Here is a 55,794-nt window from a genome sequence, read left to right on the forward strand (position 1 = left end):
GACCCCGATGACCTGGGACGCCTGGTCCTCCAGCCGGTACATCGACGACAGCCAGGCGTGCTCACTCTCCGCGTCCGGGGAGATCCGCCCGGTGGTGAAGTCGTCCAGCAGGGGCACCCCCGTCCGCATGACCTCGCGCATCCCCGCCTCGATGCCCTCCCCGTCCAGGAACGGCAGGACCTCGCTGATCCGCCGCCCCAGGTGCTGCTCGGCCGGTACCCCGTTGATGCGCTCCAGCGCGGGGTTGACCAGCACGTACCGCAGGTCCGTGTCCAGGACGGCCAGCCCGATCGGCGACTGGTCGACCAGCCGGAGCGACAGCGCCAGATCCCGCTCGACCCGGCGCAGCGTGGCCCGGTCGGAGGCGAGCCCCAGCGCGAAGGCGCGACCGCTGTCCGCCTCCAGCCGCATGTTGCGGAACTCGACCAGTACGGTCGCTCCGTCCCGGCGCCGGACGGGGAAGGCCCCGGCCCAGGCGCCGTCGCCCGCCATCACCTGGCCGAACAGGCCCAGCACCACGTCCCGGTGCCGCTCGTCGACGAGCAGCTGCGCGGCGTACCGGCCCCAGGCCTCCTCGGCCGTGTAACCGAACAGTTCTTCGGCCTGCGGGCTCCACAGCGTGACCCGCCCCTCGCCGTCCAGGACGATCGCCGCGACCCCCAGCACGTCCAGAAGACCGCCCGCCGCGAGTGCCACGTCCCCCGCGCCGGGGCCAGGGACCGGCGGAAGGGACTGGTCAGCGGCCATCACCGGCCTCCTCACCCGTACACGCCGGGCAGCCCGGACGGACCCGGACCTCCTTCCATGCTGCGTCCCCGGAGAGCGCGACGCGACCTCGGGAGCGCGGCCCTGGCCTCGGGCCACGAGGGCTGCGGCCCCCCGACGGCCGCACGCCGCGCGGGGCCGGCTCCACCGGGGCGCGGCCGGCGTGGCCCCGCGGACGCTCCCGTCCGCCCGAACGCCGCGCCGGGGCGGGCCTGGCCGCCGGAGGGGAGCGCAGACAGTAAGGTCCGTTCCGTTCAGCGCCGTTCCCTCGGCGCCGGCCACCCGCACCCATCAGGGGAAGACATGACGCAGCGTGACCCGAAGCACCTGAAGCTCAAGGCGGTGCTCCTCGCCGCGGCCGTCGGCCTCGGCGCCCTGACCACGGCAGCGTGCGGGAAGAACGGCGGCGAAGCCGGATCCGCGGCCCCCAGCCTCGCCTCGCAGCCCGCCCCGTCCTCCCCGACCGCCCCTTCGCCCGCGGCCTCGGCCACCGCTTCGCCCACCGCCTCCGCCACCTCGTCCCCGGCCGCCACCCGGCAGCCCGGCACGCCGGCGGCCACCCCCAAGGGTGACAAGCCGCAGGTCGCCCTGACCGAGGACCCGACCGCCGCGGGCAACGAACTGGCCCGGCTCCGCAAGGCCGGCTGGTTCAACCCGAACAAGATCGAATACGCGGACGACCCGGTCATCGCCCTCCAGCAGTTCAAGCGGTGGCTCGACCTCGGCTACATCGCCGGCGACGGCGCCTGGACCCCGGAGGGGCTGGCCGCGGTGAAGCGCGCCAACGAATCCGGCACACCGCTGTAGCGCCCGGCCGGGATGCGCGGCTACGCGGTCCCGTCGGCCCCGGCGGAACCCGTGTACGAGGCCGTGGTCCGTACCTCGCCGAAGCGGGGGAAGATCCTGCGCACCGCGAACTCGTGTTCGTCCGCCGCGAACGCGGACATCGCGTCCTCGACGAACTCGACCTCGTAGCCGTGGTCGCTCGCCGCGCGTGCCGTGGACTCCACGCCCATCGTCGTCACCAGCCCGGCCAGCACGAGCCGGTCGACGCCACGAGCACGGAGCTCCTCGTCCAGGCCGGTGGCGTGGAAGGCGCCGACCGTCCGCTTGACGATCTCGATGTCGCCGGGGCGCGCGAGGCCCTCCACCAGGCCGCTGCCGGGTGGCTGCTCGGCCACGTTCGGCCGCTCGACGCGCACCAGCACCACCGGGCGCCCCTCGGCGCGGAACGCTTCCGCCAGCAGTGCGCAGCGCGCCGCGACCGCCTCACCGGAGTGCGGAGCGACCGGTAGGGCGATGATGCGCGGCATGAGGTCCACGAGGAGCAGGGCGGTGCCGGCCGAGGTATGCGTCACGCGGTGATCGTAGTCAGCGCGCCCGTGAAGCCGGAATGATTATTCGGCCTCGAAACGGGAGGTGTCGCCCGCGCCCCGGCGCACGATCTCCGCCTCGCCGCTGGAGAAGTCGATGACCGTGGTCGGCCTGGTGCCGCAGTCGCCCGAGTCGACCACCGCGTCGACCACGTGGTCGAGGCGCTCCTTGATCTCCCAGCCCTGGGTCAGCGGCTCGTCCTCGTCGGGCAGCAGGAGGGTGCTGGAGAGCAGCGGCTCGCCCAGTTCCGCCAGCAGGGCCTGCGTGACGCCGTGGTCGGGGATGCGGACTCCGACCGTCTTCTTCTTGGGGTGCAGCAGCTGGCGCGGCACCTCCGACGTGGCCGGGAGGATGAAGGTGTACGGGCCGGGTGTCGCCGCCTTGATCGCCCGGAACACGTCGTTGTCGATCTGCACGAACTGGCCCAGCTGAGCGAAGTTCTGGCACACCAGTGTGAAGTGGTGCTTGTCGTCGAGGTTGCGGATGGAGCGGATCCGGGACACGCCGTCACGGTTGCCGAGCTGGCATCCCAGAGCGAAACAGGAGTCCGTCGGGTACGCGATGAGCGCGCCGGAGCGGATGCTGTCTGCCACGTTGCTGATGGTGCGCGCCTGCGGATTCTCAGGGTGCACGTCGAAGTACTTCGCCATCCGCCGAGACTACGTGATCCGCCTCCCGCACCCGACACCTCGTGCCGCACCGCGCGGACGCGCCGCCGGGCCGCCTCAACCGGGTTTGGGCTCCGGCGGCTTGTGGCCGGGGTAGACGTGTTCGGGGGTCACGATGCTCGTGATCGCCTCGCCGAACAGCGTGCTCGGCTCCTGGCCGCCGCTCAGGATGTCGGTGTTGAGCAGCACCACCAGGGTCGCCTGGTAGTCCGGGAGGTAGATGGTCAGCGACTCGTACCCGGGCAACGAGCCGTTGTGGCCTATCCAGCCCTGCACGTTGAAGATGCCCAGCCCGTACCCGGCGCCGGGAATGTCCATCGGCGTGGTCTTCAGCCGCTCGGCCTGGGTGGCGGGCGTCAGCAGGCTGCCGGTGGCGACGGTGCGCGCCCAGCTCCGCAGGTCCAGCAGGTCGGAGATCATCGCTCCCGCGGCCCAGGCCCAGGAGGGGTTCCAGTCGGTCGCGTTGACGACCTTGCCGGACGCCGACTGCTCGGTGTAGCCCTGCGGGTGCGGATCGGGGAAGCCCGCGTCCACGGGGAAGAGCGTGCGGCGCAGCCCGGCCGGCTCCAGCACCTCCTGCCGGATGAACTCGCTGAGCGGCTTCTTCCCCACCTTCTCCACGACGAGCCCGAGCAGGATCAGATTGGTGTTGCTGTAGTCGAACTGCGCGCCCGGTTCGAACTGCACGGGGTGCTTGAACGAGTAGGCCAGCAACTGCCGTGGCGGGATGTACTTCTTGGGGCTGGTGGTGAGTTCCTTGTTGAAAGTGGGGTCCTCGCTGTAGTTGTACAGACCGCTGCGCATGCCCGCGAGCTGGCGCAGGGTGATGCGGGAGCCGTTCGGAACCCCCTCGATGTACTTGCCGATCGGGTCGTCCAGCGCCAGCTTGCCCTGGTCGACGAGTTCGAGCAGGGCCGTGACGGTGAACGTCTTCGTCTCGCTGCCGATCCGGAAGTTGAAGTCGGTCTCCATCGGAGCGCCGGTGGCCTTGTCCGCGACGCCGAAGGTGCGCACGTAGCTTCCTTTGCCCGGGGCCCACAGGCCCACGACCACACCCGGCACCTTCGTCTCCCGCAGCACCTTCTGCACGGCGGTGTCCAGTTGGGCCGCGACGGCGGGAGTGAGCTGGGGGAATTCGGAGCCGCCGTCGGGCGAAGGAGAAGGCGAAGCGGAGGAGGGGGCCGGGACGGAGGGGCCCGGCGTCGCCACGCCGTGCGCCGGGTTCACGGTGCCGGGAAGGGCGAGCAGGCCCACGGCCGCGACCGCCACACAGGCCCGGCGGAGCCGTTCGTGCGTCGGACTCACGGCGTGCCTCCTGTCGTGTGAAGGACAAAGGCAAGGCAGTCTCACCAGCCTAGACCCGGCCCACCGGGCCCGCGACCGCGGCCGACAGCCGGTCGCAGAGGGCCGTCCGACGTGCCGGCATCATGACGCGATGGACAACATACGTCACACCGTCAGCTCGGGATCCCCCCTCGAACCGGAGATCGGCTTCTCCCGTGCGGTGCGCGTCGGAAGCCAGGTGGCCGTGGCGGGCACGGCCCCCATCGCGGACGACGGCTCCACCGCCGCCCCCGGAGACGTGTACGGCCAGACCGTGCGGTGCCTGGACATAGCCGAGCGGGCGCTGCGCGAGGCGGGCGCCGGCCTCGAGGACGTGGTCCGTACGCGGATCATGCTGACGGACGTGGGGCAGTGGAGGGAGGCCGCGCGGGCGCACGGCGAGCGGTTCGCCGCCATCCGGCCCGTGACCACCTTCGTGGAGGTGTCCCGCTTCATCGATCCCGCCTGGCTCGTCGAGGTCGAGGTCGACGCCGTGGTCCGTGCGGGTTGAGTTCGGGGTCTCGTTCGGCGGCACGACCGCGTTGGTGATCATCGTTCTGGCGTCTTGTCCGTTTTGATGCCGTCTCCGGGCTGAAGCGTTTCAGGGAGGGTGGTGTGGTCATGCGGCGGGCGCGACGGACACGGCTGGTGGTCGCGGGTGCGGGTGCGGGCGCGAGCGTGCTGCTGATGGTGGGGGCGGCGGCCCCCGGCCAGGCACCCGGGGCGGACGGAGGGCGTCGCGCGCCCGGGGCGGCCTCGGTCGGCCTGCTGGTGGGCCGGGTCCTGGACGAGGGCCGCGAGGCCGTCCGCCCCGGGAGCGAGCAGTGCGCGGTGCAGGTCTTCCGGCCGGGCATGTGCCGGAGCTGGCGGCAGGAACGGGTGGTGGCCACCGCCGGCGGGCAGGGAACCGTACTGCCCCCGCCGGCCCTCGACGGAGTGTCCCGCCGGGTCGCGCGCGGGACGCACGCCGGTGGGCCCCTGGAGATCTCCGTGGCCGAACCGGGGCAGGGGGTGCTGACCGACGTGTCCGTCACGGACGGCCGCGGACGCCACCTGGCGGGCACCCTCGCCGAGGGCGGCGGGCGTTGGGTCAACGCGGAGTCGCTGCGGGCCGGGGAGTCCTACACGGTGCGGGTCGACGCGCAGGACCCGGCGGGCAACGCCGTGGGCGTCACCCTGGAGTTCCGCACCGCGCCCGCGCCCGCGCCGGCCGCCGAAGGAGGGCGGCTGACCGCCGAGTTCGGGCCGCACGGCGGTACGTACGGCGCCGGGGAGATCGTGACGGCCGAACTGAGCCGGCCCGTGCCGGCCGCCGACGGCCTGGCCCGCAGCCGCGTGGAACAGGCGCTCCAGGTGACCTCCCATCCCCATGTGGAGGGTGCCTGGCACTGGGTCGACGCATCGACCCTGCACTACCGCCCCCGCACGTACTGGCCCGCCCACACGACGGTGAGCGTCCGCAGCGGCCTCGACGGGGTCGAGATCGGCGGCGGACTCTACGGTGGGCCCTCCGAGGGAGTGGAGTTCACCGTCGCGGACCGGATCGAGGCGGTCACCGACTCCGCCGCGCACACCATGACGGTGAGCCGCAACGGACGCGTCCTGCGGACGATCCCGGTCACCACCGGCAAACCCGGGTTCAGGACCCGGGCCGGGGTCAAGGTCGTCCTCGGCAAGGAACCCAAGGTGCGCATGCGCGGGGACTCCGTCGGCATCCAGCGCGGCACGAGCGAGTTCTACGACCTCCCCGTCCAGTACGCGACCCGTGTGACGTGGAGCGGCGAGTACGTGCACGCCGCGCCCTGGTCCGTGGAGGCGCAGGGGGAGGAGAACGTCAGCCACGGCTGCACGGGCATGAGCACGCAGGACGCCGCCTGGTTCTTCGAGACGGTCCGCGAAGGGGACATCGTCGAGGTCGTCAACAGCGGGGGCCCGCTCATGGAGCCCTTCGGCAACGGCATCGGGGACTGGAACCTGGACTGGAAGGCGTGGCGGGCCGGCAGCGCCCTGGCCACCACCTACGGCGCTCCCGCCCCGGGCGACCCGCCGGCGCCGTCCCGGCTGTCGCCTACCACCTGACCCCCGCACCCCTGAAACCGGGGGAGGGGCGGCGGGCGTCCTCCTGCGGGGGTGGTGTCCGTGTCGGAGTCACGGCCGAAGGAGTGGGGTCCGGTCGCGGCCCTGCCGATCGCGGCGGCAGCGGCCGTCTTCGCCTGGACCTCCTGGTGCTTCACGGGGACGGCGGCGCCGTCGATCACCGTCACCGTGACGGGCGTCGGGGTCCTGCTCCTCGCCGCGTGCGCGCTGTACTTCGTGCGCGTCGGCGGCAGCGGGGGCTTCTTCGGGACGCTGTTCCTGGCCCTGGGGCTGCTGGCCACCGTGGCGACCGCGGACCAGACGACGGTGCGCACAGAGGTCGCCACCTGTGTCGTACGGGACGTCCGGGCCAAGGAGCAGCAGTCCCAGGGCGACGGTCCCGCCTCGAAGACCCTGTACCGGCTCGCGCTGGACTGCCCCGGAGGCTACCCGGCGGAGCTCAAGGACGGCCCCGAGACCGCGGTGGGCGCGCGGATCCGGGTCTCCTACGACCCCGGGCGCCGGGTGTCCCCGGCGGCGGAGGGCGGGACCTCGCCGTGGACCGCCGGCGTGTGCGCGGTGTTCCTCCTCGCCCTCGCCACCGGCCTCGCCGGGCGCCGCAGGCCCGGGGCCTGACGACGGCCGAGGCGGGCCGCAGTCCTCCCCGCCGGAGTCCTAGCCGCCGAAGTCCCCGCCACCGGAGTCCCCGCCTCCGAAGTCCCAGGCCTCGACGTCCCGGTAGTGGATCGGTCCGGGACCGCGGCCGATGTTGCTGCCGACCAGGTGCAGCCGCCGCGTCGGCCACGGGCGGCCGGTGAACCCGGCCAGTCCCTCGGCGGCCTCCACCGCGTGGAGGGGCTCGTTCCGGCGGGACCGGGCCAGCGTCAGATGGGGACGCAGCGGCCGTCCTTCGAAGGGGATCCCGCACTCCTTGACCAGGGCGCGCACGGCGTCGGACAGCAGGTGCAGTCCTTCGAGGTCCCCGTCGATGCCGGTCCACAGCACCCGCTCGTCGAAGTGACCGCCGCCGCGCATCGACAACCGCAGGGGCCGGTGCGCCGCCGCGAGCTCGGCCAGCGGCGGCCGCAGCAACGGGACCGCCGCCACCGGGAGCTCCCCGAGGAACGCGAGCGTGATGTGCCAGTCCTCGATCCGGTTCCACCGCATCCGCGGGTACGCCTCGTAGGCAGGGCGCAGTGCCTGCTCCAGCTCCTGTTTCGCGTCGTCGGGCGGGGCGAGCGCGACGAATATCCGGACGGTCGAGGTCTGGGACTTTTCCTTCACACTGCACTTGGTACCGTGCGCCGGGCCGATCGGTCACATCGGGGGGAGTCAGGGGCGCAGGAACCGGCGCAGCCGGGCCGGCGGCCACGTGTTGACGACGTCGTCCCGCGTCAGCCAACCCCGCTGCGCGACGCCCACGCCGTAGCGCACGTACGGCAGGTGCGTGGGGGAGTGCGCGTCGGAATCCACCGCGAACCGCACGCCGAACCGCTTCGCCCGCAGCACGTCCTCGTCGCACAGGTCGAGCCGCTCCGGATGCGCGTTGATCTCCAGGGCCGTCCCGGTCCGGGCACAGGCCCGGAACACCTCGTCGAAATCGGCCTCGATGCCCGGCCTGCGGCCGATCCGCCGCGTGGTGGGATGGCCGATGACCCGCACGTACGGGTTCTCGCAGGCCCGCACCAGACGGCGGGTCTGCGCCCGCCGGTCCAGCCCGAAGTGCGAGTGCACCGAGGCCACGCACAGGTCGAAGCCGGCCAGGAACTCGTCGGGCCAGTCCAGCTCCCCGTCGGGCCCGATGTTGAGCTCCGTGCCGTGCAGCAGCCGCATGCCGCGAAGCGTCCGGTCCAGGGCGCGCACCCGCTCCCGCTGGGCCAGGATCTTCTCGTCGGTCATCCGCTGCATGTACAGGTTCGGGGCGTGGTCGGTGACGGCGTAGTACGCGTACCCGCGCGCGGCTGCGGCCTCCACCATCTCCTCCAGCGGCGCGAGCCCGTCGGTGAGGTCGGTGTGGGTGTGCAGGTCGCCCCGCAGGTCGCCCTCCGTCACCAGCTCGGGCAGCTCGCCCCGCAGCCCGGCCGCGATCTCCCCGCGGTCCTCGCGCAGCGGCGGGGCGATCCACGGCAGGCCGAGGGCCGCGTAGACCTCCTCCTCCGTCGCGCCGGCCCGCCGGTCGCCGCTGTCGGCGTCGAAGATCCCGTACTCGGACAGCTTGAGCCCCCGGCGGACAGCGAGCTCCCGGGTGCGTACGTTGTGCGCCTTCGACCCGGTGAAGTACTGCATGCCCGCTCCCCAGGACGCGGGCGGCAGCACCCGCAGGTCCACCTGGAGCCCCTTGGTCGTGCGGATCGAGGTCTTCTTCGACCCGTGCGCCAGGACCTCGGCCGTGTAGGGCAGGGCGACGAGCGCCTCCATGACCGGGCCCGGCCGCTCCGACGCCACCAGTACGTCGATGTCGCCGATGGTCTCGCGCATCCGCCGCAGCGACCCGGCGTGCGCGCACCGGACGACGCCCGGCACCGACGACAGTTCGCCGGTGAGCAGCTCGGCGATCTCGGTCGCGGCGCCGATCAGGATCCGGCTGCCCGCCTTCTGCATCAGCGAGATGCCGGCGAGGATGTTCTCCTCGCTCTTCTCACCGAAACCACGCAGGTCACGCAGCCGCTCCGCGTGGATCGCGTCGAGCAGCTGATCCACCGTGGCGACCCCGAGCCGCTCGTGGAGCAGCATGGCCCGCTTCGGCCCGAGCCCCGGGATCCGGGTCAGCTCCCGCACCCCCGCCGGAACCGCCGCCCGGACCTCCTCGATCGCCGGGACACGGCCGGTGCGCAGGTAGTCCAGTACCTTCTCGGCGATCGACGCGCCGACGTTCGGGATCTCCTTGAGACCCTTCGCGTCGAGCTCCGCGACTGCCAACGGACTGCCGCCGATGGAACGGGCCGCCTTCTCGTAGGCGCGGACCTTGAAGGCGTCCCCGCCGCTGATCGCGATCAGGTCGGCGTACTCCTGCAGCAGCGCCTCGACCTCGTCATTGACCCGGCCCATACCTCCAGGGTGCGCCAGGTTCCCGCGGTTCCGCCAGATTCCCCGGGACCGGGGGGGGGGGGGGGGGGGGGGGCGGCGCCCCCGGGGGGGGGGGGGGGGGGGGGGGGGGGGGGGGGGCGGGGGGGGGGGGGGGGGGGGCCCGCGGCCCCGGGGGGGCCCCCCCCCCCCGGGCCCGGGGGGGGGGGGGGCCCGGGCCCCCCCCCCCCCCGGTCCCGGAGCCGGAGTCAGGGGGACGGGCTGACCTGGAGGGTGGTCAGGGAGCCGCCCGCGGCCTCCTTTTCGACGGTGATCCGGGTCCCGGTGTCCGGGACCCGGACCCCGAGCTGGGGCAGCTCGGGGTTCCAGTACGAGCCGTGGCGGTCGTCGAACACCGCGACGCCCGGCCGTGACGGGACGACCACCGGGGCGCCCGCCTTGTGCAGCACGATCCGTTCGCTCGCCCGGCGGGAGAACGGCGCGTCGAACGTCTGGGCCCGCGCGTTCAGCAGGGTGCCGTCGGTGAACCGCAGCGGCTCCGGACGGGAGTCGACCGGCAGCAGCAGACCGCCGCCCGGGTGGGCCTTGGTGGTGTTGTCGCTGTACGCGGTGTCCCAGAGCCAGATCAGCACGCCCTGCTGGTACGGGTAGAACTCCACCTTGTCGCCGCCGAAACCGAAGTTGTACGGCCCGGACTTCAGCAGGCTGCCGTAGCCCGTGTAGCGCCGGTTCTCCGCGAAGTACGCGCGCGGGTGCTGCGCGACGCCCGTGCGGCCCTCGGTGATCGACCACTTCCGGGCCGTCCAGCCGTTCGCGCCCCGCTCCGCGCCGTCGCGCAGCAGTTCCCGGCCGTCCGCCGTGATCCGCAGGTCGTCGAAGGTGACGCCCTTGCCGTGCGTGTTGCCGTCCGAGGTCACGCGCAGCCGGATCTGGATGCTCCGTCCGGCGAACCGGTCCAGCGGGACGCTCAGTTCCCGCCAACCGGAGGAGGTGCCGGAGACGCCGTTCGCGGGGATGGCGGTCCCGTCGACGGTGCCGGGCAGCGGCGCCCAGTTCACCCCGCCGTCCGTGGAGGCCTCCACGGTCAGGAAGTCGAAGTCCTGCTCGATGTCGTACCAGACCCGGGCGTCCAGCCGGGCGGAGCCGGCCCCCGTGAGGTCGACCGGGCGCCCGAGGGTGTTGTCCATGAAGTCGCCGGTGCCGCTCCACCACTGGCCGGCGCCCTCGTACGGGTCGATGAGGTCGGTACGCGTCACCGAGGGCGGCAGGTGCACCAGCAGGGCCTGCGGGTCCTCGGTGTTGTAGCCCGACACGCCCAGCACGGCCCGCGTCTTGCGTCCCGCGTCGGCCTCCGTGTACTCCAGCCAGCCGAGCTGGAGCTTGCTCCACGGATCGAGGTCGCCGGGGAACTCGCCCGTCGTGCCCGGGCCCTTGCCGAGGTAGGAGGCCGAGGACATCAGGGACCAGAAGTTGACGCCGTTGTCCCCGTCCGAGCTGTACAGGTCGGGCAGGCCCAGGTCGTGACCGAACTCGTGGGAGAACAGGCCGGCTCCGCTGTTCTCGCCGCCCGTGAGGTAGTCGCCGGCCCAGATGCCGGTGTCGCCGACGGGGGTGCCGCCCGCCTTGTTGCCCTCCGGGCCCGCGGTGCCGGCCTGGTTCCAGTACGCGAACCAGCGGTGCGCCCACACGGCGTCCTTGCCCTGGGCCCCGCCGCCCCAGGTCTGGTCCTTGCCCGCGTGCACGACGACCAGGTGGTCGAGGTAGCCGTCGGGCTCGTCGAAGTTCCCGTCGTGGTCGGCGTCGTAGCGGTCCCACACGTCGTACTCGGCGAGCTGCGCCTTGATCTGTTCGGGCGTACGTCCCTTGGCGCGCTCGGAGTCGTACCAGGCGGCGGTGGCGTCGCGGATCATGTCCCAGTTGGTGCGGCACTGACCGGCCTCGGTGCAGTTGTCGGTGCCGTAACGGGCCTCGTTGTAGGGGAGCTTGACCCAGTCGGTGACCGTGCCGTCCATGTCGTAGCGGCCGGAGGACTGGAGCCGGTAGTAGGCGCGCATGGACGCCGACCCGGGCTCGGTGGAGAAGAACTGCCGCTGGTAGTAGTCCCGCCCGAAGTCCTTGCGCCACAGGGTGTGGTTGTCGTCCGGGGCCGGCTTGCCGATGGTGTTGTGCAGGGGCCCCGGGGTGCCGCCGAAGCGGGGGTCCGTCTGCTCGCCGAACTCGGCGAGGATGACGAAGACCTTGTCCTTGCGTTCCTGGGCGAGTTCGACGTACCGCTTTCCGATCTTCGCGGTGCGGGGGAGGGTGCCGTCCGCCTCCGCGCGCAGGGCGTCTCCGGTGCCGCCGCCCGCCGCTACGTCTTCGAGGGCCTGGCGGCGCAGTGCCTGGCGCTGGAGTTCGAGCGGGGCGGGAGGCGGAGCGGCGGCGTGCTCGGCGTGGGTTCCGCCGAGCGCTGGGGCGGGCGGCGGGGTGGCCGCGAGCGCGGGGGTGGAGAGGAGCGTGAGGGCGGCGAGGGATATCGCCGCTCCCACCGCAGCGAGTCTGCGCAACGTGGGGCGCCTTTCGATGAATTGAGCCCGGAGGGGCGGCCGGTGAGCCGCAGCGCGGGTAATATTTCACATGTGACAGGTCATGCATAGATGGCGGGCGCCCCACACGAAAGGGTCGCGGCCCGGGTGGCTGCTAGAATGTGCGCGTCGGCCTTCGCCACCGCCCGAACGGGCGCGTGCGGAGGCTTTTTTCATGCCTCCTCACCCGTCCGCACCCGCCGCGCCACCCACCACACCGCCGGTCACCGGCTACCGCACCCTGCTCCGCAACCGTGAATTCGCGGGCCTGTACGCCGGGTTCACGCTGACCGTCGCCGCGACCACCCTGTCGGGCTTCGCGCTCGGCACCCTGGTCCACGAGCAGACCCGATCCCCCTTCCTGACGGCCGTGAGCATGTACGGCGCCACCTTCGCCACGGCCCTCGGCGCCCTCACGCTGATGTCCGTCGCGGACGGCGGCCGCCCCCGCCGGACCCTCGTCGCGCTCCAATGCGCCTCGCTCGCCGGAGTCGCCGCCCAGGCGGTTCCCGGGCTGTCACTGGCCGCCCGCTTCGGCATCCTCCTGCTCCTGGGGTTCTTCCAGTCCCTCGGGACCGGCACCCGGATGGGGCTGCTCGCCGAAGTCGTGCCCACCACGCAGTACGCCCTGGCGCGCTCGCTGATGAACGTCACCTCGGGCGCCACGGCCGTCCTCGGCTTCGCCACCGGCGCGGCACTCCTCACCCGCCTCACCCCGCACGGGGTGTTCCTCGCCGCGGCGACCCTGACCGGCATCGCGACGGCCGTCGTCGCGGCGACCGTCCGGGAACACTCCGTCCGGTCGACCCGGCGCCCCGGCCCGCGCCGCACCTGGTGGACCAACGCCGAGCTCTTCTCCCACCCCGGCGGGCGCGCACTCCTGCTGAACCTCTGGGTCCCGGGCGGCCTGATCGTCGGCTGCGAGGCCCTGTTCCTCTCCTACGCCCCGCACCACGCGGGCGTCCTCCTGGCCGCCGGATCGGCCGGCATGCTCCTCGGGGACCTCGCGGTCGGGCGGTTCCTGGGCCCCGCGCAACGCCGCCGCCACGCCTTCACCCTGCGGCTGCTGCTCGCCGTCCCCTACCTCCTGTTCGCCCTCCACCCCCACGTACTGGTCGCGGCCGCGGCGGTGTTCGTCTCCGGCCCGGGGTTCGCCGCCACCCTGCCGCTCCAGGAACAGCTCCTCGAACTGACCCCCGATCCGGTACGCGGCCAGGTCCAGGGAGTCGAATCCGCGGGCCGCATGACATGGCAGGGCATCGGAGCCGCGATCGCCGGCGGCCTCGCCGGACAGCTCACCCCCGCCACGACGATCACCGCTCTGGCCGCGGCGTCGGTCGCCGTCACCGTCGTCTCCCGGCCGTTCGTGCTCGGGGCGCGTGCCGTGCGGGGCGGTGAGGGGACCGTCCGCTCCCGGGAAGTCCGTTGTCAGACCCATGGGCAAGGATCATGTTCATGAAGAACCTTCCCGCCGCTGAGGCGCTGTCCGTCATGTCCGGCCGCGACGAGTACGAGGGCGCCCTCGCCCGACTGCGCGAGGCCTCCGCGGCCTACTACGGCGACGGCGACAGCCCCCTGGACGACGCGACCTACGACGCGCTCCGGCTCACCGTGCTGTCCTGGGAACAGGCGCACCCGGACGAGGCCGCCCAGGACTCCCCGACCGGCCTGGTCGGGGACGGCGCCGCCCCGGCGGGCGACGTCGCGCACACCACGCGACTGCTCAGCCTCGACAACGTCTTCGACCCGGCCGGCCTCGTCGCCTGGGGGGCCTCCCTCCAGCGCCGTCTGGGCCGTGAACCCGCCGGCGGGTTCACCGTCGAACCGAAGATGGACGGCGCCGCCGTCGCCGCCCGCTACCGGAACGGCCGACTGGAGCAGATCGTCACCCGGGGCGACGGCGCCACCGGCGAGGACGTCAGCCACGTCATGGGCACCATCGACGGCCTGCCCGAGCAACTGCCCGTACCGGCCACGTTCGAAGTTCGCGGTGAAGTCCTCTTCACCCGGGAGCAGTTCGAGACCGCGAACGAGGTCCGCACCGCACACGGCGCACAGGTCTTCGCCAACCCCCGCAACGGCACGGCCGGCACCCTGCGGGCGAAGGACCGCCCCTACCGGCTCGCCATGACCTTCTGGGCGTACGGAGCCGTCGAGCTCGACGGCACCGCCTTCGCACCCGAGGGAGCCACCCACGCCGAACTCCTGGCCGCGGTGGCGGAGGCGGGCGTACAGACCACGGCCGCCACACCGGCGGGACTCCACGTGGTCACGACCCTCGCCGAAGCACAGCAGAAGGTCGACGAGATCGCGGCGCTGCGCCCGGGCCTGCCGTTCGGCATCGACGGGGTGGTGATCAAGGCGAACGACGCGGCGGAGCAGACCGCGGCCGGCTTCGGCAGCCGCTTCCCGTACTGGGCGATCGCCTTCAAGCTGCCCGCGGTCGAGCGCCGGACCGTGCTGACGGACGTGATCTGGGAGGTGGGCCGGACGGGAGTGCTCGCCCCGACGGCCATCCTCGAACCGGTGGACCTCGACGGGTCCACGGTCACCCGCGCCACCCTCCACAACCCCGCCGACATCCGCCGCCGCGACCTGCACCTCGGCGACACCGTGACGGTCTACAAGGCGGGCGACATCATCCCCCGCGTCCAGGCTCCCGTCACCGCCCTGCGCCCGTCCGGCGCCCGGGAGGTGCCGTTGCCCGAGGCCTGCCCCAACTGCGGAGGGGAGGTGGACAAGGGCCAGGAGCGCTGGCGCTGCGCACGGGGAACCGCCTGTGCGCTGCCCGCACTGATCGAGTACGCCGCGGGCCGCGACATGCTCGACATCGACGGCCTGGGCAGGACGTACGTCAACGCGCTGATCGAGGCGGGCGTCGTCACGGACGTCGCCGACCTGTTCACCCTCACCGAGGAACAGCTCACCGCCGCCTCCGGCAGCGCCAAGCGCGGAGCCAAGCTGGCGGAGCAGATCGAGGCGGCCAAGTCCCGCCCGCTCAGCCGCGTCTTCTGCGCCCTGGGCGTGCTCGGAACGGGGCGCAGCATGTCCCGCCGCATCGCCGCGCACTTCGGCACGATGGACGCCATCCGGCAGGCCGACGCCGCGCTGATGCAGGAAGTCGAAGGCATCGGCGGCGAGAAGGCTCCGGTCGTCGTCGAGCAGGTGGCCGCCCTGGCCCACGTCATCGACAAGCTTGCCGCGGCCGGCGTCAACATGGAGGAACCGCAGCAGCCGACGGCCGTGGGCGAGGGTCCGCTGGCGGCCGCGACCGTCGTCGTGACGGGGAAGATGAGCGGGCCCCTGGCCAAGCTGGGCCGCTCCGAGATGAACGCCCTGATCGAGAAGGCCGGCGGCAGGGCGGGCAGCAGCGTCAACTCCAAGACCACCTACCTGGTCTGCGCGCCGTCCGCGAACGGCAAGCCGAGCTCCAAGGCCCTCAAGGCCGCGGAACTCGGCGTCACGGTGCTGACCCCGGAGGCCTTCGCCGAACTGGTCGCCGAGTCCCCGGTCCAGGCGGTGTCGTAGGACACGGTGATCACCGCCGGAACACGTCGCTGCCCCGGTACCCCTCCGTGAGGGACCGGGGCAGTGCCCACCCGCACCCCCGTGGCCGGTGGGCCGGCCGCCCGCGGCCGTCGGACCCCTATCCCTGCGCAGCCGGGATGAGGTATCCCCAGGTCTTGATGCCGACGATGCCGTCCGGGCCGCCGGTCTCCCGCGGATACTTCGACTGGAACCGCAGCACGGCCGCCTCGGTCTTGGGGCCGAAGTCGCCGTCGACGAAGGTCGGGGCGTCGGAGGAGTCGACGAACGCCGTGCGGACCAGGGCCCACTGGAGCGCCCGTACGCAGTCGCCCCTGGAGCCCCTGGAGAGGTTCACGGCCGGAACGGGCCAGCCGTTCGACGCGTAGCGCGTGCCGACCTGGTTCTCGCAGGCTTCCAGGTACCCGGCCCGGGCCGACGCCTGCGGAGCGGTGAGCCCGGCGGCCATGAGCAGCGTCGCGCCCAGGACCCCGACGCGGGTTGCCGTACGCCTGAAGGTGTTCATGCCAGGATCTTCCTTTCGGTGAAGCGTGGGCGTGCCGTCCACTCGGACTACTCGAAGTAGACGTGGGCGATCAGGGAGTGCCAGGTGTTGCGCCCCACGACACCGTCCGCGCCGCCCTCGACCGTGGCCCTGGTTTGGAAGTTCACCACCGCGTTGTACGTCTTGGGTCCGAAGGAGCCGTCGACGAAGCCGGGCTGGTCCTCGCTCCGGACCGCGCCGACTTCGAGCAGGTCCTCCTGGAGCTCGCGGACACACACCCCCGACGAGCCCTTGCGGAGCACCACCGTGGGGATGTCCCAGCCGAGGTGGTACTCATGGCCATAGGCGTTCTTGCACGCCTGAAGGTTGCCGTACCAGGCCTGGGCGGGTGCGGCGGCCAGGCCGCCGAGGAGGGCCGTGGCCGTCGCGACGATCGCGCCCGCCCACATCGTGCGCTTGCGCGCCGCCTTGTTCGTCATGGCGATCAGCCCGTGGTCCGGGAGATGAGCGCCTCCCAGGTCTTGGGGCCGACGATGCCGTCCGGCTCCAGGTGGGACTGACGCTGGAACTCGCGCACGTAGCGGTCGGTCTTCGGTCCCCAGGCGCCGTCGATGAAGCCGGGCCAGTCGGCGGGCTCGATGCCGATCGTCGAGGCGACGTCGTGCTGGATCTCGCGTACGCACACGCCCGACGAGCCGTACTGGAAGTTGCGCGCGGGGATGGTCCAGGTGCCGTTGGGGGAGGTACGGGCGCCGACGCTGCGGATGCAGGCGTCCGCGAAGTCACCGGCGGAGGCGGTGGGGGCGGTGACCAGCAGGGTGCCGACGGCGGACGCGGCGAGCGCGAGCGCCGCCAGGGGCCGGATTCGGGGCGACGAGGGCATGGAAAGCGTCTCCTGACGATGAGGACGGGGGAAGGAAGAAGGGGGAACGGAACGAAAGCGGGGGAGAGGTGGTCGCCGGCGGCGCGCAGGGCGCTCAGCCCGTCAGGAGCCGCTCCCACGTCCGCGGTCCGACGATGCCGTCGGGGTCGAGGTTGTGGTTGCGCTGGAACCTGCGGATGGCGGAGTCGGTGTGAGCGCCGAACACGCCGTCGACGAAGGGGCCGCCCCGCTGCTCCTCGGCGGTCAGGCCGTACTGCGAGACCAGTTCCTGGAGCCCGGCGACGCACTGGTCTCGGTCGCCCCAGGAGTAGTTGTACCGGGGGATCGTGTACCCGCTCGGGGAGATGCGCGTGCCGTGCGTGTCCTTGCAGATCTTGTACGCGGATTCGTCCGCCTGGGCGGCCGGCGCGGCGAGGAGGAGGGTGCCCGCGGAGACCGCCGCGATGAGGAGCGAGGTGACGCCCTTCGTGGATCGAGTGATGCGCATAACGGAGGTTCCTTTCGCTGGTGACGTCGAAAAGCTGCCACAGCGGACGGCGGCGCCCCTCGCATCCCACCTGTCCCGCGATCCGAGGGACGGACGTTTTCGCAGGTCAGAGCCGGGGCCGGGAGGGTCGTCCCAGGGACGTCCCGGCCCCGGCTCCGCACTTCGGAGGCGTCCTGGCCCCGCAGCCGGCTGATACGGATTGTGTCGGTGGCTGGGTTTATCCTTTCCCACGCGCCACGTCACCGGCTTCGGGGGAAGCCGTGCCGCACACACGGGCGCACATAGGGGGCTTTCTGATGTCGGACCAGGTACGGGCGACGGACGGCACGGGCGATGCACGCGCTCAGCTGTTCGCGGAGATGCGACGCATCAAAGAGGTCTCGCAGCTCAGCTTCGGCCGTCTCGCCGACCGCACGCACTACAGCAGGTCGTCCTGGGAGCGGTTCCTCAACGGGAAGCAACTGCCGACGGCCGTGGCCGTCGAGCAGCTCGCGTCCGCGGCGGGTACCGACCCGGAACCGCTCCTCGCCCTGCTGTCCCGGGCCACTGCCCCCGCGGCGAGCCGGCCGACGACGCCGTCGGCCTCTGCGGCGCCGCGTGCCGACGCGGTGACGGAGGAAGGTGAGACAGCGGTCGGTTCGACCGCGGGCGACGGGAACGCGGACGACGAAAAGGCGGACGCCGGCAAAGCGGACGATGCCGCGGCGGACGCGTCGTCCCCGGACCCGAAGAGCGACGGGTGGCGCCGTCGATTCGCCGTCATCGGCTACGTCGCCGCGGGAGCCCTGATGGGTTCGGTGGCCACCGGCCTCATCTTCTCCTCCGCCATGGCGGACCGGGGAACCCCGAGCACGGCCGGCGGTGCGCCCGAGGACAAGAAGAAGGCGGATCCGACCACGGCGCTCGTCCCCCGCGCGGACGACATCCGCCTCAAGTGCAAGTCCGACACGTGTCTGCGGCACGATCCCCAGGCCATGGACTGCCATTGGGACGCGACGACGGCCAAGAGCACCTTCCTGCGCGGCATGAGCATCCAGCTGCGTTACAGCGCCGCCTGCCAGTCGGTGTGGGGACGGATCGAGGGCGGGGCGGTGGGCGACAAGGTGATCATCAAGGACGCCAGGGGCACGGAGCTGGAAGCCTTGATCCGCTTCGAGCACGACTCGTACACCAAGATGCTCGCGGTCTCCGCCGAGACCCCCCTCGAATCCATGAGCGTGTGCGGGGCCTTCCCGGCGGAGAAGCAGATCCAGTGCGCGCCGGAAGGCGCTGTCCAACTGCCCTGACCGAGCGGGCGGAACGAGGGGAGTGGGCGGAGCGGGCTCGATCGGGCCGGGCGCGGGGGTGGGACGGACGGCGGGACCGGTGGGACGGAGGGTCGGGTGGGGGGCCCGGAGGACCACCCTCCGGGCGTGTGACCAGGGCATCGGTCCGGGCGGCCGGCCCAGGGACATCTCGGCCTCGTCCCAGGGACGTTGAGGTGCCGGCGGGGACACCGCGCCGGCATCGAAGCTCTTGGTGACCACTCGTCACCACACAGCCCGGAAGGTCCACTCCACCCATGTCCTCCCATGCTTCCCCCACCCTCGCCACCAGGCCGCCGGACAGGCGGTCGGCGGCCGCGAACGGCCGAAAGGTGCTGGCCTCGCTCCTGACCCTCGCCGCCGCCCTGGCGGCGCTGCTGGCCGGCCCTGTGCCCGCCGCGCACGCCCTGGACGTGAGCCTGCTCCAGCGGGGCCTGTCGGGCCTCAGCTATCTCCCCCGCAGTGGTGTGGACGGCGCGTACGGCCCCCAGACCCGGGATTCGGTACGCCACTTCCAGCAGGACAACGCGCTCGACGTGGACGGCGACGCCGGCCCGCTCACGATGGCGGCCCTGGTGGCGAAGGTGAAGCGGGTGCAGTCCGCGGCCGGCACGCCCCAGGACGGCGACTACGGCAACAACACCCTGGACGCCGTGCGGAACTACCAGCGCTCGCACCACCTGGACGTCGACGGCATAGCCGGCCCCCAGACCATGGGCGAGATGAACATCGACCGGATCGTCTCCAGCGGTTCCGGCAGCGGCACCGACTCGGAGGTCAAGCTGCTCCAGCGGAACCTGGCCGGTCTCGGCTACCTCCCGCTCACCGGCGTGGACGGCGCCTACGGCCCCCGCACCAAGAACGCCGTGCTGTCCTTCCAGAGCGACAACGACCTCGAAGTGGACGGCATCGCCGGCCCGCAGACCAAGGGCGCGCTGACCGCGAAGGTGAAGCAGGTCCAGGCCGCGGCCAACACGCCCGCGGACGGCGACTACGGCAACAACACCCTGGACGCCGTGCGGAACTACCAGCGCTCGCACAACCTGGACGTCGACGGCATCGCCGGCCCGCAGACCATGGCCGCCATGGGCATCGCCCGCGAGATCGGGAGCACCGGCCCCGGCGGCGGGGCCAGCGGTGGCAACCCGACCGTACCCCCGCTGTCGGGCAGTGTCCGCGACAAGATCATCCAGGCGGCGCGCTCCCAGCTGGGCGTGGAGGAGTGGGGCAACAACTGCAACCCGTACGGCCGTTGTGAGGCCTGGTGCGCGCACTTCGCCAGCTGGGCCTGGCAGCAGGCCGGGATCAACTACCACACGGCCTTCAGCGGGGACTTCTACTACTACGGACGTGACCACGGAACGCTCCGCACGGACCTGCGGAACGCCGCGCCCAAGCCCGGCGACGTGATCCTCTTCGGTTCCGGGCCCGCGAACACGTCGACCAGCGTCCACGTCGGCGTGATCGAGAAGGACAACGGCGACGGCACCGTCACCACCATCGAGGGCAACCACAACGACCGGGTGGAGCGCGTGACCCGCAGGCTCGTCGGTGGCTGGCCCGCGTACGCGATCGTCTCGCCTTCGGGCGGCTGACCGGCCCGCCGGTCCGCCCCGAGGGGCTCGTGCCGCAAGGCGCGGGCCCCTCGCCCGCACTCCGTCCCGTGCATCCGGACCTCCTTCGGTGCACGGGACGGAGCGTGTGGGCTACCCCCTCAGAACTTGCCCAGGTTGAGCGCGTTCTGCAGGGCCTTGACGGTGGCGGGACCCCACGCGCCGTCGACGGTCAGACCGGCGCCGGTCATCCGGTTGAGGTGGTTCTGCAGGGCCCTGTAGGTCGCCGGGCCGGTGACGCCGTCCTCGACGAGCCCGGAGCCCGACCACACGTTGAGGTGGTGTTGGAGCGCCTTCTTGGAGTTCGGCCCCCACTGTCCGTCCACCTGCACACCGATCACTTCCTGGGTGGCACGGATCGTGGCGGGCCCGAAGTCACCGTCGACGACGAGCCGCGCGCCGGTGTCGATGTACGCGAAGTACGCCGCTTCGGTGGCCGGACCCCACGCGCCGTCGGCGGGGGTGCCGACCTTGTTCTGAAGCCACCGGACGCCCGCGAGGGTCAGCGGACCCCAGGCACCGTCCTGGTCCAGGGCCGGGCTGTATCCGAGGGAGTTGACCGCGTACTGCTGCATCAGCACCGAACGCACCGAGGTCATGCCGCCGGAACCGCCGGAACCGCCCGAACCGCCGCCCGTGTACGCCTTGTACGCGGCTTCGGTGCCGGGTCCCCACAGACCGTCGGCGCCGGTGCCGACCTTGCCCTGGAGCCAGCGGACGCCCGCGTCCGTGAGCGGACCCCACACCCCGTCGACCGCCAGCGCCGGGTTGTAGCCCAGCCCGTTGACCGCCTGCTGCTGGGCGGAGACGGACCGCACCTGGGTCATGCCACCGCCGCCGCCACCGCTGGAGTCGCTGCCGCCGCCACCGCCGGACCCGTACTCGATCGTGACGCTGTCGGCGACCATGCCGCCCTGCACCCAGGCACGCAGGGCCGAGCCCGGGCAGCTGGTGGAGTTGCCGGAGAGCCCGCCGTGCCAGGTCTGCGCGAGCGTCCTGCCCGCCAGTGTGTTGGCCTGCTTGTACAGTGCGCGGATCGCCGACAGCGCGCGGGGGGTCGCGTCGCCGTCCTCGCCGATGAAGCAGACGCCGATGTGGCTCGTGTTGTGACCGGTGGCGTGGGCCCCCTGTACGTACCAGCCGCGGCCCTCGAAGATGCGACCGGTGTCGTCGACGAGGAAGTTGTACCCGATGTCCGACCAGCCGTTGGAATCCATGTGGTAGTTCTGGATCTGACGGACGGTCTGTGTCGTCGGACCCGCCGAATAGTGCACGGTGAACCCCGTTCGCTCACCCATGGAGACCCGGGTGACCTCCCGGGCCGGGCGCGCACCCCATTCGGAGCGCGAGTACACGTAGGTGATCGCCTCCTGACCGCCCGTCGATCCGCCGGGGGCGGGCTTCGGCGGTTCGAGTTCGCCGAGAATGACCTTGGGGTACAGGTTTCCGGGGCATTCCGTGTAGGTGAGGCGCATGTCCCGGTGCCCCACGATGGCGGTGCCCGCCATGCAGTACCGGAGGTACTCGATCAACTGCCGGAACGCGGAGACCATTTCCGACGTGACCGAGTCCTCCGCCCCGATCAGTCCCAGGATGGAGTAGTAGTTCTGGTTGACGCCCTTGCGTTCCGTGCCGTTCGCCGCCTGCCGCCTGCCCAGCCCGCGGCCCTCGTAGATGCTGCCGTGCTTGCAGATGGCGAAGCTGTAGGGGATGTCGTCGTAGGGCGGTTCCTTCAGGTCGAGCCAGTCCGCCACGTGACCGAGCGGCGAGTAGTACATCGAGTTCTTCTGCACCTCCCGGACCAGACCGGCGCACATGTCGTGCTGGTCGACGGCGAAGTGGCCACCCCCTTCGTGGTGGATGACCACTCCGCCGAGCCACGGGGTGAAGGGGTCCTTGTCGATCTTCTTCGGGGGCAGTGCGCCCCACTGCGCACGGCTGATGATGGAAACCATGTCTTCGTTCTCCTGATGATGGCGCGGCCTGTCGTGGTGCCGCGCGCCGTCGTCGCTTCCTGAGGAGCGGGCCGGCCCCGCCCGTGGGGGCGCGGGGCCGGGAGGCCGGGGGGCCGGGCGGCCGGGCGGCTCAGGCCCGGCCGATCACGCCCCCGTCCGTGCGCCGGACGACGATCGTCGCCGAGCGCGGGCGGCCCTTCGGATCGCGGTCGGGCCAGTCACTGACCGCACACGGGGCCTCGGGGGTGGGGGCGCCCCACACGGCCGTACGCTCCCCGGGGTGCTGGATGTTGACGAAGAGGGTGCGCCCGTCCGGGGTGGCGGTGACGCCGGTGATCTCGGCGCCCCGCGGGCCGGTCAGGAAGCGGCGGATCTCACCGGTGGCCGGATCGGCGACGAGCACCGCGTTGTTGCCGAGGTTCTCGTGCCCGGACGCGTCACAGTTCTGGGCCCACTTCGAGATGCCGGTCTGGATCCACAGCCGTCCCTGACCGTCGAACCACAGGCCCTTGGGCGAGCCGAACATGCCCGCCTCGTCGAGCCCGACGGCCTCGTCGTGGGCGGGATCGCCGGCGAGGACGAAGACGTCCCAACGGAACCCCTCCGCGCCCTCCTCGCGCCATCGCACGATGTGCCCGTACGGGTTGGACGCGCGCGGGCTGACCGCGCGGCCGCCGCCGTCCCCGCTCGAGCCGCAGGAGCCGCTGCCCGGACTGTTGGCCAGCGCGCAGTAGACGGTGCCGTCGCCGGCGACCGCCGTCTGCTGGGGGCGGTCCAGCGCAGTCGCTCCCAGGGCGTCGGCCGCCTCGCGCACGCGCAGGACGACGTCGGCCTGGTCGCGCCAGCCGTGCTCGGGCTTCAGGGGGCCCCGCCCGTGGGTCAGGGGCAGCCAGCGCCCCGTGCCGTCGTCCTCGAACCGCGCGACGTACAGGGTGCCGTGGTCCAGCGGGCTGCGTCCCCGGGCGCGCTCGCGCCGCCACTCGTCCCCGCCGACGAACTTGTAGAGGTAGCCACCGTTCTCGTCGTCACCGCTGTAGAGGACGACGCGGCCCGCGGTCTCGGTGACCGTCGCGCCCACGTGCTGGAACCGGCCGAGGGCGGTCCGCTTCACCGGAGCGGCGGACGGCGCGGCGGGGTCGATCTCCACGACCCAGCCGAAGCGGTGCACCTCGTTGGGGTTCGCCGCCAGGTCGAAGCGGGGTGCGACGGTGTGCCAGCGGTGCCCGTGACCGGACGCGCTCACGCCGTACCGCTTCTGCGTGCGCGTGGGCCGCCAGTTCCGGTCGTCGGTACCGAAGTAGCCGGCGACGTTCTCCTCGCAGCTCAGGTACGTGCCCCACGGGGTCACCCCGTAGGCGCTGTTGCCCAGCGTGCCGACGTGGGCCGTACCCGTGCGCAGCGCAGGGTGACCGGACCCGAGCGGGCCGGAGAAGTCCACCGGGGTGGTGCCGGTGACGCGGACGTTGCGCGGCGAGTCGCCGAGGTCCCAGGTGCCGCCCTTCTCGCGCACCTCGACCACGCTCAGCCCCTGCGCGGCCAGGGACTTCTCGACCTTCTCGCGCGTCAGGGCCGCGCCGCCGTCCCGGTGGAGCAGCGTGGCGTCCGTGGCCTCGTGGTTGACGACGAGGGTCCCGAGCCGGTTGCCCCGGGGGCCGTCGTCGTACGGGAAGAAGTGCAGCCCGCTGTGGTGCGAACCGATCTGGCGGGCCTGGTCGGCGGAGCTGTTGCCGGCGTCGGCCAGCCAAGCGGGGCCGCCGGAGTACAGGGGCCTGCCCCACGGCGCCAGGGTCTGGACCGTGTAGCCGGGCGGCACGGTCACCGCGTCCGTGGTCGCGGGAGGCACCGCGGCGAAGCCGAGGAGCCCCTTCGGCGCCGGGCCGGCGGGTGCGGGCGCCGCGACGGCGGCCTGGGCGGTGGCGGCCCGGGCGGTGGAGGTGCCGAGGCCGAGGAACGCCGCGAAGGCCGCCGTACCGCCGGCCACGACCTGACGCCTGGAGAGCGAGGAGGCCACGATCTCCTCGAACGGCGGGACCCCCGCCGACTCGAGGTGGGGAGGAACCGGATCTGACATGTGTGTGCCGCCAAAGGGGAGGGCCGGCCGTTGCGCCGCCGCGGCCGGGATGCGGAGGATGGCTGGAGCCCCCGGCGACATCGGCAGCCGGGGCCCGTGGCACCGAACCTAGGGCGGGTCGCCCCCCGTTCCATCCGTCCAGCCGTCCCGGGCCGTCCCGAACCGCGTCCCGGGACGGCTGCTCACAACCCCGGGCCGCTCGTCACCGCCACCGGCGAACGGCGGTGACCCGCACCTTCACACCACTCCCTGAATCGACCCGAAAGAGCCGGCCTGGCGCGGCACCCGCACGGTCACGGTCTTCGGCCGCTGGTATTCGTGGAGTGCCAGGATGCTCAGGTCGGTGCCGTGGCCGGACGTTCCCCGGCCCCCGTGGGGGAGTTCGGCCGTCTGGACCAGGTGGCAGTTGAGCCATGCCTCGCCCGCGTTCAGCCGGGCGACGAGGTCGAGCCCCGTCGCCAGATCCGTGGTCCACACGCTCGCCCCGAGGGCCTGCGGGACGCCGTTCGCCAAGGCCAGGGCCGCTTCCACGTCCGGAGCCTGCTGGACGGTCAGGAGCGGGCCGAACACCTCCTCGGTGACGGCCGGGTCGTCGTACGGGAGGTCCGCGAGCAGGCGGGCCGGGCGCCAGTGGCCCCGCTCCTCGCCGGCATCGGGACAGACGCCGGCCGCGAAGTTCCGCTTGGCGCCGGAAGAGGCGACCAGCGCGTCGTAACGCGCCGCCTGGTCCGCGTTGTTCAGCGGACCGAAGTCGCGGCCGGCCAGCCGCGAGCCCATCGCCGCCGCGAGCCCGGCGACGGTCTCCTCGTGGTTCTCCGCGAGGGTGATCACCCGGGCCGGGGCCGCACAGCTCTGGCCCGCGTTGTACGTGGCCGCCTCCGCCAGCGCCTCGAAGGTGTCGGCGGGGGCGTCCGGGAGGACGATGGCCGGCGCGTTGCCGCCCAGTTCCAGGCTGACCCGGCGGGTCCCCGCCCGTGCCACGACGTCCGCGCCGGCCCGGCCGCTGCCGGTGAAGGCGACCATGTCCACCCCGGACCCCACGAGCAGCCGGCCCGTCTCCCGGTCGCCCGGGAGGTAGCGGAGCACGTCCGCGCCCAGGGCCAGGGCCGCGTGCTCCGCCAGCAACTCCAGGCTGTCGGGGGTCGTCTCGGCGGGCTTCGCCACCACCGTGTTGCCCGCCGCGAGGGCCGGCGCGCACCGCCAGGCCGCCATCAGGAGCGGGTAGTTCCACGGCACGATCACCCCGACGACACCCATCGGCTCCCAGCGGACCCAGCTCTCGTGCCCCTCGACCAGATGACCCGCGGCAGGGGCCGTCCGGGTGCGCGCGGCGGAGGCGTAGAACCGGAACAGGTCGGCGACCTGCTCGATCTCTCCCGCCGTCTCCGCCGCGGGCTTGCCCGTGCCCGCCCGTTCCAGCGCCCCGTACCGGTCGGCGTGCTCCTCGACCAGGGCGGCGAGGCGGTCCAGGCGGCGGGCCCGCTCCTTCGGGGTCAGCGCGCTCCAGCCGGACAGCGCGTCACGGGACGCCGCCACGGCGGCCGCCACCTCCGCCTCCCGGGACGGGGCGGCCGTACCGCGCACCCGCCCGGTGCGGGGATCGATCAGCTCGGACGGTTCGGTGGGTACGGCGGTCATGGGGGCCTTTCGCGGATCGGGGGTTGGCGGGGAACTCATATGTCGTACGACCTCAGCCACAGCTCCAGGGTCAGCACCAGCCACAGCTTTCCGCCCTGCCGGGGCAGCAGCGTGCCCTCGCCCTTCAGCCAGGTGCGGATGGTCTCCGGCCGGAACAGGCCGCGCTGTCGGGACCGGCGGCCGAGGAGCAGGTCGTGGCCGAGATCGCGCAACGGGCCGGTCAGCCACTGCTGGACCGGCACCCGCATCCCGCTCTTCGGCCGGTCGACCACGGTCGCCGGGAGCAGGTCCCGTACGGCCTCCTTGAGGATCCACTTCTCCGCCGTGCCGCGGAGCTTGTACCCGGGCGGCGTCGCGAACGCGTGGTCGATGACCGAACGGTCGAAGAGCGGGGAGCGGCCCTCCACGCCCTGGGAGGAGGTGAGGCGTTCCACCTTCGTCAGGATGTGGTGCGCCCCCTTGGTCCGCAGGTTGCAGTGGAGCAGTCGGTTCAGGAGGTGTTCCATGGCGTGCGGGCCGGGGCCCTGCGGCGTCAGGTACGGCTCGACGTGCCGTTCCAGGCGCGGGGCGTCGCGCAGCGCTTCGAGGACCGGCGCGGTCAGCAGCACCGGGAGGTCGGTCCAGCACTTGCGGTACGAGCGCAGGTACGCGGTCGCCCGGTCCTCGTCCCAGGGCGCGCCCGGCGTCCGGTGCATCTCCTGCACCAGCATCGGGAGGTTCTTCGGCCCGCCGAAGACGGGGTCGCCGCCCTCGCCGTTGAGGACCACGGAGGCACCGTCCGCGGCCACGGCCTCGGCCAGCATCAGGTTCGGCACCGTGAGCGGATCCCCGACGGGGCTGTCCAGCAGCGCCGCGGCTTCGGCGAGCCGCGCCGCCACCGCCTCGCCCGACACGTTCAGGATCCGGTGCCGGGTGTGGCAGTGCGAGGCGACGAGACCCGAGTAGCCCAGTTCGTTCGGCAGGTCGTCGCCGAAACTGATCGAGTACGTGTGGACGGGGTGGCCGTGGAGCTTCGCCGCCAGGGCCGTGACGAGGGAGCTGTCGATGCCCCCGGAGAGCAGCACCGCGGCGGGTTCCGCCTCGGGCAGCCGGGTCGCCGTGGCCTGCTCCAACAGGGCGCGCAGGTCCCGGACATGGCCGGTCGGGTCGCCGGGATCGGGGTCCTCGACGAGCTCGCGGGGCTCCCAGTGGACCGTTTCGGTGACCCCGCCGTCGCGGGCCAGCCGCAGGATCCTGCCGGGCAGCACCTCGCGGACCCCGGTCAGGAGGGTTTCCTCGCCGGGAAGGTACGCGAAGGTGAGGAAGGAGCGGACGGCCGACAGGTTCATGGACGTGCCGAGCGACGGCCAGCGGCGCAGCGCCCGCAGCGAGGTCGAGGCGGCCCAGGCGCCGTCGGCCCGCGCGTAGAAGAGGGTGCGGGCGCCGACGTGGTCCCGGATCAGCACCAGGTCGGGGCCGTCGAGCACGGCCAGTACGAACATGCCCTCGGCGCGCGCCACCCCGGCCTCGCCGAGCAACGCCCAGCAGTGCAGCAGGAGTTCCCCGTCGGAGCAGTCGAGCGGCGGCGGGGGCGCGTCGCCGCGGGCCGCGAGCGCGGCGAACAGGGCGCGCCGGTTGTGGAGGGTGACCTCGCCGACCGCGGTGCGCCCGTGCGCCGTGAACGGGCCCGTGGCGCGGCCCGGTTCACCGGAGACGAGACTCAGCTCCGCACCGGGTACGCCGACGGGGACGTGGCCCGGGCCCACCGCCCCCATGCTCTCCAGATGGGCGCGGGCCCGCCCGGTGGTCTCGGCCAGGCAGGCGCAGAGACGTGCCACGGACGGCTCCTTTCCTCGGTGCTGTGCTTCGTGCTCGGTGGTTCGTGCGTGGTGTCCCGTCGCCCGGGCTTCGGCTCAGCCGAAGTCGTCGTCGCTCCAGGCGTCCTCGTCGCCGTCCCAGCCGTCCTCCCAGCTGTCGTCGCCGGAATACCCGCCGGCGTCGCCACCCCCGTCACCGCCGGAGGCCTGGCTCTGCTCCTGTTGGCGGCGCAGGGCCTCTTCCTCCTCCGGGCTCATGGTCAGCGGCGGCAGATGGGCGGCGGTGACGGCGAGGGCCGCCACCCCCAGCCCGGCGAGCAGCACCCCCATCCGGCCGCCGAAGGAGCTGCGGTTCACGGTGACGCGCTCGCCGCGCGGCCACACCGTCCGGCCGTAGCCGATGTCGCGGGCGTAGAGGGCGGTGCCGTCGGCGAGGGTGCGCTTGATGACGCGGTTGCCGAGGAGTTCATCGGTCCCCGAACCGCCCCGGTTGTCGCGCCAGCCCACCACGTGGGGCCGGCCGGGGGTGCGGCTGCGCCACTCCTCCAGGCCGTCCTCGTACCTGCGGTGGACCGTGCCGTCGGCGAGGAGTTCGTCCGCGTAGCCGATCTCTTGGGGGCGGATCATCGTGTGCTTACCTCGGGTCTGTCGAAGGAGTCGCGGGGGCCGTTCATGCGGTGGGCCAGGTCATGAATCCGGAGGTCCGCAGACCGCTCAGCTCGCCCCACACGGAGTCGCGGGGCGGCCGGGGCCCCCGGGCCAGACGCAGCACCGTCCGTACGAGCCGCGCCGGCGGCACCGCGGCCACCTCGGCGAACCGGCCCCGCGCCAGCCATGCCGCCTCGCGCGGTCGCAGCGCGGCAGGCCAGTCGGCGCCCGCCGCCGGGGCGAGGGCCGGGCCGCGGCCCGTGGGCAGCCGCAGGGCGGAGACGTGCCGCGGCACGAGCCCCAGGGAGCTCACCCGCACGCCGGGGACCGGACCGAGCGCCGCCCGTACGCGGGCCGGGAGCGTCACGCCCACCGGGCTCGCGTCGTGCAGGACGTGCACCGTGGCGCCCTCGGCCCGCTCCAATGCCGCGACGAGGCGCGGATCCAACGGCAGCGCGTCGGCCACCGCGAGGATCGGGCAGGCCGCCTCCAGATGGACGTGGTTGGCGAGCAGCATCGCGGCGATCGAACGGTCCTGGCACAGCAGCAGGCGGGGGACCCCGTAGTCGTACAGGTCGGGTTCGGACCGCGGGGAACCCGAAGCCCCCGCCGGCGGGATCGCGGCCGGCAACAGGCCCGGTACGGTCGCCCGCCCGCGCGCGTCCAGGGCACGGGTGAAGGACGGCAGCCGCAGCACGGGCGCCGGGGTGCGGGGCACGCGGCGCAGGAGCCGGGTGGCCGGGCTGAGGACCCGGCAGGTCTCGTAGTACAGCTGACGCTCCGTGAAACGGAGCGCGCCCGGGTCGGCCGCGCGGGCGGCGGCCTTCCCGATCGCCAGGTCCAGGAGCCGGTCCCCGAAGCCGGGTGCTCCGGGGCGTGCGGCGGACGCGGGGCCGGGCGGGCCGCTACCCGCGCCCCCGTCCGTACGCGGGGTCGTGCTCGTGCTCATGCGGGGGACGTACCTTTCGTCGCGGGGGCGTCCGGCCAGGTCAGGAAGCCGTGCTCCGGCGCGGGACCGGACGGGGTCGTGGCGGCCACGGCCCGTGCCACCGCCTTCTTGACGACGCTGAGGAGCAGCGCCGGGGGAACGGCCGCGACCGGGCTCCAGAACCCCGCGGCCAGCCAGGCGGCGTCCTCCTCGGACAGGCCCGCGACCGCCCGCAGCGCCTCCGCCTCCACGGCGGGGGCCGGTGAGAAGCGGTGGACGGCGCCGCGCCGGCTCCGGACCGCGGACACCGGCAGCCCGGCGTCCACCACGGTCCGGTCCGGGTGGGCGATGCGCAGGAGCGGCGCCAGCATCACTCCCAGGGCGCTCGCGTCGCGGACCACCACGACGGGGAGCCCGCCCGGAAGGTCGGCCAGGTCACCGAGGTCGCCGAGGTCGGCGAATTCCTCGTGGACGTAGTCCGGGTCGGCCTCCAGCAGCACGACCTGCAGCCGCCGGGGCACGCCGTTCGCCTCCAGGAAGGTCGCGACGGCGTGGTCGGTGCACAGGATCACGGCCCTGGGCCGGTCCGGCCGCTTCGCGGTGCCCCGGGGGGCGGGGTCCGCGTCGTCCACGACACCCGGCGGCAGCCCTCCGTAGGTCCTGGTCCACTCGCCGGCCATCAGGCGCCGGAAGCCGTACTCGGAAGGGCTGATGGAGGAGCCCGCGGGCCGCGCCCGCTCGTACGGCACCAGCCTCGGCACCACGAGGACCAGGATCGCGCCGACCCCGCACCAGAAAGCCGGGGCGCCGCCGGTGCGGGCCGCGAGGGCGATCAGCCCGGCGCAGACCGCCAGGGCCACGAGCCAACTGATGCCGCGGTGGACCCCCCGCGCCTTCTTCGCGGGCCAGGACGAGCTCTGCGTACGGGAGCGGTACCAGAGCTGGGTGACCGTCACCTGCAGCCGACCGTTGTCGGTGAGGGACTTCACGCACTGACGGATCCGCACGTCGTGCATGCCGGTGCCGTGCAGCCGGGGGTCCAGGGCGAAGTGGCTGTGGCAGTGCGAGCACACCTGGCCGGTGCGCTCCGTGCGCTTCAACGAGGTCGAGCAGTTCGGGCAGATCACCGCGACCCGTCCTGCGGAGCGGTGCCGTCCGGGGCGGCCCCGGGCCAGGTCAGGAAGCCGACGTCCGCCGCGTGGCGCCGTTCGGCGTCGGCGCCGCGGACGGCCTGTCCGGCGAGCCGGTCGACCACGGCGAGCAGCTTGACCGGGGGAACGCCGACGAGCGGGAACCGCCAGCCCTGGGCCAGCCACTTCAGCTCCTCCGGGGTGAACTCGCCCAGGGCGGCGAGCCGGCGCTTCTCCTCGGCCGTGGGCTTGCTGTCGGGATCCCGGTACGGGACGGCCTTCGCCAGGCCCCGGACCGTGCGCAGCGCCACCCCCGCGTCGATCACCGGACGCTCCGGGTGAGCCGCGCGCAGCTCCCGCAGGAGCAGCTCACCTGGCGCGTCCGCGTCGTGGAGCACCAGGACCGGGCCGAGCGGCGGCAGGACGGGGAGGAGGGCCCGTACGTGCTCGACGCCCCGGACGAGCGCGATGCCGTGGCGGTCGGGCAGCCCGTCGGCGACGAGGAAGGCGGCGATGGAGGGATCGGGGCAGACGAGCACGGCGTTCGGCGGCGGGGCGTCCTTCGGCCGCTGGGGCCAGGGCCGGCCTTCGTCGTCGACCACGCCGAGCGGCAGGCTCCCGTACGTCCGCTGCCACGGGCCGAGCGCATGCGTACGGAAGTCCCGGCGGGGCATGCGCGGGACGCCTCCGGCCGCGCCCGCCCGCCGGGCGGCGAGTATGCCGAGCCCGCCGAGCAGCAGGGCCGCGGAAAGCAGCAGCAGGAACGGCACCTGGAAGACGAGGGCCCCCAGAGTGAGGAGCGCGCCGACGGAGAACGCCGCGGCCACACAACCGGGCGCGCCCTTGGCCTCCCTGATCCGCTTGCGCGACAGCGCGTACCACAACTGGCCGGGCGCGATGTGCATCCGGCCTTCGTCCGTGAGCCCGAAGGCGATGCGCCGCACCCGGAGGTCGTGCAGGCGCAGGGCGTTGCTCTGCGGGTCCAGCGCGTAGCCCCGGCCGCAGTGGGAGCAGATGTTGCCGGTGCGCTCCTTGCGGAGCAGGTTGCGCTCGCAGTGCGGGCAGATCATCGGCGGACCTCCAGCGCCGTCGCCACCCGGCGCAGCCGTGCGGCCAGCCGCTCGCGGACGCCGGTGCCCGGTATGCCCTCGACCCGCTGGGCGAGCTCGATGTCGCGCAGCGCGGCCGCCAGGACCCGGTAGTCGGTGGCGGTGTCGAGCGCCGTCGCGGCGGGCCCCGCCGCCGGGCCGGACCGCCCGGCGCCCGCGGAGGCCCGGTGCTCGGCCTCGGCCGCGGTGATCGCGTAGTCCTCGTGGTCGATCCCGTACCCGGTGTTGGCCGCGAGGATGGTCAGCGGGGAATCACCGCGGTTCGCGAAGGAGTGCGGCATCATCTCGGGGATGCGGATCAGCATGCCCGGTGCGAGCGGCACCTGTGAGACGCGACCGCGGTCGGCGTCGTAGAGTCCGCACGCGGCGTGGCCCAGGCTGAGGACGAAGTGCTCACCTCCGTGCGCGTGCGGGGTGAAGGCGCTGCGCGGGCCCACGACCCCCAGCTTCACCGTGGCGTTGGAGGGCCGCTCCGGCGAGGTGGCCGCGTCGCCCACGAGGTAGTGCGCGAACTGCCCGTCGTCGATGAACCGGAGGAACTCCCGCTCGGGCCCCAGCTCCCGGGACCCCTCGCGGTCGGCGAGCACGATGCCGCCGTCCGGCATGAGGTGGTACAGCTCCACCCCGCCCGGCAGGTCGTTCCCGTCCGTCTCGTGCGGCCCGCGTATGCGGTCGTACGGTCGTGCGGCCATCCGCGCCTCCCCCTGACGCCCCACAATGCGCTCCAAGCGCCTCGCACCCGCATCGTAAGGCCGTGAATGTGAACAGTGAGAGGAGTGGGAACGTATCAGGAGCAACGGGCACACGGCCGCCCGGGGTCAGGCAGTGCGTTCCACGCGGGCGAGCCATTCGGTGAGGAGGGCGCGCAGGAGCTCCGGTTGCTCGTGGGGCAGGGCGTGTCCCGCGTCGTCGAGCACGGCGAGCGAGGCGTGCGGGTAGTGGTCGGCGAGGTCGGTGGCGGCGGCGTACCCGACCGTCGAGTCCAGCCGCCCCGCCACGATCACCGTCGGACCTCCGTAGACCGCCGCGGGACCGGGTGCGAGCGTCCACCGTTCGCCGATGCGGTCGAGCGCCGACTGGTCGACGAGTTCGGCGGCCGGGGCGACGTGACGCTCGTACCGTTCGAGCATCTCCGGGGTCTGGACGACGAAGTAGCTCCGGAAGACCTCGTCACCGAGCTCTCCCGAACCGGCGACGACACGGTGCTCCGGTACGTCGCGCAGTCCCGGCAGCAAGGGACAGACCAGCGCGAGACCGGCGACCCGCTCCGGGGTCCTCGCGGCCATCGCCTGTGCGTAGTACGCGCCCGCCGAGTGCCCGACGAGGAGGTACGGGCCCCCGCCGCAGGCCCCGTCGGCGAAGTCGAGCAGCGTGTCGAGGACGTCGTCGGCGCTGCGCAGCTCTTCGGGGGCGGGCGTCCGGCCCATGCCGGGGAGGTCGGGATAGAGCCGCCGCAGCCCGGCGACACCTTCGAAGGCGGGCTCGAAGCACGCCTCGGTCTCGCGGTGGTCGACGCCGGCACCGTGCAGTACGAGCACGGGGCGACCCGTGCCGTGTTCCACGTGGTGGACCGTCACTCGGCCCGCTCGGGGATCCATCCCCGCATGCTAGGCCTCGCGGTGGCGGGCGGGGCGGCACCGCGCTCCTCTGTACGCCGGTCAGAGGTTCGCGAGGAGGTCCTCGAGGGGGGCCGGGACCGTGTCGGGGTCCAGGGCCTCGACGAGCAGGTGGCCGTAGCGGATCTTCCGCCCCTTCTTGGTCCCCATGAAGCGCCGCAACTGCTGTGGCCGGGAGCGGCCGTGCTGTGCGGGCTGACGCACGAAGGTCTGCCAGGCGCGGAGATCGCCCTCGGTCTCGACGATCTCCTCGACCCGTGCGGTGCCCAGCGTGCGGATGAGTTCCTCCTCCAGGTCCGCCACGCACACGAAGACACCTCCGCGGGCCGCCCCCGCCCGCTCCAGGCCGCGGTCGTAGAAGCCCCGCTCGCGTTCGTCGCACAGTCCCGTCAGGCGCAGGCCGAGGCCGGTCGGCCCCAGGAGGGCGGCGTAGCGGCCGACGTTCATGGCCCCTCCCATCGACACGACGCACACCCCCTCGGCGGCCAGGTCGCGGCCGCGCCGCGCGGCGAGGGTCTCGACGGCCGCGAGGTCGCTGGGCCCTTCCAGCAGCACGGCCGTCCGCACCCGCAGCCGCTCGACCAGCTCGCTCGCCGACGCGCCCGAGCCGCCGGCCGCCCAGCCACCCATCTCGTTCCGGAGCCGTTGCATGTCCACCACCATGAGCCGAGTCTGCTGCCTCGGACCGCGGTGCGGTACGCAATATCCGGCGCCGCGTCACACCGCCGTCCGCTGCCCGTCCTGACGCGCGTCCCGAACGCCGCGCGATACCCGCTCGGCGATCGCCGCGACCATCGTGCGGGGCCGGCGGGGCGTCAAGTGGGCGCTCACCGCATTGCTGAGACCCGGTGTGACGTAGGCGCGATCGGCGTCGAGGGCACGCAGCGCGGACCGGACCACCGGCTCGGGCAGGCTGAACGACCCGGTCACGGCCGCCTTCCGGGTCCCGATGACGTCGAAGAACCCGGTTTCCACCGGCCCCGGGCAGAGCGCGAGCACGCGGATGCCGCGCCGCCGGTACTCCTGGCGGAGCGCGAGGCTGAAGTCGAGCACGAAGGTCTTGGAAGCGCCGTAAACGGCGAAGTACGGCGTCGGCTGGAAGGCCGCGGTGGACGCCACGTTGATCACGGAGCCACGGCCGCGCTCGAGCATGCCGGGCAGCAGTTCATGCGTGAGGTCGACGAGCGAGACCACGTTGACCATCAGCTGGTCGTGGTCGCGCCGCCCGTCGATCTGCTCGAACCGGCCGCAGGTGCCGAATCCCGCGTTGTTGACCAGTACGTCCACGCTCAGAGCGCGATCGGTCAGTTCCGCCCCGATCCTGCGGGCGGCGTCCGGCTGGGCGAGGTCCTGGACCAGGACGTGGACCTGCACCCCGTGGGCGTCGCCGAGCCTCTCGGCGAGGGCGGCCAGACGGTCGGCCGATCGCGCGACCAGGACGAGGTCATGGCCGCGCGCGGCGAGCTGCGCCGCGAATTCGGCACCGAGGCCCGAGGACGCGCCGGTGATGAGAGCAGTCGTACCCACAGTGGTGCTCCTTCGCTCGTGTTCTCGTGGAAAAGCCGGATGAGCAGGGCCGCATCCCGATGGCGCCCCCTCATCTGCGACATGAGAGTAGCCGATATTGCACAATCTGCAACACGAGTGTGTCAGTTAACGAGCGACCCGTGCCCCGGCTGTAACGTCTCCCTGTAACGACAGGGCTGGAGGTACGAGATGAGCAAGACGGCGCGCCGCCCGCTGCGGGCCGACGCCGAACGCAGCGTCCGCGCGATCCTGGCGGCCGCGGAGCGTGTACTGGCCGAGAACCCGGCCGCGTCGATGGAACAGGTCGCGGAGGCGGCGGGCCTGACACGGACCACCGTCCACCGGCGGTTCGCCAACCGGCAGGCCCTGGTCGATGCCCTGGCGGCAGAGGCGGCCTCGAAACTCGCCGAGGCCATCGAGGACGGTCATCCCGAGACCGCTCCACCTCTGGTCGCACTGCACCGCGCCACCGCCAACGTGCTACGGGTCAAGGGCGCGTGGGGCTTCGCCCTCGGGCCGGCCCTGGCGCAGAGCGAGCAGGCCGCGCGGACGCACGAGGAGATCGCCCACCGGTGCGTCGATCTGCTCGGTCGACTCCGACAGGAGGGTGTCATCGCCCCGGACGCCGACCTGGAGTGGGTGCGCCGGGTCTTCTACGCTCTCATCGGTGAAGCCCTGCACGGCGGTGGCGATGCGACGGCAGGCGATCCGGAGAACGAGCCCGACGCCCTCGCGACCAGGATCGTCGACACCCTCCTCCATGGTGTCGGCCCGCGCCACGAGAGCCCTCGCGCTACTTCGGGTCGCGGTTGAACAGGGACGTGGACCACAGGTAGCCGAGCGCGGTCAGGCCCGCGCACCAGGCGACGGCGAGCCACCCGTTGTTGCCGATCTCGCTGCCCAGCAGCAGCCCCCGCAGGGTCTCGATCGCCGGGGTGAAGGGCTGGTACTCCGCGAACGGCCGGAACCAGCCCGGCATCGCGTCGACGGGCACGAAGGCGCTGGAGAGGAGCGGCAGGATCATCAGTGGCATCGCGTTGTTGCTCGCGGCCTCGGCGTTCGGACCGGCCAGGCCCATGCCGACGGCGATCCAGGTGAGCGCCAGGGAGACGAGCGTCAACAGGCCCACCGCCGCGAGCCATTCCAGGGCCGTCGCGTCCGTGGCCCGGAAGCCGATGGCCACGGCGACGGCGCCGACGAGGACCACGCTCGCCACGCACTGCACGACGCTGCCGACGACGTGCCCGATGAGCACCGACCCGCGATGGATCGCCATGGTGCGGAAGCGGGCGATGATGCCCTCGGTCATGTCGTTGGAGACGGACACCGCGCTGCCGATCGTGGTGCCGCCGATGGTCAGCAACAGGATGCCCGGGACGAGGTACGCCAGGTACGCGGACCGGTCGGCCCCGCCGTCCCCGATGCCGGCGCTCATCACATCGCCGAAGACGTAGACGAAGAGCAGGAGCAGCATCACCGGTGTGAGCAGCAGGTTCAGGGTCAGGGACGGGTAGCGCCGCGCGTGCAGCAGATTGCGCCTCAGCATCGTGGACGAGTCGCGCACGGCGAGGGTGAGGGAGCTCATCGGACATCCTCCTTGGGCTGGTCGGGGACACCGGCGGTGCCGATGAGGGCGAAGAACACGTCGTCGAGGTCGGGGGTGTGCACGGTGAGTTCGTCGGCCTCGATGCCGGCGGAGTCGAGCCGGTCGAGGACGGTGCGCAGTGCGCGCTGGCTGCCGTCGCTCGGGATCTGGAGCGCGAGCGCCTCGTCGTCGCGGGCGGCGTCGTGGAGGGCGAGGGCGGCGGTGCGGTAGGCGGCCGGGTCGGAGAACCGGAGGCGTACGTGTCCGCCGGGGATCAGCCGCTTGAGTTCGTCGGCGGTGCCCTGGGCGGCGATCCTGCCGTCGTTGAGGAGGGCGATCCGGTCGGCGAGCTCGTCGGCCTCCTCCAGGTACTGGGTGGTGAGGAAGACCGTCACCCCGTCCGCCACCAGCTCGCGGATGATCTGCCACATGGTGTGGCGGGAGCGCGGGTCGAGGCCGGTGGTCGGCTCGTCGAGGAAGATGATCCGCGGGTTCCCGACCAGCGTCATGGCGATGTCCAGGCGCCGCTTCATGCCGCCGGAGTAGGTGGAGGCCGGCTTCTTCGCGGTCTCGACGAGGTCGAACCGCTCCAGCAGCGCGGCGCTGACCTTCCGTCCTTCGCGCTTGGACAGGTGGTGCAGGTCCGCCATGAGGAGCATGTTCTCCTCGCCGGTGATCAGCCCGTCGACCGCGGAGAACTGACCGGTCACACCGATCGCCGCACGTACTCCGTCCGGCGACGCGGCGATGTCGTGGCCCGCGACCTGTGCCTGCCCGCCGTCGGCGCCGATGAGGGTGGACAGGATCTTCACGACGGTGGTCTTGCCGGCTCCGTTGGGCCCGAGCAGGGCGAACACGGATCCGGCCGGGATGTGCAGATCGATGCCGTCGAGGACGGTCTTGTCGCCATACGACTTGCGCAGGCCGACCGCGGAGACGGCGGCGGGCGGCGGGGCGTCACCCTCTCGCCTGGGCGTGGGCATGACAGAAGAAGGCATGTGGTCCTCCCGTTCGAAGGCTGGAGCGGCTGGGGGAGTGGGTGGGCGAGTGGGTCGGCGCCGGATCGCGCGGGGTCAGTCCTTGGCGCGGCGGACGTCGATGTTGCCGTACCGGGTGCGGGCGCGGACCTGGACGGTGTCCTCGGTCTCGGCCGGCCCCTCGGACGGGGTGAGAGAGTTGCGGACCTGTCCGGCGCCCGAACTGGCGTCGAGCCAGGCGGCCGTTCCCTCGCGGACTCCGACCTCGATGGAACCGTAGGAGGTCTCCAACTGGACGGTTCCACGGGACACTTCGCCCACGCGCAGGGTGCCGTGGGCGGTGGTGGCCGTGACGGGGCCGCCGGCGCGCCGGATCTCGATGTCTCCGTTGGCGCCGCTCACGCGCAGCTCGCCGGTCGCGGCGCCGACGGTCGTGCTGCCGTGCGAGTTCTTGAGGACCGCGGAGCCGTCGACGACGCCGACGCGCAGGCTTCCGGAGCTGGTGGTGATCTCGGCGGCGCCCTCGATCCGGTCGACGCTGATGGAGCCGTGCGACGTGACCAGCCTCAGCGGTCCGGTCGTGTCGAGGCGGACGTCGCCGGTGGAGGTCTTCACGCGGACCTCGCCGAGCCGGCCCTCGCCGACGACCTGGGCCCAGGCGCCGGTCATGTCGACGCTCGAACCCGTCGGCAGTTCGACCGTGACGTCGACGCTGCCGGTGCGCCCGAGGCCGAGCAGGTTGGACTTGGGCGTCCTGACGGTCAGTTCGCCGTTCGCGTACGAGACCTCGGTCTGGTCGGCCGTCCGCACGTCCCGGTCCTTCTTGGGGTCTCGGGGCCGCACCTCGACGACGGTGTCGGTTCGGTCGGTCGGGGTGAACTGGATGGAACCGGCCTCCACGTGCGCCGTGGCCGAGACCGGTTCGGGGGTGTCGTACGAAGGCATGGCTGTCCCGTCCTCTTGGGTCTACAGGACGTCCCCGCTGGTGGGACGTGGTGTGGGTGAAGGGGTCTGGGTGAGGGCCCGGGCTGTTCGGCCGGCTAGCGCACCCAGCCCGTGAAGCTCTGTCCGACGGTGCGGCTCTTCTCCGTCGCGCGCGGCCGGGCGCCGCCCTCGACCGCGGACGACACGGCTCGCACCAGCCACGCGTTGACCGACAGGCCCTCACGGCTCGCGCTCTCCTCGGCGCGCGCCTTGAGATGGGCCGGCAGGCGCAGGTTGATGCGGGCGGTACCGCCCTCGTCGCCGTCGGAGACCGCCGGCGCCAGGGGCGGTTCGACGGGCGGGAGGGTGACTTCGACGGGGCCGCTGTCGGCGGGCGGCAGCGTCACGACGAAGTCGGGGTCGAGCCCGCGCAGCCGTACGTCGACCGAGCCGGGGGCGAGCTCACGGGTGATCTCGTCCATCGCGGCGGACAGCACGTTGAGCATGGTCAGACGGGTCGCCGACTCCAGGGGGGCGGTGAGCCGCTCTGCCAGCTCGCGGGCTGCGTCGCCGCCGGCTTCGGCGGCCACCGCGAGTTCGCGGCGGAGGTTGTTGACATACGGCGTGAGATCCATGACACCAGTATGGTGCCACTATGGCGCCATGCGCAAACACCGAAGGAGCGGTTTTGTGCCGGCGGTTGCCGAAACGGCTGTGACCAGGCGAAACGTATGTGTGGCCGGCGCGACCGCTGTGATCCCGTGCGTGTGCGTGGGGATCCCGCAAGGGCGCGTGATGCCAGGTGATGCCAGGTGATGCCAGATGGTGCCGCGCGGTGCCACGCAGCGCCATGCCGCGCCGTCGATAAATGCCTCGACACGGGTCCCATGATCGGGAACGCTTCGCGCGATGACCAGAATCGATGACACTCCGCCCGCGTGGGACGAGCGCACCCAGCTCACCACGTTCCTCGACTACGCGCGTGACACCGCCCGCGCCAAGTGCGACGGCATCTCCGCCGACGACGCACGCAGGTCGCTCCTGCCCGGCTCGCCGCTCATGACCGTGAGCGGGTTGATCAACCACCTCCGATGGGTCGAGTACTTCTGGTTCCAGGTGGTCTTCCTGGGCGAGGAGGACCAGGGCCCCTGGACCGAGGAGGACCCCGACCGGGAGATGCGCGTCGGCGTCGACTTCCCGCTCCCGCGGCTGCTCGACGAATACGCTGAACAGAGCGCCCGATACCGCGAGTTGGTCGCCGGGCGGGCGCTGGACGAGCAGGCGCGGCGAGCCGTCCGCGGCGGCCTTCGCGTGGACCTGCGCTGGATCCTCCTCCATCTCACCGAGGAGACGGCCCGACACAACGGCCACCTCGACATCCTGCGCGAGATGCTCGACGGTACGACCGGCTCGTAGGTCGCGCGGGGTCGGTGCCTTCACGCGCACCCATTGCAACGGCGTCATTGCATTCAAATTCAATCCATTGCATTGATTTCCCTGCACTGACCTGCGAAAACGTCTCTCGACTGATTGACCGAATTCTGAATGCAACGTAGCTTTCGAATCGAGTCAAACGAGTGCTGTCGCGAGATGAGGAATGGTCATGAGTGAATCCGTCCACACCGTCACGACGATGCCGACGGAGCGCCGGCCCGGCTGTCCGTTCGACCCGCCGGCCGAGCTCGTCGAGGCCCGTCGGCACGGCCCCATCAGCCGCCACACCCACCCCGGCGGCAAGCCGGGCTGGCTGATCACCGGATACGACCTGGTCAGGTCGGTCCTGGCCGACCCGCGGTTCAGCTCGCGCAAAGAGCTCCTGAACGTGGTCGACTTCGAGATACCCCCCGCCCCGCCCGGTGAGTTCCTGCTCATGGACGACCCGCAGCACGGGCGCTACCGCAAGCCGCTCGTGGGCAAGTTCACCGCGCGGCGGATGCGACTGCTCACCGAGCGCATCGAGCAGATCACCGCCGACTGCCTGGACGCCATGGAGCAGGCCGGGCCGGAGGCGGACCTGGTGACCGCGTTCGCCAAGCCCATCCCCACCATCATCATCTGCGAACTGCTCGGGGTGCCGTACGAGGACCGTGCCTCCTTCCAGGAGCAGATCGACAAGTTCATGAACGGGGAGACGAACGACGAGGACCTGCTGGCGGCCTACACCGCCACCCAGGAGTACCTCGCGCAGCTCGTGGCCGCCAAGCGCGCGAACCCCACCGACGACGTGCTCAGCGAACTCACCGACGGCGACCTGACCGACGAGGAGCTGAAGGGGATCGCCCTGATCCTGCTCGCGGCCGGTTTCGACACCACCGCCAACATGCTGTCCCTCGGGGTCTTCGCGCTGCTGCAGAACCCGGAGCAACTGGCCGCGCTGCGCGACGATCCCAAGCTCATCGACCCGGCGGTGGAGGAACTGCTGCGGTACCTGAGCGTCGCCAAGTCGTTCATGAGGACGGCGCTGGAGGACGTCGAGGTGGGCGGCCAGACCATCGAGGCGGGCACCACGGTCGTCCTGTCGTACAACACCGCCAACCGCGACCCGGAGCGGTTCGCCGAGCCCCACGAGCTCGACCTGCGGAGGGAGGACGGCGGACACCTGGCCTTCGGCCACGGGATCCACCTGTGCCTGGGCGCGCAACTGGCCCGCGTCGAGATGCGGGTCGCCCTCACCGCGCTCCTGAGCCGTTTCCCCACGCTGCGTCTCGCCGTACCGGCCGAGGAAGTCGCCGTGCGCCCGGAATCCGCGGACATTCACGGAGTGAAGAGACTGCCGGTCACCTGGGACGTGTGACGCGACGCCGGCCGCCGTGTCAGTACACGAGCTTGTACGTCACGTCCTTGGCGACGGGGGCGGGCGAGGTGTCCGTGTACACGAGCCGGATAGTGGAGTAGCGCTGGAGGCCGGGGTTCTCCGGCCAGACCTGCGGATTGCTCAGGGTCACCGACACCGGGTACGGGCGGAAACGGCCGGCGGCGCAGTAGGGGCGGCAGTCGTTCACCATGTCGACGCCGGTGGCGGTCGCGGTCTTCGCGCCCCAGCTGTCCCAGCGCAGCCCGACGAGGCGGTTGTTCCCGTCGCCGCAGGCCAGGAGGTACTCCTCGGGGCGGATCTGCGGCTGGGACGAACAGTCCACGACCACGACCGGAGCCGCCGGATCCGCCGGGTGGGCGGTCGCCCGGCCGGCGGAGTGCGCCGAGACCGGGATCATCGCGGCGGCCAGCGCCGCCGTCGTGCACAGCAAGGTGGCCGTCCGCACCCTGCGCCGGGATGCGCGCGCGGGGCGGTCGGCTGCGGATGCGTTCACGGAAGTCCTGCCTCCCCGCCGTCGGTGTAGCGGCCTTCCCAGCTTCCCTCATCCCCGCGGACCCCGCACCCGCTGGGACCCCCGGGCCCGCCCGTGCGGGGCGGCGCGGGGCCCGCCCGCGCTCCGACCCGCAGGCCCGTCCCTTAGGGTGGCCACCGGGTGGACCGTGCACCGCGGGTCCACAAGTGTGCAGGGGGAACGGGGGAGTTGGTGGAGGTTCTGCGGCCAGGCGATCCGCCGGAGATCGGGGGGTACCGCCTGCTGGCGCGCCTCGGCTCGGGAGGCATGGGCGAGGTGTTCCTGGCCCGGACGGCATCGGGGCGGGCCCTGGCCCTGAAGACCGTGCACCGGGAACTGAGCCTGGAGCCCGACTTCGCCGACCGGTTCGCCCGCGAGATAGCCACCAATGACCGGGTGCGCGGTCCGTGGACGGTCTCCGTGGTGGATTTCAGCCCGCCGGGAGAATCGCCGCAGTGGCTGGCGACGGAGTACGTCGCCGCGCCCACGCTGGGGGACTGGGTGCACCGGTACGGTCCCCTCGCCGCGCCCGCCGTGGAGCGCCTCGCCCGGGAGCTGGCGGCCGCGCTGGTCACCGTACGCGCGACCGGGGTGGTCCACCGCGACATCAAGCCGGCCAACGTGCTGCTCGGTCCGGAGCGGCCCTTCCTCATCGACTTCGGCATCGCCCGGGCGGTGCGCGACCCGCGCCACACGCAGACGGGCGCGGTCATCGGCACGCCCGGCTACCTTTCGCCCGAGCAGGCGACGGGCGCCGTGGCATCGGCGCCGGCGGACGTCTTCTCCCTGGCCGCCGTCCTCGTGTACGCGGCCACCGGCCGCAGTCCGTTCCTGGCGCACGGCGAAGAGCTCGACCTGCCGGCCCTCCTGTACCGGATCGTGCACGACGAGCCCCTCCTCGACGGCGTGCCGGAACCGCTGCTGCCGCTGCTCGGGCGGTGCCTGGCGAAGGATCCGGAACGGCGCCCGACCGCCGAGGACGTACGGGCGCTGCTCGGCGAACCGGCGGAAGAGGAGGAGTGGACCGGCGTGATGCCGGCGGCGCTGGTGGCGGACGTCGGCCGCCGGGAGGCCGAACTGCGGCAACTCCTCGACGCATCGCGGGCGCCCCTGCGGCCCCCCGCCGGTATCGGTACGCCGCCGGTCTCCCCGTCCCCCCTCCCGGCCCCGCTCCCGACCCCGCCGCAGTCCCCGCCCGGGCCCGCTCCCTTCGGGCCCGCGGCCTCGTCCACCGCTCCCGCCGTTCCACGGGGCGCCGGCGGCCCGGTCTCCCGCCGGTCCCTGGCGATCGGTGCGGCCGCCGGCGCCGTGGTCCTGGCGACGGCCGTCGCGCTCGCGATCCGGTACGCGGGAGGAGGCGACGGAGGCAGGGCCACGGCCTCCACCACCCCGCCCGTCTCGACATCGTCCGCGCAGCCGGGGGCGAAGCCCGGCGCGCAGTCGAACTCCGCGGCGGCACTGCCGGACTCGTGGGTCGGCACATGGTCCGGCGCCGGGCCCGGGACGCCGGAGGCGGACGGCATCTCGCGTGCGCGGACGGGGCGGTTCGACGTCACCGTCACCCTGCGCGCGGGCGCGGTGGGCGAACTCGTGGGCAAGCAGGTCAGCGACGTCAAGGAGGTCTCCACCGGCCGGAACCTCGGATGCACGGAAGCCCTAGAACTGCGCCAGGTCGGCCGCGACACCGCCGTCTTCGCGGCGGTGACCAGCCACCCGACCGACCGCGGGGCCACCTTCGACTGCCCCCAGGGAAACCTGTACGTACTGAGCCTGGCGGAACCGGACCGCCTGACGCTCGAGTCGGAGGGAGCGCAGTCGGTCGGCGCTCCCTCCTCGCTGACCCGCCACCCCTGAACCACGGCCCGCCCGCACGGGACCGCCCGTACGAGACCGCCAACGGAATATCGCGTTGCCTTCCTAGGGTCCCTAGGTTCAAACTAGGGGCCCTAGGATCACGAGGAGGGCGCATGGCGCGGGCAGGGCTGACGGCGGAGCGGGTGACGATCGCGGGCGCCGAGCTGGCGGACGAGGTCGGACTCGAGCGGGTGACCATGTCACAGGTGGCTCGCCGGCTCGGCGTGAAGGACGCGAGCCTCTACGCGCACGTCCGCGGCCTGGAGGACCTGCGCGGACGGATCGCCCTGCTGGCGGCGGACGAGAAGACCATCCGCATCGCCGAGGCGACCTCCGGGCTGGCGGGGAAGGACGCGCTGGTCGCGTTCGCCGACGCCTGGCGGGAGTACGCCCACGCGCATCCGGGCCGCTACACGGCGACGCAGACCCCGATCCGGATCGACCCCGGGCTCGCGGCCGACGCCCCCGGACCGCGGCGGGCGGTCGAGCTGACCTACGGCATGCTGCGCGGCTACGGACTCGCCGAGCCCGACCTGACCGACGCCGTCCGGTTGCTGCGCAGCACGTTCCACGGGTTCGTCGCCCTGGAGGCCGCGGGCGGCTTCGCGCACGAGCGCACGCCCCAGCAGACCTGGGTCCGCACCCTCGACGCCCTGCACGCCCTCCTCGAGCACTGGCCCCCGTCCCGAGAAGGAGACTCCGCATGACCTCCCCGACCACCGGCCGCCTGCGCGTGAACGGCGCGACCCTCCACTACGAAGTGCGGGGCAGCGGCCCGCTCCTGCTGCTGATCCCCGGAGGGTCGGGCGGCGCGGCCTCCTTCGACGCGATCGCCGACGTCCTGGCCGCCGACCACACCGTCGCGACCTACGACCCGCGCGGCATGTCCGACAGCACGCTGGACGACCCCGAGGCCGAACAGCGCGTGGCCGAACACGCCGACGACGCCCTGCGGATACTGGACTTGCTGTCGCCCGGCCGACCCGCGCGCGTGTTCGGCTCCAGCTCGGGCGCGATCGCCGGCCTGCACCTGCTCACCGCACACCCCGAACGCCTCGAACTGCTCGTGGCACACGAGCCGCCGGTCGTCGAGGTCCTCCCGGACGCGGCCGAACACCGGGCGCTCATCGCGCGCGTGAAGGCGACGTTCCACGCGGAGGGACTCATGCCCGCGATGGCCGTGTTCGCCGAAGGCCTGAAGAAGGACGGTGACACCACCGCCCGGCCGAAGGCCGAGGTCACCCTGCCACCGCAGGCGGCGGCCCGGGCCGAGCGGACGATGGCCAACCTGCCCTACTTCGTCGGCCGCATCGTGCCGGCCTTCATGTCCTACGCCCCGGACACCGACCGGCTCGCGGCACTGTCGGACCGGCTCGTGCTCGCCTGCGGCCGGGACTCGCGCGGCGAACTGCCCTACCGCCCGGCCGCATTGCTGGCCGAGCGGCTGGGCAGCGAACTCCTCCACTTCCCCGGCGGGCACACCGGCCTGACCACCCACCCGGTCGAGTTCGCGGAACTCCTGCGCAAGGCGTTCAGCCCGCGATGAGCGCGTCCCACCGGTCGCGGGTCGGGCCGTCGTACGTCGGCGAGAAGTCGGGGCGGGCGGCCAGCCAGGCCGTGACGCGCCCGTGCACCTCGTCCGCGCCGTAGGCGTCGTCGGCGGGCCGCAGGAGGTGGCGGACCTGGGCCCGGGCTCGCATGACGACCGGGTCCTCGAAGGCACAGACGGCCCGCGCGGCGGCCCGCCGGTCCGAGGGCGGTGTGCTCTCGGCGAGGCGTCGTCCGGCGGCGTGATCGGCTTTCACCTGCGCGTCGAACCACGGGCGCAGCGCCCGTGTCGCCCAGGAGTGGTAGTCGGCGGGGTCCGCGACGATCTCGTCGACATGAGTGGCGAGGTGCTGGGCGGCGTACAGGCCGAGGGCCACGCCGTGGCCGAGGGTGGGATTGGTGTGGACGAGGCTGTCACCGGCGTTGACCAGGCCGGCGACCACAGGACCGTCATCGTCGGTGAGGGACGTCCAGCGGTTGTCCAGGCCGGCCATCGCCAGGACGGCGGAACGCGGTTCGGGGTCCAGGTCGAGCCAGGCAGCGGTGGCGGGGAAGAGGCGGGCGGCGGCCTCGAACACCGCGGGATCGGTGAGCGCGCCGCGGGTCGGGTCACCCGTGGAGAGCACGAGGTGCAGGGCGAAGGTGTCGTTGTCGGAAGGAAAGACGCCGGCGAGCGCGTAGGGCGCGTCCGAACCGGTCTTCACCCGCCCCGGGTCACGCGGACCGTCGGCGCGCAGGCGGTACCAGCGGCACAGGTACGCGATCCCGGTGCGGTGGCTCTCGACCACGGGCGGGCGACAGCCGGCCGCGGTCAGCCAGGCCGGCACCGGCGAGCGCCGCCCCGACGCGTCGACGACGAGATCCGCCGGGTGCGTTTCCGTGCCCACCCGCACGCCGGTGACCCGGGGAGGGTGTCCGTCCTCGAAAGCGAGGCCGCGCACCGGGGCGCCGCGACGCACGTCGACGGAGGCTTCCCGCCGCACGGCAGCCGTCAGGGCGGCCTCCAGCACGATCCGGCGGGTGCGCAGGGTCACCAGGTCCTCGTCGCCGGCCCGGTGCGGCGGGTGCTCGCCGAACCAGTCGAAGTCGTGGTACTCCCGGGCGCCCCGCGCCAGCAGGTCCTCGTAGACGTCGGGGGTTTCGGTGCGCAGTACGGTGCGTACGGGCGCGAGGAAGGAATGAGGCTGGACGGCCTGCGGAACCCGGGTCCGCTTCCAGTGGTAGAAGTCCTCGTCCAGGTGGTCTCCGGCCTGCCGCGCGTCCTGCTCGAACAACGTGACCAGATGGCCCCGTCGACCGAGCATGAGCGCCGTTGCCAGCCCGCTGATACCGCCACCGATGATCGCAACCCGCGCCACTCGAACTCCTCTTCGCGTCGTGTTGCGAGACGATCCTAGCAACCGATGATCTCCGGTTGGCGACCGCTTGCCGGTAACAGGCGCCCGATAACCGGTCAGTTGGGCCTTTGGCCCTCGCGAGCCCGCCCGCACGGTGCGGTTGGAGCCTGTCCGAAGACCTGAAGGCCAGGTGACCCCGCGGGATCAGCGCCGCGGGGACAGCGACTCCCGGTACACCCGGGCGGATTCCGGGTTCGCGCCGCACTGCCACACGCCGTGCGGGCAGTAGTCGGTGATGCTGTGGTACAGCGGTTCGTGCTCGGCGATCCAGGCCAGCATGCGCCGCACGTACTCGGGGTTGTCGCCGTTGCGGAACAGCCCCCACTCGGGGTACGAGATCCGCTTGCGGTGCGCCTTCGCGAAATCGACCTGCTCCTGGAGCCCGAGCGGCTGGCGGACCTGGTCGTCGAAGTCGTCGCCCGGCGGTTGGTCGTAGCTGTCCATGCCGACGACGTCGACCACGTCGTCGCCCGGGTAGCACCGGGTCCACGCGATCGCGTCACCGCCGCGGTTGGGGGCGAAGTCGAAACGGAACCGCTGACCCCGTACCGAACGCATCGCGCCCACGATGCGCCGCCAGTACCGCTTCCAGTTGTCGGGATCGGGCCGGCAGCGGTGGGTGTAGTTGAAGCCGTTCATCTCCCAGCCGAGCACGACAACCGTGTCCGGCACCCCGAGCGCGACCAGACGCTCGGCCAGCCGCCGGAAGTGGTGGTCGTACTCGCCCCGCGCGCCGGAACGGATCAGCTCGGCGACGCGGCCGTCGGGGACGCCCGCCTCGTTGCGCTCCAGCATCGGCACGTTCAGGACGAACAGCCGATCGGCCCGGGCCCTGCGCCACTGCGCCCAGGCGCGCAGCGAATCGGGCGCCCCCTCGATGTTGGCCCAGGTGTCGCCGGGCAGGTAGGTGTGCCCGGCGCGCAGCTCCCTACCCCCGAGCCAGCGCGAGAACTCCTGCATCCTCTCGACGCCGGGCGAGCCGTAGTGGAGGTAGGCGCCCACCGCCACCTCGGTGCCGGGGCTGCCGCCCGAACCCTCGCGCGGCCGCGTCGCCTGGCACCCGGTCATGAGCAGGCCGACGGCGAGGGTACTCGTACAGGCGCGCACCAGCCGGCGGCCCCGACGGGACATGGTGCCTCCACACGCTTCGCGGACCGATGTTCCTGCCGCGACGTTAGCCGGCCCGCCCGCCCCCGGCCCGTCCGGTGCCCCCCTACTGGGCCGTTCGCGGCAGCCGGCCGCCCCGCCTTGGCCCGGTCGGGCGAAGCCCGCCGGTCAGAACCAGTGCAGGCAGTGCGGGGAACGCTCGGTCCGGAACAGGGCGTCGGCGAGGGCGGCCGCGCCCGCGTGGTGGGCCCTGATGTGTCCGGCGCGCACGAGGGTGCTCGGGGCGGTGCCGCCGAGGTAGACCGAGGCCAGGTCGCTCACGTCCAGGGACAGGTCGGGTTCCCGGTCCGTCGGGACGCAGTCGGCCTTGCCGTCGCGGACGGTCAGCAGGTGGCGGCCGCGCTCGGCGAGGAACCGGTCCTCGACGTCGAGGACGATCTCACCGTCCGCGAACCAGCCGCGCGCGGTCAGCGCGCCGGGCACGTCCAGCAGCCGCACCCAGAGCCAGTCGCCGACTCCCGTCACCTCGCCGCCCCGGAAGTCCTCGAACTGCCAACGCAGCGGATGATCGGTCGGGACGTGCTTGAAGGACACCTGGTGGACGAGGTCGTGCTCCAGCAGGAACCGGGCCAGGGCCGTGTGGACGGCGTCGTCGGCGGCGATGATCTCGTCGACCTTCATGGTCCTCGACGCCCCGGGCTCGATCGTGTAGCCGGCGTACCCGTCCGGGACGCCGTCGGCGTCCCGGTGGACCGCGACGTAACGCGGCGCGGGGGAGATCGGGGGCTGTCCCGCGCGCAGGGACCACCAGCGGTGCGGACGGGACAGCGCACCGGGCTGCGCGCGGCGGTACCGGTCGTAGACCTCTTCGAGGACCTCTCCGCAGTCGGTGCTGCGCACCACCTCGATCGAACCGGTCGCCGCGCCCGCGTCCCGGTCGCCCTGCCCCGCGCCCGCCCGGGGGAGGGCGAGGGCCGACCGGTGGCGCGGCACGGTCAGCCCCGCCGTGTACGTCGCCGGTCCGTAGCCGAACCTGCGGTAGATCAGTGCCTCGGAGGCCAGCAGCACGGAGAGGAACTCCCCGCGGGCGCGCAGCTCGGCGAGCTGATGCCGCATCAGCGCGCTGAGCACGCCCTGCCGCCGGTGGGAGGGCAGGACGCCGACGGCGGTCACCCCGGAGACCGGTACGAGGTTCCCACCGGGCAGGGTGAGCTCGAAGGAGTACGCACCGGCGGTGCCGACGGGCTTCCCGTCCTCCGTCACCGCGAACAGGCACCGGTCCATTTCGAGCGCCGACCACCAGTGCCCGCCGCCGTCGACCGGCGGCTGCGGGTACAGCCCGAACGCGGCGAGCATCGTGCCGACGAAGAGGTCGAATTCCTGGTCGCTCGTGTTACGGATCTGCATCTGCGCCGCCGCTGCCTTCCCGGATGCCGACACCACCGTTCGCGGTGCCCCGCCACAGTCCAACGCCGCCCCCCGGCCGGGTCAACCGAATTACCCGACGGCGGGCAGTTCGACGCGGACGGTGAGGCCGCCGCCGCCGCGCCCGGAGTGGCATTGACCGGCGGTTTTGATCGCCCCCTAGGGCTGCGGCGTCGGGTCGAGGGGCCGAAGGAAGCGACGTTCGTACCGGCGAATGCATCGAGTCCGACGAGCCAACTCGAACGCCTCCTGGCACTCGGGGTCGTGCGCGCTGTCTGCGCGGTACTGCTCGTAGACGGCAAGGCTGGGGAAGGAGAAGAGTGCGTACGCGATGTCGCTGTCGCCCTCGCTGGGCAGGAAGTAGCCGTGGTGCGTGCCCCCGAACCGGGCCACGAGAGCGACCCACCGGCGGCCGTACTCCTCGAAGTCCTCTATGCGGTCGGGATCGATCTCGTACTTCAGGTGAACGGTGATCATGGGACGACATGATGCCTGACCAGCGTCACACGGCAAGGGGAGAGGGTACCGATCACGGACACTCGAGATCCGGAAGAGGCCTAGGGCCGCCGGGCCGGTACCGGCCGGAGTGCGGGCCAGCGGTCCAGCATGCGGGTGCGCATGGCGCCGGTGAGGACGCTCGCCCGTCCCAGGGAAGGGTGGTCGGCGGTCATGCGGCTGACGACTCCGAGCCGGTGGACCAGCCGTTGCCGGGCCGTCGCCGTACCCCACTTCCAGTCCTGCCGCGGAATCCGGGCCAGGTGGTCGACGCCCTGACGGTGCGCCCGTTCGACCAGCGCGTCGCCGCGGAGCAGCCAGCCGGCGCACGCGTCGGTGAGACCGTCCCGGACCTCGGAACCGGTCGCGGCGCGCCACGCGGTGCGGTAGGCGTGCTCCGCCCGATCCAGCAGCGCCTCGGACGCCGAGGTGACGCACCAGCAGGTGGGGAAGCCGATGCGCAGGTAGGCCAACTCCATCAGGCCGCTGCCCAAGGACGCCTGCTCGAAGTCGACGAACCTGATGCCCCCGGCCGTGTGGAGGTCGTTCCCGGGGCACGGATCCCCGTGGAGGAGCGCGTGCCCGGACGCCTCGCCGAGCCGGCCCACCAGGTCGGCGAGCTCCTCGGCGACCCCGGGCACGTCAGGGACTCCGAGAGCCGTTGCCAGTCCGAGGAAGGCGTCGACGTCGGTCCGGTCCGGACCCCGCCACCGGGGAAGCACGCCGGCGTCCGCCGGACCGGCCGCGGCGTGCAGCCGTGCCAGTGCGGCCGCGTGGTCGACGATCCAGTCGCCGGCCGGGCGCCGGTGGTCCAGATGTTCCAGCACCAGCACCCGCTCGGCCGGATCGGTGGCCAACAGCGCCGGCACCACCGGGGTTTCGGCCCGGGCGGCGAGCCGCAGGGCGGCCACCTCGCGTGCGTACCTCTCGTCGGCGTCGGGTCCGTCCACGATCTGCTTCACCACCGCCGGGGCCTGCGGCAGTTCGACGCGCCATACCCGCGAGCGAGGGCTGCTGCCCAGTCTGCGGGCCCGCCGGGGTGGTCCCAGCTCGGCCCGTAACGCGTCCGCGAACGTCAGTCGTGACCACATGGGTGCATGCTGCCACCCTCACGCGGAGAGGTCGACGCGTACCGCCTCCACCCAGGCCGGGGGCGCGGGCGGATCCTCCCCGACGAGCGCGGCGATCAGGCGGCAGGACAGCGTCTCGTCCGGCCACGGGGTGTACCCGTCGGTCAGCACGATCACGACGTTCGGCCGGTCGGGCAGGGCCAGCGCCGCTTCGATGCCGACCCGCATGTCCGTGCCCCCGCCGCCCGCCAGGGTCACCTCGCCGGCGCTGCGTACCCGGGTCACGGCGTGTACGTCGGCGTCGCAGGCGAGGACCGCGACCCGATTGCCGCCGACGCCCACCTCCCGCAGGACACCGGTGACTTCGGCGAGCGCGGCAGCGAGGTCGTCGGGGCCCATCGAGCCCGAGGTGTCGATGATGACCGCCACCCGGGGCAGCGGCCTGCGCAGGCTGGGCAGCACCACCCGGCCGCCGAGAGCGGGAGTGCGGCGCGAGGGGCGCCGGTACGTGTAGTCCACCGCGCCGGCCGCCCAGGCGGCGGCCTCGCGGACCGCCCCGGACAGCACCTCGCGCCAGTCCACGGTGGGCTCCAGCAGTTCCTCCGCCCACCGGGTCCAACCCGCGGGGATCCGGCCCCGGGTGCGCTGGTGGGCCCGTACGGCCTGCGCGGTCTGCCGGCGCAGTGCCTCCGCCTCCACGGAGCCGACCCGGGCGGGGCCGCCGTCCTCGCCCAGCTCCCACGGGCCGGGGACGCCGTGCGCCCCGGAGCCGCAGTCGGGCCCGTGCGGGGTCGGCGGGATCGCCGGCAGGTAGCTCTCGAACAGGCCGCCCGTGGGCAGGCCGTAGTGCCTGGGCTCCACGCGGCTCTCGGGCAGCGACAGCCCGTCGGCCAGCAGGTCGTCGTTGATCTCGCAGTCCTGCGCGATGTTGACCCGGACCCGGTCGCGCTGGTCGGCGGCGGGCAGCCGCTCGGCGCGGCCGTGGTGGTCGCGCAGCAGGTGCGCCACCTCGTGGATCCACACCCCGGCCAGCTCTACGACCGGGGTCTCCTCGACGAAGGCGGGCGAGACGTAGCAGCGCCAGTGCCGGTCGACGCCCATCGTGCGCACGCCCTCCGAGGGGACCACGGTCAGCGCGTACAGGGCCGAGGCGAGGTACGGGCGCGACTCGGCGGCCTTGTAACGGGCCGCCAGCAGCTTCGCGCGGTCCAGCTCCGGGCGCACGGCGGACCCGCGCTCAGTTCCCGCCCGGCAGCGAGCCGGACAGCTGGAGCAGCTCCACGAAGGCGTCGATCCCGGCGGGCACCGGCCAGTCCAGGTCGCGCATCGCCGCCAGGTCGGCGGCGGCGCGGGCGGCGACATCGGGCACGCCCGCGTCCACGGCCTTGGCCAGCACCGCCCAGCCCGCCTCCCAACGGGGGCGCGTCAGTTCGCTCTGCACGGCGGCGACCACCGCGATCAGGAAGGCCAGCTGCCGGTCGCCGCGCTCGGGCAGGGCGAAGGCGTCCGGGTCGGCCAGCACCCGGTCCGGGTCGGGCAGGTCGAGGTGTTCGAGGTACGAGAGCAGCTCGATCCCCGCGGCCTCGCCCACGGCCCCGGTGAGCGCGGCGGCCAGCGCCTCCCGGCCCGTGGAGGCCGCGTACCCCGTGGCCAGCAGTCGCAGGGCCATCTCCCACGTACGCGGGGAGGGCCAGCCGCGGCCTCGCCCGGAGGCGTCGGCCGGCATGTGGTGGACCAGGCCCGGCCGGGCGGTGAGGAAGCCGGAGACGACGCCGCGGGCCCGGGCCACCGCGCCCGAGGCCTTGGCGGGATCCACGGCCGGGATCGCCACCTCGGGCCAGGCGCCGGCCATGCCGCGGGCCACCGTGCGCGGGTCGTGCGTCCAGTCGAGGTGGACGAAGCGGTTGGCGAGCGGCGGGCTGAGGTGCCAGCCGTCGGCGGCGCTGGCGGGCGGGTTGGCCGCGGCGACGATCCGTACCGCGGCCGGGAGTTCGAGGCTGCCGACCCGGCGCTCCAGGACCACGCGCAGCAGGGCCGCCTGTACGGCCGGCGGGGCGGAGGACAACTCGTCGAAGAACAGCAGCCCGTGGCCGGTACGGGCGAGGCGCACGGCCCAGTCCGGCGGGGCCATGGGGACACCGGTGGTGGCGGGGTCGTCGCCGACGATGGGCAGTCCGGAGAAGTCGGAGGGCTCGTGGACGCTGGCGATGACGGTCTCCAGCCGCACGCCGAGCGCGGTGGCGAGCTGCTCCATGCCGGCGGACTTGCCGATTCCGGGCTCACCCCACAGCAGGACGGGCTGATTGGCCGTCACTGCCAGTGCCAGCGCCTCCAGTTGGGGGTTGGCGGCGGGCTCGGTGCGGGTGGTGCCCAGCCGGGCCCCCAGGGCGTCGGCGGCGGCCAGGGCCCCGGAGGGCCGGGGCTGCGGCTGTCCCTGCGACCGGGTCGCGCTCATGCGTCGTCGTCCTCGTCGTCCTCGTCCGGGTCTTCGTCTTCCTCGTCTTCCTCGCGGTACTCCATGTGCTCGTCGAACCAGTCGGCGCCGATGTCCGGGAACTCCGCGTCGACGCGCTCCCCCAGGAAGGCGAGGTCCTTGCGCTTGTAGCGGCGGATCTCCTGCGACAGCGAGAGGTCCATCTCCTCGGTGACGTCGATCCGGGAGCCGGCCGCCACCAGGGCCCTGACCAGATCCGCCGAACCGCCCCAGTGCACGGCGGACAGCAACGGCGTGCGCCGGTTCGTGTCCCGTGCCTCCAGGTCGAGTCCGGCCTTCAGCAGCCGGGGGAGCAGCACCTCGTGGTCGAGCAGGTGGAGGGAGTGCAGCAGCCCGCGGCCGCGGGCGTCCCGGATCCGGGGGTCCACGCCCGCGTCCAGCAGGGCCGTCACACCGGGGGTGTCGCCGTGCTGCACGCGCAGGAAGAGTTCACGCCGCTGGGCCTGCAGGGCCCGGGGCAGCCGCCCTTCGCCCGTGGCCCAGGTCTGCTGCACGGCGAAGCACCCGGAGACCGCGCCGCCGAACGCCCGCATGGCGCGCTCGCGCTGCTGCTCCTCCGGGGTGTGCGGCACGTCGAGCACGCCGTCGCGCGAGCGCACCTCGTGCCACACGCCCTGGCAGCGCACCCGTACCGGTCCGCCCGCGTCCGGGCCGGCCGGGCCCTCGGCGGGGCCGGCGTCGGGGAACAGCGCGGCGGCCACCAGTGGGTGCAGCTCGCGCGGGGTGATCCGGCCGGCGCGTACCAGTTCGACGTCCGGCAGCGGCTGGAAGGCGTACCGGGGCATGGGCGGGACGGGGAGCGCCTCCGTCCGGTCGATGATGCGGGCCCGGAGCCGGTCCGGACCGGCGTGCTCCAGCAGGAGGTGGGAGTACCAGCCGGTCGGGATCCGGAACCGGTCACCCGCTCCGGCCGCCACGAGCCGCGTCACTTCCGGTGCGAGCCGGGAGAGGTCGAGGGACAGCCGAGCGAAGGTGGTCTTCGCGTCGTCCGGGCGCCCGTACGGCGGCGCGGGGGGATCGGTGAGGTCGCACTCGATGCCGGCGGCCGCGTAGGCCTCGACGGTTTCCCCGTCGGCGCGCAGCCGGGCGATCCGCTCGGCGAGGCCCTCCGGGACGGCGAAGTGCGCGCCCAGGTCGGAGGCGCACCGGGCGTCCCAGAACGGCCGGACCGCGTTCCAGTGCTCCCGGACGAAGCCCTGCCCCGTGTACGAGTTGCGCTTCTCGGCGACGAGCAGCGGCTCGCAGTGCAGCTGCAGCCGCTGCGAGCCCTCCGTCAGCAGGGGGGTGGTGACCGACAGGGTCGGTCCGTCCGGGCCGCCGTAGGAGGCGAGCACGACGCGCAGGTCCGTGGTGAGGGTGGTGCGGCCGCCCAGGTAACGGGGCAGGTGCCAGCGCAGCAGGTCCGGGGCGAAGTGGCGCAGGTCCTCGGCCATGGCCTCGGCGACGGCGGCGCCGTGGCGGGCCTCCAACTCGGCCGGGTCGAACAGGACGTCCACGGCGGCGGCCGCGCAGGCCTCCCGCCAGTCGCCGGCCGTCCGGTGCGCCGTCGCCCGCTCGATCATCCAGCCGGGCACGGCGTAGCGGCGGATCCGCTGCCATGCCGCTCCGTCCTCCGACCCGAAACCGCCGGACAGTTCGACGCTCACCGGTACACGCTGCCGATCGCGCGCAGGTCCGGGTGGGCGGCCCGGGCGGGGCGGAGCCGTTCGGTGAAGGAGCGCTTCACGCGGCGGGGCAGGCCGGGCCCCAGGCCCACGTACTCCAGGGGGCTGTCGGCGGGCACCGCGGCGAGCAGGCTCTTCGCGCCGCGTCCGGTCAGGCCGGTGTGGCGCAGCTCCAGGCGGCGCAGGGGACTGCCCGGGAGGGCGGCGGCCAGGGCGTACGCGCCCTCGTCGCCGGGTTCGTTGCCGGGAGCCCCGAGGCTGCGCTCGGACATGGTCCGGCCGAGGTCGAGGGCTTCGATGCCGCCGAGGGAGGCGGCCAGGGAGCGCGCTCCGGCGGCGCCGATGCCGTTGCCGCCGAGTCCGAGGCGGACCGGGCTCGCGGAGTCGCCGGCGGCGGAGGCGAGCGCCGCGGCGCCCTCGTCGCCGAGGTGGTTGGCCGGGACGTACAGCTCGCGCACGCCGGCTTCCCGGATCAGGGCGGCGAGCAGCGGGGCGGCGTCGGGGCCGAGTCCGTTGCCGCCGAGGAAGAGTCGCTCCAGGGGCTGCCCGCGGTCCAACAGGGCGTCGAGCAGGAGGCGTACGCCGTCGGTGCCGATCCCGGTGTTGACCAGGTCGAGGGTGCGCAGGGCGGTGTTGCGGCGCAGCAGCGCGGCCAGGGTGCGGGCACCGTCCGCGTGGAGCGGGTTGCGCTTGAGCCACAGGGCGCGGACGGTGGTGTCGTCGGCGAGGGCGCCGGCGAGGGCGTCCACCCCGTCGGGACCGATCCGGTTGCAGCCGAGGTACAGGGTGTGCAGGCCGTGGCCGGGGGTGAGGGTCCCGGCCACGGTGCGGGCGCCCGCGTCGCCGATGGCGTTGGTCCCCAGGAGCAGGTGGGTGGCGTGGGCGGAGGCGGCCGCGACCGGCAGCAGCCGGGCCGCGCCCTCCGGTCCGAGCCCCTGCTTGCAGAGGTCGACCCGGCCGTCGGCGCGCAGCGTTCCGAGCGGGAAGGTCTCGTCGGTCTCGACGGGCCGGTCCGCGGCGAGCCGGGCGATCAGCGGGTCGAGGCCGGCCGGGTCGGCCGGTGGCATGTCGGGGTGCTCGATCGCCGGGCAACGTACGGGTGTCGGCTGTGTCATCACCACTCCACCGGTTCCTTCGCCGGTGCCCGGCGTCCAACACGACTTGAGACGAGAACTGCACAAGTAGACGCAAGACCGGTCGGATTCGAACCGACGTCCTCCAGCTCGATGCGTGGGCGCGACGACCTCTGCGCTACGGCCTTGCTGTCGGAGATCATACCCATGCGGCGGCCGAAAATCGATCACCCGTTTGAGAGGTCCGGCGCCGTGCGCGGCCGGTTCAGTCGCGCGGCCGCGCCGGCCCGTACACCACGGGGAGTTCGACCAGTGCGCGGGCGCGC

The 55,794-nt window shown here is 73.0% G+C and carries 51 protein-coding genes and 2 pseudogenes (2 of these 53 running past the window's edge); 14 read left to right on the forward strand and 39 right to left on the reverse strand.

Going from position 1 to position 55,794, the window contains the following annotated elements; translation table 11 throughout:
• A protein-coding gene (locus tag ACFYZL_RS19890) for a SpoIIE family protein phosphatase (RefSeq protein WP_384755865.1) crosses the window boundary here: on the reverse strand, positions 1-747 show its 5' portion. Its footprint begins 1,341 nt before the window's first position; only the first 747 of its 2,088 coding nucleotides appear in the window; its start codon is at positions 745-747; its stop codon lies off the left edge, out of view.
• A 321-nt stretch (positions 748-1,068) separates the two neighbouring features.
• Between ACFYZL_RS19890 and ACFYZL_RS19895 the strand changes: the two genes are divergently transcribed.
• A complete protein-coding gene (locus tag ACFYZL_RS19895; RefSeq protein WP_388680458.1) occupies positions 1,069-1,572 on the forward strand; it encodes a hypothetical protein in 504 nt (167 codons plus the stop codon).
• A gap of 20 nt (positions 1,573-1,592) precedes the next feature.
• Here the strand turns inward: ACFYZL_RS19895 and ACFYZL_RS19900 are convergent, their stop codons facing one another.
• From ACFYZL_RS19900 to ACFYZL_RS19910, 3 genes are all read right to left on the reverse strand, one after another.
• The gene (locus ACFYZL_RS19900; RefSeq protein ID WP_384755860.1) at positions 1,593-2,123 is read right to left on the reverse strand and encodes an isochorismatase family protein; all 531 of its coding nucleotides are present in this window, start codon (positions 2,121-2,123) and stop codon (positions 1,593-1,595) included.
• Between the two features lie 39 nt (positions 2,124-2,162).
• Complete coding sequence (locus tag ACFYZL_RS19905) at positions 2,163-2,789, reverse strand: L-threonylcarbamoyladenylate synthase (RefSeq protein WP_384578945.1); 627 nt, start codon at positions 2,787-2,789, stop codon at positions 2,163-2,165.
• Between the two features lie 75 nt (positions 2,790-2,864).
• A complete protein-coding gene (locus ACFYZL_RS19910; protein ID WP_388680463.1) occupies positions 2,865-4,112 on the reverse strand; it encodes a serine hydrolase domain-containing protein in 1,248 nt (415 codons plus the stop codon).
• A gap of 130 nt (positions 4,113-4,242) precedes the next feature.
• Here ACFYZL_RS19910 and ACFYZL_RS19915 point away from each other — a divergent pair, with 130 nt between their 5' ends.
• From ACFYZL_RS19915 to ACFYZL_RS19925, 3 genes are all read left to right on the forward strand, one after another.
• Positions 4,243-4,641 carry a RidA family protein gene (locus ACFYZL_RS19915; protein WP_384755855.1) on the forward strand — a complete coding sequence of 133 codons (399 nt, stop codon included), beginning with the start codon at positions 4,243-4,245 and terminating at the stop codon, positions 4,639-4,641.
• 110 nt (positions 4,642-4,751) lie between these two features.
• Positions 4,752-6,209: an Ig-like domain-containing protein gene (locus ACFYZL_RS19920; protein ID WP_384755853.1), complete on the forward strand. Its 1,458-nt coding sequence runs from the start codon at positions 4,752-4,754 to the stop codon at positions 6,207-6,209.
• Between the two features lie 60 nt (positions 6,210-6,269).
• Positions 6,270-6,842 (forward strand): hypothetical protein, encoded by a 573-nt coding sequence (locus ACFYZL_RS19925; RefSeq protein ID WP_384755850.1) that lies wholly within the window; start codon positions 6,270-6,272, stop codon positions 6,840-6,842.
• 39 nt (positions 6,843-6,881) lie between these two features.
• Here the strand turns inward: ACFYZL_RS19925 and thpR are convergent, their stop codons facing one another.
• The 3 genes from thpR to ACFYZL_RS19940 form a co-directional block, all read right to left on the reverse strand.
• Positions 6,882-7,490, reverse strand: coding sequence for an RNA 2',3'-cyclic phosphodiesterase (gene thpR, locus ACFYZL_RS19930; protein WP_384755847.1), 609 nt, complete (start codon positions 7,488-7,490; stop codon positions 6,882-6,884).
• Positions 7,491-7,538: 48 nt separating this feature from the next.
• Positions 7,539-9,254, reverse strand: coding sequence for a DNA polymerase/3'-5' exonuclease PolX (gene polX / locus ACFYZL_RS19935; protein WP_388680467.1), 1,716 nt, complete (start codon positions 9,252-9,254; stop codon positions 7,539-7,541).
• Positions 9,255-9,478: 224 nt separating this feature from the next.
• Positions 9,479-11,776 (reverse strand): immune inhibitor A domain-containing protein, encoded by a 2,298-nt coding sequence (locus tag ACFYZL_RS19940; RefSeq protein WP_388680470.1) that lies wholly within the window; start codon positions 11,774-11,776, stop codon positions 9,479-9,481.
• A 193-nt stretch (positions 11,777-11,969) separates the two neighbouring features.
• Here ACFYZL_RS19940 and ACFYZL_RS19945 point away from each other — a divergent pair, with 193 nt between their 5' ends.
• Positions 11,970-13,253 (forward strand): MFS transporter, encoded by a 1,284-nt coding sequence (locus ACFYZL_RS19945; RefSeq protein ID WP_388680473.1) that lies wholly within the window; start codon positions 11,970-11,972, stop codon positions 13,251-13,253.
• On the forward strand, positions 13,250-15,322 hold the full coding sequence (ligA, locus tag ACFYZL_RS19950) for an NAD-dependent DNA ligase LigA (protein ID WP_388680476.1): 2,073 nt from the start codon (positions 13,250-13,252) through the stop codon (positions 15,320-15,322). The genes ACFYZL_RS19945 and ligA overlap by 4 nt, the downstream gene beginning before the upstream one ends.
• A gap of 118 nt (positions 15,323-15,440) precedes the next feature.
• On the opposite strand, the gene ACFYZL_RS19955 is transcribed toward ligA, so the two are convergent.
• From ACFYZL_RS19955 to ACFYZL_RS19970, 4 genes are all read right to left on the reverse strand, one after another.
• Positions 15,441-15,845 carry a peptidoglycan-binding protein gene (locus tag ACFYZL_RS19955; protein ID WP_384758077.1) on the reverse strand — a complete coding sequence of 135 codons (405 nt, stop codon included), beginning with the start codon at positions 15,843-15,845 and terminating at the stop codon, positions 15,441-15,443.
• A 47-nt stretch (positions 15,846-15,892) separates the two neighbouring features.
• Positions 15,893-16,303 (reverse strand): peptidoglycan-binding protein, encoded by a 411-nt coding sequence (locus ACFYZL_RS19960; protein WP_384758074.1) that lies wholly within the window; start codon positions 16,301-16,303, stop codon positions 15,893-15,895.
• 5 nt (positions 16,304-16,308) lie between these two features.
• A complete protein-coding gene (locus tag ACFYZL_RS19965) occupies positions 16,309-16,707 on the reverse strand; it encodes a peptidoglycan-binding protein (protein ID WP_388680480.1) in 399 nt (132 codons plus the stop codon).
• Between the two features lie 94 nt (positions 16,708-16,801).
• Positions 16,802-17,194 (reverse strand): peptidoglycan-binding protein, encoded by a 393-nt coding sequence (locus ACFYZL_RS19970; protein WP_384747168.1) that lies wholly within the window; start codon positions 17,192-17,194, stop codon positions 16,802-16,804.
• A 296-nt stretch (positions 17,195-17,490) separates the two neighbouring features.
• Between ACFYZL_RS19970 and ACFYZL_RS19975 the strand changes: the two genes are divergently transcribed.
• Complete coding sequence (locus ACFYZL_RS19975) at positions 17,491-18,480, forward strand: helix-turn-helix domain-containing protein (RefSeq protein ID WP_388680483.1); 990 nt, start codon at positions 17,491-17,493, stop codon at positions 18,478-18,480.
• 275 nt (positions 18,481-18,755) lie between these two features.
• Entirely contained in the window at positions 18,756-20,093 is a 1,338-nt protein-coding gene (locus tag ACFYZL_RS19980) for a peptidoglycan-binding protein (protein WP_384747164.1), read from the forward strand.
• Between the two features lie 119 nt (positions 20,094-20,212).
• Here ACFYZL_RS19980 and ACFYZL_RS19985 read toward each other — a convergent pair whose 3' ends face one another.
• From ACFYZL_RS19985 to ACFYZL_RS20040, 12 genes are all read right to left on the reverse strand, one after another.
• The gene (locus tag ACFYZL_RS19985) at positions 20,213-22,066 is read right to left on the reverse strand and encodes an N-acetylmuramoyl-L-alanine amidase (RefSeq protein WP_388680487.1); all 1,854 of its coding nucleotides are present in this window, start codon (positions 22,064-22,066) and stop codon (positions 20,213-20,215) included.
• Between the two features lie 130 nt (positions 22,067-22,196).
• Positions 22,197-24,137, reverse strand: coding sequence for a PhoX family protein (locus ACFYZL_RS19990; protein ID WP_388680490.1), 1,941 nt, complete (start codon positions 24,135-24,137; stop codon positions 22,197-22,199).
• Between the two features lie 237 nt (positions 24,138-24,374).
• Positions 24,375-25,775 carry an aldehyde dehydrogenase family protein gene (locus ACFYZL_RS19995; protein WP_384747158.1) on the reverse strand — a complete coding sequence of 467 codons (1,401 nt, stop codon included), beginning with the start codon at positions 25,773-25,775 and terminating at the stop codon, positions 24,375-24,377.
• 35 nt (positions 25,776-25,810) lie between these two features.
• Entirely contained in the window at positions 25,811-27,592 is a 1,782-nt protein-coding gene (locus tag ACFYZL_RS20000) for an asparagine synthetase B family protein (RefSeq protein WP_388680493.1), read from the reverse strand.
• A 75-nt stretch (positions 27,593-27,667) separates the two neighbouring features.
• The gene (locus ACFYZL_RS20005; protein WP_384747155.1) at positions 27,668-28,198 is read right to left on the reverse strand and encodes a hypothetical protein; all 531 of its coding nucleotides are present in this window, start codon (positions 28,196-28,198) and stop codon (positions 27,668-27,670) included.
• Positions 28,199-28,241: 43 nt separating this feature from the next.
• Positions 28,242-29,168, reverse strand: coding sequence for a hypothetical protein (locus ACFYZL_RS20010; RefSeq protein WP_388680496.1), 927 nt, complete (start codon positions 29,166-29,168; stop codon positions 28,242-28,244).
• Positions 29,165-30,274 (reverse strand): hypothetical protein, encoded by a 1,110-nt coding sequence (locus tag ACFYZL_RS20015; protein ID WP_388680499.1) that lies wholly within the window; start codon positions 30,272-30,274, stop codon positions 29,165-29,167. The genes ACFYZL_RS20010 and ACFYZL_RS20015 overlap by 4 nt, the downstream gene beginning before the upstream one ends.
• Positions 30,271-31,347: a hypothetical protein gene (locus tag ACFYZL_RS20020; protein ID WP_384747150.1), complete on the reverse strand. Its 1,077-nt coding sequence runs from the start codon at positions 31,345-31,347 to the stop codon at positions 30,271-30,273. Before ACFYZL_RS20020 ends, ACFYZL_RS20015 begins: the two co-directional genes overlap by 4 nt.
• A complete protein-coding gene (locus tag ACFYZL_RS20025) occupies positions 31,344-32,078 on the reverse strand; it encodes a cupin domain-containing protein (protein WP_388680502.1) in 735 nt (244 codons plus the stop codon). Before ACFYZL_RS20025 ends, ACFYZL_RS20020 begins: the two co-directional genes overlap by 4 nt.
• 126 nt (positions 32,079-32,204) lie before the next feature.
• Positions 32,205-32,984: an alpha/beta fold hydrolase gene (locus ACFYZL_RS20030; RefSeq protein ID WP_384747146.1), complete on the reverse strand. Its 780-nt coding sequence runs from the start codon at positions 32,982-32,984 to the stop codon at positions 32,205-32,207.
• 60 nt (positions 32,985-33,044) lie between these two features.
• On the reverse strand, positions 33,045-33,653 hold the full coding sequence (locus tag ACFYZL_RS20035; RefSeq protein ID WP_384747144.1) for a TOPRIM nucleotidyl transferase/hydrolase domain-containing protein: 609 nt from the start codon (positions 33,651-33,653) through the stop codon (positions 33,045-33,047).
• A 66-nt stretch (positions 33,654-33,719) separates the two neighbouring features.
• Positions 33,720-34,529, reverse strand: a complete 810-nt coding sequence (locus ACFYZL_RS20040; protein ID WP_388680506.1) for an SDR family NAD(P)-dependent oxidoreductase — start codon at positions 34,527-34,529, stop codon at positions 33,720-33,722.
• Between the two features lie 189 nt (positions 34,530-34,718).
• On the opposite strand from ACFYZL_RS20040, the gene ACFYZL_RS20045 reads away from it, so the two are divergent.
• Positions 34,719-35,342: a TetR/AcrR family transcriptional regulator gene (locus ACFYZL_RS20045; protein WP_384747140.1), complete on the forward strand. Its 624-nt coding sequence runs from the start codon at positions 34,719-34,721 to the stop codon at positions 35,340-35,342.
• Here the strand turns inward: ACFYZL_RS20045 and ACFYZL_RS20050 are convergent.
• From ACFYZL_RS20050 to ACFYZL_RS20065, 4 genes are all read right to left on the reverse strand, one after another.
• Positions 35,323-36,114, reverse strand: coding sequence for an ABC transporter permease (locus ACFYZL_RS20050; RefSeq protein ID WP_384747138.1), 792 nt, complete (start codon positions 36,112-36,114; stop codon positions 35,323-35,325). The genes ACFYZL_RS20045 and ACFYZL_RS20050 overlap by 20 nt on opposite strands.
• Complete coding sequence (locus ACFYZL_RS20055) at positions 36,111-37,112, reverse strand: ATP-binding cassette domain-containing protein (protein ID WP_384747136.1); 1,002 nt, start codon at positions 37,110-37,112, stop codon at positions 36,111-36,113. Before ACFYZL_RS20055 ends, ACFYZL_RS20050 begins: the two co-directional genes overlap by 4 nt.
• Before the next feature lie 75 nt (positions 37,113-37,187).
• Positions 37,188-38,036 carry a DUF4097 domain-containing protein gene (locus tag ACFYZL_RS20060; RefSeq protein ID WP_388680511.1) on the reverse strand — a complete coding sequence of 283 codons (849 nt, stop codon included), beginning with the start codon at positions 38,034-38,036 and terminating at the stop codon, positions 37,188-37,190.
• Between the two features lie 95 nt (positions 38,037-38,131).
• A complete protein-coding gene (locus ACFYZL_RS20065; protein ID WP_384747132.1) occupies positions 38,132-38,650 on the reverse strand; it encodes a hypothetical protein in 519 nt (172 codons plus the stop codon).
• A 274-nt stretch (positions 38,651-38,924) separates the two neighbouring features.
• Between ACFYZL_RS20065 and ACFYZL_RS20070 the strand changes: the two genes are divergently transcribed.
• Together ACFYZL_RS20070 and ACFYZL_RS20075 are read left to right on the forward strand one after the other, a co-directional pair.
• The gene (locus ACFYZL_RS20070; protein WP_384747130.1) at positions 38,925-39,431 is read left to right on the forward strand and encodes a DinB family protein; all 507 of its coding nucleotides are present in this window, start codon (positions 38,925-38,927) and stop codon (positions 39,429-39,431) included.
• Between the two features lie 187 nt (positions 39,432-39,618).
• On the forward strand, positions 39,619-40,809 hold the full coding sequence (locus ACFYZL_RS20075) for a cytochrome P450 (RefSeq protein WP_384747128.1): 1,191 nt from the start codon (positions 39,619-39,621) through the stop codon (positions 40,807-40,809).
• A 19-nt stretch (positions 40,810-40,828) separates the two neighbouring features.
• Here ACFYZL_RS20075 and ACFYZL_RS20080 read toward each other — a convergent pair whose 3' ends face one another.
• Complete coding sequence (locus ACFYZL_RS20080) at positions 40,829-41,323, reverse strand: hypothetical protein (protein ID WP_384747126.1); 495 nt, start codon at positions 41,321-41,323, stop codon at positions 40,829-40,831.
• Between the two features lie 210 nt (positions 41,324-41,533).
• Between ACFYZL_RS20080 and ACFYZL_RS20085 the strand changes: the two genes are divergently transcribed.
• The 3 genes from ACFYZL_RS20085 to ACFYZL_RS20095 all read left to right on the forward strand — a co-directional run bounded on the left by ACFYZL_RS20085 (position 41,534) and on the right by ACFYZL_RS20095 (position 44,741).
• Entirely contained in the window at positions 41,534-43,195 is a 1,662-nt protein-coding gene (locus tag ACFYZL_RS20085) for a serine/threonine-protein kinase (RefSeq protein ID WP_388680516.1), read from the forward strand.
• Positions 43,196-43,308: 113 nt separating this feature from the next.
• A complete protein-coding gene (locus ACFYZL_RS20090; RefSeq protein ID WP_384747122.1) occupies positions 43,309-43,902 on the forward strand; it encodes a TetR/AcrR family transcriptional regulator in 594 nt (197 codons plus the stop codon).
• The gene (locus ACFYZL_RS20095) at positions 43,899-44,741 is read left to right on the forward strand and encodes an alpha/beta fold hydrolase (protein ID WP_384747120.1); all 843 of its coding nucleotides are present in this window, start codon (positions 43,899-43,901) and stop codon (positions 44,739-44,741) included. Before ACFYZL_RS20090 ends, ACFYZL_RS20095 begins: the two co-directional genes overlap by 4 nt.
• On the opposite strand, the gene ACFYZL_RS20100 is transcribed toward ACFYZL_RS20095, so the two are convergent.
• The 11 genes and pseudogenes from ACFYZL_RS20100 to ACFYZL_RS20150 all read right to left on the reverse strand — a co-directional run.
• The gene (locus ACFYZL_RS20100; protein ID WP_384747118.1) at positions 44,728-46,101 is read right to left on the reverse strand and encodes an FAD-dependent oxidoreductase; all 1,374 of its coding nucleotides are present in this window, start codon (positions 46,099-46,101) and stop codon (positions 44,728-44,730) included. The two genes, ACFYZL_RS20095 and ACFYZL_RS20100, sit on opposite strands and share 14 nt — an antisense overlap.
• 195 nt (positions 46,102-46,296) lie before the next feature.
• A pseudogene (locus tag ACFYZL_RS20105) lies at positions 46,297-47,271 on the reverse strand (glycosyl hydrolase); the annotation flags it as partial.
• Between the two features lie 144 nt (positions 47,272-47,415).
• Positions 47,416-48,654, reverse strand: a complete 1,239-nt coding sequence (locus tag ACFYZL_RS20110; protein WP_388680521.1) for a GNAT family N-acetyltransferase — start codon at positions 48,652-48,654, stop codon at positions 47,416-47,418.
• Positions 48,655-48,831: 177 nt separating this feature from the next.
• A complete protein-coding gene (locus ACFYZL_RS20115) occupies positions 48,832-49,149 on the reverse strand; it encodes an NIPSNAP family protein (protein WP_384747114.1) in 318 nt (105 codons plus the stop codon).
• An 80-nt stretch (positions 49,150-49,229) separates the two neighbouring features.
• Entirely contained in the window at positions 49,230-50,258 is a 1,029-nt protein-coding gene (locus ACFYZL_RS20120; protein WP_388680524.1) for an aminoglycoside phosphotransferase family protein, read from the reverse strand.
• A gap of 18 nt (positions 50,259-50,276) precedes the next feature.
• A complete protein-coding gene (locus ACFYZL_RS20125) occupies positions 50,277-51,461 on the reverse strand; it encodes a VWA-like domain-containing protein (RefSeq protein ID WP_388680527.1) in 1,185 nt (394 codons plus the stop codon).
• A 13-nt stretch (positions 51,462-51,474) separates the two neighbouring features.
• Positions 51,475-52,692: an AAA family ATPase gene (locus ACFYZL_RS20130; protein WP_388680529.1), complete on the reverse strand. Its 1,218-nt coding sequence runs from the start codon at positions 52,690-52,692 to the stop codon at positions 51,475-51,477.
• The gene (locus ACFYZL_RS20135; RefSeq protein ID WP_384747106.1) at positions 52,689-54,377 is read right to left on the reverse strand and encodes an ankyrin repeat domain-containing protein; all 1,689 of its coding nucleotides are present in this window, start codon (positions 54,375-54,377) and stop codon (positions 52,689-52,691) included. The genes ACFYZL_RS20130 and ACFYZL_RS20135 overlap by 4 nt, the downstream gene beginning before the upstream one ends.
• A complete protein-coding gene (locus ACFYZL_RS20140; protein ID WP_388680532.1) occupies positions 54,374-55,510 on the reverse strand; it encodes a gala protein in 1,137 nt (378 codons plus the stop codon). Before ACFYZL_RS20140 ends, ACFYZL_RS20135 begins: the two co-directional genes overlap by 4 nt.
• Before the next feature lie 73 nt (positions 55,511-55,583).
• A pseudogene (locus ACFYZL_RS20145) lies at positions 55,584-55,656 on the reverse strand.
• A gap of 77 nt (positions 55,657-55,733) precedes the next feature.
• On the reverse strand, positions 55,734-55,794 hold the 3' end of the coding sequence (locus tag ACFYZL_RS20150; protein WP_388680535.1) for a cytochrome P450. It continues 1,130 nt past the right edge of the window; only the last 61 of its 1,191 coding nucleotides appear in the window; its start codon lies beyond the right edge, outside the window; it ends in the stop codon at positions 55,734-55,736.

Origin of the sequence: Streptomyces sp. NPDC001717, assembly GCF_042892775.1 — a bacterium.
GTDB lineage: Bacteria > Actinomycetota > Actinomycetes > Streptomycetales > Streptomycetaceae > Streptomyces.

Excerpts from the sequence above, each read along its gene's own strand:
- ACFYZL_RS19895 (WP_388680458.1), top strand. The coding sequence starts at position 1,069 with ATGACGCAGCGTGACCCGAAGCACCTGAAGCTCAAGGCGGTGCTCCTC.
- ACFYZL_RS19905 (WP_384578945.1), bottom strand. The coding sequence starts at position 2,789 with ATGGCGAAGTACTTCGACGTGCACCCTGAGAATCCGCAGGCGCGCACC.
- ACFYZL_RS19915 (WP_384755855.1), top strand. The coding sequence starts at position 4,243 with ATGGACAACATACGTCACACCGTCAGCTCGGGATCCCCCCTCGAACCG.
- ACFYZL_RS19920 (WP_384755853.1), top strand. The coding sequence starts at position 4,752 with ATGCGGCGGGCGCGACGGACACGGCTGGTGGTCGCGGGTGCGGGTGCG.
- polX (WP_388680467.1), bottom strand. The coding sequence starts at position 9,254 with ATGGGCCGGGTCAATGACGAGGTCGAGGCGCTGCTGCAGGAGTACGCC.
- ACFYZL_RS19945 (WP_388680473.1), top strand. The coding sequence starts at position 11,970 with ATGCCTCCTCACCCGTCCGCACCCGCCGCGCCACCCACCACACCGCCG.
- ligA (WP_388680476.1), top strand. The coding sequence starts at position 13,250 with ATGAAGAACCTTCCCGCCGCTGAGGCGCTGTCCGTCATGTCCGGCCGC.
- ACFYZL_RS19955 (WP_384758077.1), bottom strand. The coding sequence starts at position 15,845 with ATGAACACCTTCAGGCGTACGGCAACCCGCGTCGGGGTCCTGGGCGCG.
- ACFYZL_RS19960 (WP_384758074.1), bottom strand. The coding sequence starts at position 16,303 with ATGACGAACAAGGCGGCGCGCAAGCGCACGATGTGGGCGGGCGCGATC.
- ACFYZL_RS19965 (WP_388680480.1), bottom strand. The coding sequence starts at position 16,707 with ATGCCCTCGTCGCCCCGAATCCGGCCCCTGGCGGCGCTCGCGCTCGCC.
- ACFYZL_RS19970 (WP_384747168.1), bottom strand. The coding sequence starts at position 17,194 with ATGCGCATCACTCGATCCACGAAGGGCGTCACCTCGCTCCTCATCGCG.
- ACFYZL_RS19975 (WP_388680483.1), top strand. The coding sequence starts at position 17,491 with ATGTCGGACCAGGTACGGGCGACGGACGGCACGGGCGATGCACGCGCT.
- ACFYZL_RS19980 (WP_384747164.1), top strand. The coding sequence starts at position 18,756 with ATGTCCTCCCATGCTTCCCCCACCCTCGCCACCAGGCCGCCGGACAGG.
- ACFYZL_RS19985 (WP_388680487.1), bottom strand. The coding sequence starts at position 22,066 with ATGGTTTCCATCATCAGCCGTGCGCAGTGGGGCGCACTGCCCCCGAAG.
- ACFYZL_RS19990 (WP_388680490.1), bottom strand. The coding sequence starts at position 24,137 with ATGTCAGATCCGGTTCCTCCCCACCTCGAGTCGGCGGGGGTCCCGCCG.
- ACFYZL_RS19995 (WP_384747158.1), bottom strand. The coding sequence starts at position 25,775 with ATGACCGCCGTACCCACCGAACCGTCCGAGCTGATCGATCCCCGCACC.
- ACFYZL_RS20005 (WP_384747155.1), bottom strand. The coding sequence starts at position 28,198 with ATGATCCGCCCCCAAGAGATCGGCTACGCGGACGAACTCCTCGCCGAC.
- ACFYZL_RS20010 (WP_388680496.1), bottom strand. The coding sequence starts at position 29,168 with ATGAGCACGAGCACGACCCCGCGTACGGACGGGGGCGCGGGTAGCGGC.
- ACFYZL_RS20020 (WP_384747150.1), bottom strand. The coding sequence starts at position 31,347 with ATGATCTGCCCGCACTGCGAGCGCAACCTGCTCCGCAAGGAGCGCACC.
- ACFYZL_RS20025 (WP_388680502.1), bottom strand. The coding sequence starts at position 32,078 with ATGGCCGCACGACCGTACGACCGCATACGCGGGCCGCACGAGACGGAC.
- ACFYZL_RS20030 (WP_384747146.1), bottom strand. The coding sequence starts at position 32,984 with ATGGATCCCCGAGCGGGCCGAGTGACGGTCCACCACGTGGAACACGGC.
- ACFYZL_RS20035 (WP_384747144.1), bottom strand. The coding sequence starts at position 33,653 with ATGCAACGGCTCCGGAACGAGATGGGTGGCTGGGCGGCCGGCGGCTCG.
- ACFYZL_RS20045 (WP_384747140.1), top strand. The coding sequence starts at position 34,719 with ATGAGCAAGACGGCGCGCCGCCCGCTGCGGGCCGACGCCGAACGCAGC.
- ACFYZL_RS20050 (WP_384747138.1), bottom strand. The coding sequence starts at position 36,114 with ATGAGCTCCCTCACCCTCGCCGTGCGCGACTCGTCCACGATGCTGAGG.
- ACFYZL_RS20055 (WP_384747136.1), bottom strand. The coding sequence starts at position 37,112 with ATGCCTTCTTCTGTCATGCCCACGCCCAGGCGAGAGGGTGACGCCCCG.
- ACFYZL_RS20060 (WP_388680511.1), bottom strand. The coding sequence starts at position 38,036 with ATGCCTTCGTACGACACCCCCGAACCGGTCTCGGCCACGGCGCACGTG.
- ACFYZL_RS20065 (WP_384747132.1), bottom strand. The coding sequence starts at position 38,650 with ATGGATCTCACGCCGTATGTCAACAACCTCCGCCGCGAACTCGCGGTG.
- ACFYZL_RS20070 (WP_384747130.1), top strand. The coding sequence starts at position 38,925 with ATGACCAGAATCGATGACACTCCGCCCGCGTGGGACGAGCGCACCCAG.
- ACFYZL_RS20075 (WP_384747128.1), top strand. The coding sequence starts at position 39,619 with ATGAGTGAATCCGTCCACACCGTCACGACGATGCCGACGGAGCGCCGG.
- ACFYZL_RS20090 (WP_384747122.1), top strand. The coding sequence starts at position 43,309 with ATGGCGCGGGCAGGGCTGACGGCGGAGCGGGTGACGATCGCGGGCGCC.
- ACFYZL_RS20095 (WP_384747120.1), top strand. The coding sequence starts at position 43,899 with ATGACCTCCCCGACCACCGGCCGCCTGCGCGTGAACGGCGCGACCCTC.
- ACFYZL_RS20110 (WP_388680521.1), bottom strand. The coding sequence starts at position 48,654 with ATGCAGATCCGTAACACGAGCGACCAGGAATTCGACCTCTTCGTCGGC.
- ACFYZL_RS20115 (WP_384747114.1), bottom strand. The coding sequence starts at position 49,149 with ATGATCACCGTTCACCTGAAGTACGAGATCGATCCCGACCGCATAGAG.
- ACFYZL_RS20120 (WP_388680524.1), bottom strand. The coding sequence starts at position 50,258 with ATGTGGTCACGACTGACGTTCGCGGACGCGTTACGGGCCGAGCTGGGA.
- ACFYZL_RS20130 (WP_388680529.1), bottom strand. The coding sequence starts at position 52,692 with ATGAGCGCGACCCGGTCGCAGGGACAGCCGCAGCCCCGGCCCTCCGGG.
- ACFYZL_RS20140 (WP_388680532.1), bottom strand. The coding sequence starts at position 55,510 with ATGACACAGCCGACACCCGTACGTTGCCCGGCGATCGAGCACCCCGAC.